Origin of the sequence: Hydrogenophaga palleronii NBRC 102513 (genome assembly GCF_001571225.1) — a bacterium.
GTDB lineage: Bacteria > Pseudomonadota > Gammaproteobacteria > Burkholderiales > Burkholderiaceae_C > Hydrogenophaga > Hydrogenophaga palleronii.
Genome location: NZ_BCTJ01000014.1, coordinates 1 through 55919 on the forward strand (window position 1 = coordinate 1; position 55919 = coordinate 55919).

Consider the following 55919-nt stretch of genomic DNA (forward strand, 5'->3'; position numbering starts at 1 on the left):
CAGGGGGGTCTCCCTCAGTACTCCAGCCGCTCGGGCCGGATCTCCTGCAGGATCGTGGTGGCAATCTCTTCGATCGACTTGGTGGTGGTGGAGAGCCAGCGAATGCCCTCGCGCCGCATCATGGCCTCGGCCTCGCTCACTTCCATGCGGCAGTTGGCGAGATCGGCGTAGCGGGAGTTGGGGCGGCGCTCGTTGCGGATCTCGCTCAGACGTTCGGGCGCGATGGTCAGGCCGAAGATCTTCTTGCGGTGCGGCACCAGTGCCGGTGGCAGCTGGCGGCGCTCGAAGTCTTCCGGGATCAGCGGGTAGTTCGATGCCTTCAGGCCGTACTGCATGGCGAGGTAAAGCGAGGTCGGTGTCTTGCCGCTGCGGCTCACGCCGACCAGGATCACGTCCGAGCCCTGCAGGTCCTTGTGGCTCTGCCCGTCGTCGTGGGCGAGCGAGAAGTTGATTGCCTCGATGCGGTCGTTGTAGGACTGGCTCTTAGAGGCATCGGAAAAGCGCCCCACGCGGTGGTTGGACTTGATGCCGAGCTCGTGCTCCAGCGGCGCCACGAAGGTGCCGAACATGTCCAGCAGCACGCCCTTGCACTGGGTGCGGAACACCTCCAGCACCTCGAGATTGACCACGGTGGTGAAGACCAGCGGGCGCTTGCCCTCCAGGTCTGCCGCATGGTTGATCTGGCGCACCGCCTGGTGCGCCTTGTCCACGCTGTCCAGAAAGGGCAGCCGGACCCTGCGCATGGTGGTCTCGAACTGATTCAGGATGGCGTTGCCAAAAGTTTCGGCAGTAATGCCGGTTCCGTCCGATATGAAGAAGACCGTTCTGTTGCTCATGGAGCCGCGTCCTTACAATGCTGGATGTTGTGCCGGCGCCATTATCCCGCCGCCGGCTCGCCCGTATTCTGCTTTCGTGCCCGGTGCCAGACCCACAACAGAACAACAGGTCGTCCCGCCGATGCATGGAACACCCCGGTTTTTCAACCTTAGGAGCTTTCCCATGTCCAACCTGTTTGGAGCGGCCGATCTGGTCGTGCCTTTCGAAAAATTGAGAATGAGCGACGTCGAGTCGGTCGGCGGCAAGAACGCCAGCCTCGGCGAGATGATTTCCCAACTGCCCACCGGCGTGAAGGTGCCCACCGGCTTCGCCACCACGGCCCACGCCTTCCGCGAATTCCTCAAGCACGACGGCCTCACCGAGCGCATCAACGCCCGCCTGGATGCGCTGGACACCGAAGACGTGCGCGCCCTGGCCGAGGCCGGTGCCGAGATCCGTGCCATGGTCGAGAACCAGCCGTTCCCGGCCGACCTGGAAAAGGCCATCCGCGACGAATTCGCCAAGCTGAGCGCCGGCAACCCGCAGGCCTCGTTCGCCGTGCGTTCCTCGGCCACCGCCGAAGACCTGCCCGACGCGTCCTTCGCCGGCCAGCAGGAAACCTTCCTCAACGTGATCGGTGCCGACGAGGTGCTTCACAAGATGAAGGAGGTGTTCGCCTCGCTCTACAACGACCGCGCCATCAGCTACCGCGTGCACAAGGGCTTTGCCCACGCCGACGTGGCCCTGTCCGCCGGCGTGCAGCGCATGGTGCGCTCCGACACCGGTGCCGCGGGCGTCATGTTCACCATCGACACCGAAAGCGGCTTTGAAGACGTGGTCTTCATCACCTCCAGCTACGGCCTGGGCGAGACGGTGGTGCAGGGCGCGGTGAACCCGGACGAGTTCTACGTGCACAAGCCCATGCTCAAGGCCGGCAAGCGCGCGCTGATCCGCCGCAACCTCGGCTCCAAGCTGATCCAGATGGTGTTCAGCACGCCGGAAGAAAAAGCGGCCAGCGGCAAGCTGGTGAAGACCATCGACGTGCCGGTCGAGCAGCGCAACCGCTACAGCCTGACCGACGCCGACGTGGAGCAACTGGCGCAATACGCGCTGGTGATCGAGCAGCACTATGGCCGCGCCATGGACATCGAGTGGGGCAAGGACGGCACCGACGGCCAGATCTACATCCTGCAGGCGCGTCCTGAAACGGTGAAGAGCCAGAGCGCCGGCAAGACCGAGGTGCGCTACAAGCTCAAGGGCAAGGGCGCCGTGCTGGCCACCGGCCGCGCGATCGGCCAGAAGGTGGGCACCGGCCCGGTGCGCCTGGTGCACAACATCAGCGAGATGGACAAGGTGCAACCTGGCGACGTGCTGGTGACCGACATGACCGACCCCAACTGGGAGCCGGTGATGAAGCGCGCCAGCGCCATCGTCACCAACCGCGGCGGGCGCACCTGCCACGCGGCCATCATCGCGCGCGAACTCGGCATTCCTGCCGTGGTGGGCTGCGGCGACGCCACCGACCTGCTCAAGGACGGCACGCTGGTCACCGTGAGCTGCGCCGAAGGCGACACCGGCAACATTTACGACGGCCTGCTCGAAACCGAGATCACCGAAGTGCAGCGTGGCGACATGCCCGCGCTGGACGTGAAGATCATGATGAACGTGGGCAACCCCCAACTGGCTTTTGACTTCGCCCAGGTGCCCAACGGCGGCGTGGGCCTGGCGCGGCTGGAGTTCATCATCAACAACAACATCGGCGTGCACCCGAAGGCGATCCTGGACTACCCGAACATCGACGCCGACCTGAAGAAGGCGGTCGAGTCGGTGGCCCGTGGTCACGCTTCGCCGCGCGCGTTCTACGTCGACAAGGTCGCCGAAGGCGTGGCCACCATCGCGGCGGCCTTCTGGCCCAAGCCGGTGATCGTTCGCCTGTCGGACTTCAAGAGCAACGAGTACCGCAAGCTGGTGGGCGGCTCGCGCTACGAGCCCGAGGAAGAGAACCCCATGCTGGGCTTCCGCGGCGCGGCGCGTTACGTCAGCGAAGAGTTCCGCGAAGCCTTTGCCATGGAGTGCGAAGCGCTCAAGCGGGTGCGCGAAGACATGGGCCTGACCAACGTGCAGGTGATGGTGCCCTTCGTGCGCACGCTGGCCCAGGCCGAGCGCGTCACCGGCCTGCTGGCCGAGAAGGGTCTCCAGCGCGGCGTGAACGACCTCAAGGTCATCATGATGTGCGAGATCCCCAGCAACGCCGTGCTGGCCAAGGAGTTCCTCAAGTTCTTCGACGGCTTCTCGATCGGCTCCAACGACCTGACGCAGCTCACGCTCGGCCTCGACCGTGACTCGGGCCTGGAACTGCTGGCGCAAGACTTCGACGAGCGCGACCCTGCCGTCAAGGCGATGTTGACGATGGCCATCGGCGCCTGCAAGGCCGAGGGCAAGTACGTCGGCATCTGCGGCCAGGGTCCGAGCGACCATCCCGACTTTGCCCAGTGGCTGCGCGACGAGGGCATCAGCTCGATCTCGCTCAACCCCGACAGCGTGGTCGACACCTGGAAGCTGCTCGCACAGGCCTGAGCGCCTGAGCCGGCGGGTGCTAGCAAATACCTAGGCGCTGCATGGCGGCGCAATGCGATGATCCGCCGATGCCCGAGCCGACCACGACCGACAGCCACGAACCGCGCGCCCTGGTGCTCAAGGCGGTGCTGCTGTCGGTCATGCTGGCGGCCTCTTTCGGGGTGTGCTTCTTCGCCCGCTCGCTGAGCTTCCCGGTGTTCGGCTGGCCGCTGCACTTCTGGATGGCGGCCCAGGGCGGCGTGCTGGTGTTCATCGCCATCGTGGTGGTGTACGCCGCCGTCATGAGCCGGCTGGAGGCACAGGCCGAGCGGGCCGCACAGGCCACGCAGCAGGGGGCCGGTGCCGATGTCTGACCATCCGGGGTACGCGGCTTACAAACGCCGCCTGCACCACATCCTGGCCCTTTATGTGCTGGGCCTGATCGCCTTTCTGCTGCTGATGGCCTGGGCCGAGCACAGCGGCATGTCGCGCCGCTGGCTGGGCCCGATCTTTTTGTTCTCCACCGTGATGATGTACGGCGGCATCGGCATCTACTGCCGCACCGCCGACCCGGAGGAGTACTACGTGGCCGGGCGGCGCATCCCGCCGCTGTACAACGGCATGGCCGCCGCCGCCGACTGGATGAGCGCGGCCTCCTTCATCAGCCTGGCCGGCGGTCTCTACCTGCAGGGCTTCGGCGGCACCGAAACCCAGGCCGGCGGGCTGGCCTTCGTGCTGGGCTGGACCGGTGGCTTCTGCTTGGTGGCGCTGTTCATCGCGCCGCACCTGCGCAAGCTCAACCTCTACACCGTGCCGGACTATTTCCGCGTGCGTTTCGGCGGCCGCTGGCCGCGCCGCATTGCCGCTTTCTCGGCGGTGCTGTGTTCCTTCACCTATGTGGTGGCGCAGATCTACGGCATCGGCCTGGTGGCCTCGCGGCTGACCGGCGTGCAGTTCGAGATCGGCATCATGCTCGGCCTCGGCGGCGTGGTGCTGTGTTCCTTCCTCGGTGGCATGCGCGCCATCACCTGGACCCAGGTGGCGCAGTACATCATCCTGCTGCTGGCCTTCCTGATCCCGGTGTCCTGGCTGGCCTACAAGCAGCTCGGCAACCCGATGGCGCCGCTGGTGTACGGGGCGCAGATACAGAAGATTGCCGCGCTCGAGCGCGAGCTGCAGGCCTCGCCGGCCGAGCAGGAGGTGCAGGCGGCTTTTGCGCGCCGTGCGCAGGAGTACGGCCGCTGGCTGGAGGACGTGGAGGGCACGCTCAAGCGCGAGCGCGCGGCCAAGCAGGAGCGCGTGCGCACGCTCAAGGCGCAGAACGCCGACATCGAACTGGTGGTGGCCGCCACGCGCGAGCTGGCCGCCTTGCCTGCAGATGTGTCGAGCGCACGCGAGCGCTGGACCCGCGCCATGCAGGACAGCGAGGAACGTTCCAAGCCGCTCGGCGGCCTGCCACCACACAGCCAGGCCTTTGCCGGCGACCCCGAGGGCACGCCGGCCGAGCAGAAGGCCTACCAGACCTCGCGCAACAACTTCCTGGCGCTGATGTTCTGCCTCATGGTGGGCACGGCCGGCCTGCCGCACCTGCTGACGCGTTACTACACCACGCCTTCAGTGGCGGGAGCGCGCTCGTCCGTGGCCTGGTCGCTGTTCTTCATCGCACTGCTCTACGTGAGCGCACCGGCGCTGGCGGTGCTGGTGAAGTACGAGGTGATGCAGAACGTGGTGGGCAGCCGCTTCGACGCCTTGCCGGCCTGGATCGCGCAGTGGTCGCGGCTCGACGGTTCGCTGATCTCGGTGAGCGACATCAACGGCGACGGCATCCTGCAGTTCGGTGAGCTGCGGCTGGGCGCGGACGTCATCATGCTGGCCACCCCCGAACTCGGCGGCATGCCCTACGTGGTGTCCGGTCTGGTGGCCGCCGGGGGGCTGGCGGCGGCGCTGTCAACCGCCGACGGCCTGCTGCTGACCATCAGCAACTCGCTGGTGCGCGACACCTACTGCCACGAGGTCACGCGCATCGTCACGCCCGAGCAGCGGGTGATCCTGTCCAAGTTCGCGCTGCTGAGCGTGGCCATGCTGGCCGCTTTCGTGGCGGCGATCCGGCCGGCCGAGATACTGCCGCTGGTGGCGTCGTCGTTCTCGCTCGCCGCCGCGGCGCTGGTGCCGGCCATGATCATGGGCATCTTCTGGAGCCGCACCACCGGCGCGGCCGCGGTGGCCGGCATGTCGACCGGCCTGGTTGTGACGGTGGCCTACATGCTGATCAACGCACCCACGGTGCGTGGCTTTTTCGGCTGGACCGGCTCGGGCCTGTGGTTCGACATCCAGCCCCTGTCGGCAGGCGTGTTCGGCGTGCCGGTGGGCTTTGCGGTGATCGCCGTTTTGAGCGTTTTGCAGCGCCGCAGGTCGCCTGGCGTTTAGGGGTTTTCCCGATTCCTGGGGGTAGCGGGGCCCGCAGAACGCGCGATGTCAGTTTCTTGTCAGACGCTCCTAAAACACTGCGACGGCATCTTGTGCCAGGCATCTAACTTAGGAGACTTCAACATCATGGCAACTGCAACGGCTGCATCCAATGCACCGATGACCAAGGAAGAGAGAAAGGTGATCTTCGCCTCGTCTCTCGGCACGGTTTTCGAGTGGTACGACTTCTACCTGTACGGCTCGCTGGCGGCGATCATCGCGCGCCAGTTCTTCTCCGGCCTGGATCCAACATCCGCCTACATCTTCGCGCTGCTGGCCTTCGCCGCCGGCTTCCTGGTGCGTCCGTTCGGTGCGATCTTCTTCGGCCGTCTGGGCGACATGATCGGTCGCAAGTACACCTTCCTCGTGACCATCCTGCTCATGGGCGCGTCCACCTTCATCGTGGGCCTGCTCCCGAGTTACGCGTCGATCGGCCTGGCCGCTCCCATCATCCTGATCATCCTGCGCATGCTGCAAGGCCTGGCGCTGGGCGGTGAGTACGGTGGTGCTGCGACCTACGTGGCCGAGCACGCGCCACACGGCAAACGCGGCGCCTACACGGCCTGGATTCAGACCACGGCAACGCTGGGCCTGTTCCTGTCGCTGCTGGTGATCCTGGGCGTGCGCACTGCGCTGGGCGACAAGGAGTTCGGCGAGTGGGGCTGGCGCATTCCGTTCCTGGTGTCCATCCTGCTGCTGGGCATCTCGGTCTGGATCCGCCTGAGCCTGAACGAGTCTCCCGCGTTCCAAAAGATGAAGGCCGAAGGCAAGACCTCCAAGTCGCCGCTGAAGGAATCGTTTGGCCAGTGGAAGAACCTGAAGGTCGTGATCCTGGCGCTGCTCGGCCTGACCGCCGGCCAGGCCGTGGTCTGGTACACCGGGCAGTTCTACGCGCTGTTCTTCCTCACGACGATCGCCAAGGTCGACGCCACCACCGCCAACCTGTTCATCGCCGCCGCGCTGCTGATCGGTACGCCGTTCTTCATCGTCTTCGGTGTGCTGTCGGACAAGATCGGTCGCAAGCCCATCATCATGGGTGGCTGCCTGATCGCGGCGCTGACGTACTTCACGGTGTTCCCGATGCTGCTCAAGTACGCCAACCCGACGCTGGTGGCCGCTCAGGAAGCTTCGCACGTGACGGTGACCGCGGATCTGAAGGAATGCTCGTTCCAGGGCAGCCCGATCGCCCGCGACATCGATTTCCGCACCTCGTGCGATATCGCCAAGCGCGCGTTGACGCAGTCGTACATCCCGTACACCAGCGTTCAAGGCCCGGCCGGCGTGCCTGCCACGATCACGCTCGGCGACAAGGTGCTGAACGCTCCCGTCGGTGTGCTGAACGAAAAGCGCGACGCCTTCTCGGCCGAGAGCGTCAAGGCCATCGGTGACTTCCGCAAGGAGCTGACCGAAACGGCGAAAGCCGCCAACCTGACCATCGCCGCGGACACGACCAAGATGAACAAGCCGATGGTGCTGGCGATTCTGGTCTTCCTGGTGATTCTGGTGACCATGGTGTACGGCCCCATCGCCGCCATGCTGGTCGAGATGTTCCCCACCCGCATCCGCTACACCTCGATGAGCCTGCCGTATCACATCGGCAACGGCTGGTTCGGCGGCCTGCTGCCCACCACGGCTTTTGCCATGGTGGCGGCCACGGGTGATATCTTCTACGGCCTCTGGTATCCGGTGATCGTGGCCGCGGGGACCTTCGTCATCGGCATGATCTTCATCCGAGAAACCAAGGACATCGACATCTACGCCAACGACTGATGCGGCGTTCGTCGCCCCCGGCTTGCAAGCGGGGGCGATTTTTCCCAAACTGCCCGCCGTGTGCGGGCTTTTTTCATGGGAAATCGCAAGCGGTATGGATAAACCCCAATTCAAATACCCCCTTTGCCATGTCAAGCTTGCCCGGCTCGGCATCGAGCACTTCTGCGCCGTGGGCGCTCCAACACCAGGCAGCACGCCAGTGAAAAAACCATGAGCATTGTCAAAACGGAGGCCGGGCTGAGGGTGATGAAAGACCGCTCGGTGCCGCTGACACCCCGGCAAAGATCGGTTTTCATCCTGATCGACGGACGACGCAGCATGGAAGAAGTGCTGGCTGCGTCGGTTGCCATGGGTGTGTCCCAGCAAGATGTGGAGCAGTTGTTCGAGCTGGGCCTCATCATCGACGAAACGCCAAGCCTGAGCGCAGCAGAGCAGACCGCCCGCCAGGCGAGCGCAGTTGCCGACCTGGCATCCCGGGGGCGCACCGACGCGCAGCGTTACCAGGACGCCTATCCGATCGCCGCCCGCCTGACCTCCGAATTGGGCCTGCGCGGCTTTCGCCTCAATCTGGCGGTGGAGGGCGCGGGCAACTACGAGCAACTGCAGGCCGTGGCGTCACGCATCCGCGATGCCGTCGGGCCGGAAAAGTATGCGCCACTGGACGAGGCGCTGAACCACCGCTGAGCCTGCTGCTGCCGGCTTCTCAGGGCAGGGAAGTTCCGCAGGCTATAATGGAGAGCTTTTTCGCCTTGCCACACCGCTTCCAGACGCGGCGGGTGGCTGTATCCCGTCGTGGTTTGCGCCACGCCTCATCCTCAAGGAGTGTCTATGCGTCACTATGAAATCGTCTTGCTGATCCACCCGGATCAAAGCGAACAGGTTCCGGCCATGCTGGAACGCTACAAGGGCATGATCACCGCCGGCGGCGGCAAGATCCACCGCGTGGAAGACTGGGGCCGTCGCCAGATGGCTTACCAGATCAACAAGCTGTCCAAGGCCCACTACCTGTGCGTCAACATCGAGGCCGATCAGGCTGTGATGGCCGAACTGGAACACGCGTTCAAGTTCAACGATGCCGTGCTGCGCCACCTCACCGTACTGCGCAAGAAGGCCGACACCGGTCCTTCGGCCATGATGAAGTCGGTCGAGCGCGAAGAAGCCCGCAAGCTTCAACAGCCGTCCGCTCAGCAGCACCAAGCGCAGGAACAGGCCGCCGCGTAAGCCCGCGGCGTGACGTCGTCATCGGGTGAATCATCTTCAGTTGTCGGCCGTGGTGGTGCAGGTGCAGAGCCTGCGGTACACACCGGCAGGCATACCGGCCGTCAATCTCGTGCTCGAACACGAGTCCCAGGTCGTTGAAATGGACACCCCGAGGCAGGTGAAGTTGCAACTGAGGGCTGTGGCCTTCGGTGCCCAGGCCGAGATCCTTTCCCGACAGGGGCTCGATGCGGTCTGTGAATTTCACGGTTTCATGACGAACCAGCGCAACGGCAAAGGCGTGGTGTTCCACATCCAAGATTTCAGCAAAACATAGGAAGGCCCATCATGGCTGCACCCAAACGTTTCAACAAAGACAAGCGCCCCAAGCGCAATACCCAGTCGCTGCTCTTCAAGCGCAAGCGCTTCTGCCGCTTCACCGTGGCCAACGTCGAAGAAGTCGACTACAAGGACATCGATGTCCTGCGTGACTTCATCGCCGAGAACGGCAAGATCATCCCGGCGCGCCTGACCGGTACCCGCGCCTTCTACCAGCGCCAGGTCAACACCGCCATCAAGCGCGCGCGTTTCCTGGGCATGCTGCCCTACAGCGACCAGCATCGCGTCTGAAAGAGAGCCTGACATGCAAATCATTCTGCTCGACAAAGTCATCAACCTCGGCGCCCTGGGCGATGTGGTCAAGGTCAAAGAGGGCTATGCCCGCAACTTCCTGATCCCCACCGGCCGTGCCCGCCGTGCCACCCAAAGCGCCATCGCCGAATTCGAAGCACGCCGTGCCGAACTCGAAAAAGTGGCCGCTGCCAAACACGCCGAAGCCCAGGCCCTGGGTGAAAAGATCGCTGCCGTGACGCTCAAGCTGTCGCAAAAAGCCGGCGTGGACGGCCGCCTGTTTGGCTCCGTGACCAACGGCGACGTGGCGGAAGAACTCGTGAAGCAAGGCTTCGCGGTGTCCAAGTCGCAAGTGCGCCTGCCGAACGGTCCGCTCAAGAACGTGGGCGATTACACGGTCAGCGTGAACCTGCACACCGACGTGACGGTGGACGTCAACGTGTCGGTGCTCGGCGAAAGCGCCTGAGTCCTGCTCGACCGCCGTCTCGAAAAGCCGCTGCCTTCGGGCAGCGGCTTTTTTTTCTGGTGCGGCATTCAACTTGTCCCGTCTTCTGCACCTGATTCACACCGGTTTTCCACAGGGTTGTCCACTCCCGACGGGAACCTGGGGGCGTAACATCGCCCTTTAGCTCCGAGACCCCCATGCCTACAGCCTTTTCGAGTCCCTTTCCCGATTTTGACGCTGGCTTCGAAGAAGCCATGGGTGATCGTCAGGTTGCCCAGCTGCGCGTTCCCCCGCATTCGATCGAAGCCGAGTCCAGCGTGCTGGGTGGGCTCTTGCTCGACAACGGCGCCTGGGACCGTGTGGCCGACCTGATCAACGACTCGGACTTCTACCGCCACGAACACCGGCTGGCGTACTCGGCGATCGCAACGCTGGTCAACGGCAGCAAGCCCGCGGACGTGGTGACCGTGTTCGAGCACCTGCAAAACCTGGGCAAGGCCGAGGAAGCGGGCGGCTTGGCGTACCTCAACTCGCTGGCGCAGTACGTGCCCAGTGCGGCGAACATCCGCCGCTACGCCGAGATCGTGCGCGAGCGCGCGATCCTGCGCAAACTCGTCGCGGCGAGCGACGAGATCGCAACCGCCGCGTTCAATCCGCAAGGGCGTCCCGTCGCCAAGATCCTGGACGAGGCCGAGCAGAAGGTCTTCAAGATCGGCGAAGAAGGTTCGCGGATGAAGGAGGGCTTCCAGAGCATGGACACGCTCGTGGTCGACCTGCTGGACCGCGTGCAGGAGATGGCCGACAACCCCGCCGACGTGACGGGGGTTCCCACGGGCTTCATCGACCTGGATCGCATGACCTCCGGCCTGCAGGCGGGCGACCTGGTGGTGCTGGCAGCGCGTCCGTCCATGGGTAAAACCGCGTTCGCGATCAACATCGCCGAACACGTGGCGCTGAACGAGGGCCTGCCTGTGGCCGTGTTCTCCATGGAAATGGGAGCCTCGCAGCTGGCGGTGCGTATCGTGGGTTCGATCGGGCGCATCAACCAGGGGCACTTGCGCACCGGCAAGCTCACCGATGACGAATGGCCACGGTTGACGGAGGCGATTGAAAAGCTGCGGACGGTCTCGCTGCACATCGACGAAACGCCCGGCCTCACGCCGAGCGAATTGCGCGCCAACGCCCGCCGGCTGGCGCGGCAGTGCGGCAAGCTCGGCCTCATCGTGGTCGACTACTTGCAGCTGATGAGCGGCTCCAGTGCTGCGGGCGGTGACAACCGCGCGACGGAGCTGGGCGAGATCTCGCGGGGTCTGAAAATGCTGGCCAAGGAGCTGCAGTGCCCTGTGATTGCGCTTTCCCAGCTCAACCGCTCGGTCGAACAGCGCACGGACAAGCGCCCCATGATGTCGGACTTGCGCGAATCCGGCGCCATCGAGCAGGATGCGGACATCATCATGTTCATCTACCGCGATGAGTACTACAACCGTGAGACCTGCAAGGAACCCGGTGTGGCCGAGATCATCATCGGCAAGCAGCGTAACGGCCCGACGGGCATGGTGAAGCTGGCCTTCCTGAACATGCTGACGCGCTTCGAAAGCCTGGCCGGTGGCGGCATGGGCGGTGGCAGCGATTACTGAAGTGCGCCACCCATGAAAAAACCCGGCCATGGCCGGGTTTTTTCATGGTGCAGTCTGCCGCAGCGTCAGAGCACTTCGCTGGCGAAGTCCGCCAGACGCGAGCGTTCGCCGCGCGCCAGCGTGATGTGCCCGCCGTGCGGCCAGCCCTTGAAGCGGTCCACGGCGTACGTCAGGCCGGACGAGCCTTCGGTGAGGTAAGGCGTGTCGATCTGGGCCAGGTTGCCCATGCAGATGATCTTGGTGCCCGGGCCTGCGCGCGTGATCAGCGTCTTCATCTGCTTGGGCGTCAGGTTCTGCGCCTCGTCGATGATCACGTACTTGTTCATGAAGGTGCGCCCACGCATGAAGTTCATGCTCTTGACTTTGATGCGGCTGCGGATCAGTTCGTTGGTGGCGGCACGCCCCCACTCGCCGGCATTGCCGCCGTCGCCCTTGGCCAGGAACTCCAGGTTGTCGTCGAGCGCGCCCATCCAGGGGCCCATCTTTTCTTCTTCGGTGCCGGGCAGGAAGCCGATGTCCTCACCCACGCTCACCGTAGCGCGGGTCATGATGATCTCGGTGTAGCGACGGTCGTCGAGCACCTGCGTGAGGCCGCTGGCCAGCGCCATCAGCGTCTTGCCGGTGCCGGCGGTGCCGGCCAGCGTGACGAAGTCGATTTCCGGGTCCATCAGCAGGTTGAGCGCGAAGTTCTGTTCGCGGTTTCGGCTGGTCACGCCCCACACGGCATTCTTCAGGTGCGTGTAGTCCTTCAGCGTCTTGAGTACCGCGGTCTTGTCGCGGATCTCGGTCACGCGGGCGTACAGCGAGGGCTCGCCCGGGGCTTCGAAGTAGACGAACTGGTTGATGTAGAACTGCCCCACCGACGGGCCGCTGACGCGGTAGAAGGTGTGGCTGCCGTTCTGCCAGCTCTCGATGGTCTTGCTCTGGCGGGTCCAGAAATCCTGCGGCAGCGCCAGCGCGCCGGCGTAGAGCAACTCACCGTCGTCCAGCGTCTTGTCGTTCTGGTAGTCCTCGGCGGCCAGACCCAGCGCGCGGGCCTTCACCCGCATGTTGATGTCCTTGGACACCAGGATCACTTCGCGCTGCGGGTAACGTTCGCGCAGGGCGTGCACCACGCTCAGGATCTGGTTGTCGGCCTTGCCTTGCGGCAGGCTGGCGGGCAGGGCGTTGTCCAGCGGTTCGGTCTGGAAGAACAGCAGGCCGCGCGCCGACTGGTGACCGGTGGCCGCGAGCTTGAGGCCCTTGGTCATGTCGCCACCTTGCTGGGCCACCAGGGCGTCCAGCGTGCGGCTGGTCTGGCGGCCGTTGCGCGCCACCTCGGTCATGCCCTTCTTGTGGCCGTCGAGTTCCTCCAGCACGATCATCGGCAGGAAGATGTCGTGTTCCTCGAAGCGGAACAGGCTCATCGGGTCGTGCAGCAGCACATTGGTGTCGAGCACGAACAGGCGCGCTGGCCCCGTGCTGCCCGATTTGCCCGCCTTGCGGCGGTTGCTGGCCACTGGCGACACCCGCGTGGCGGCCGTGTCCACCGGGGTCTCGGCGCGCGCGGCGCGGGCTTGCGGTGCCGGGGCGGCAGGTGCGCGCACCGGTTCCGCGGGCGTCACGGCTGGGCGTTCATCGGCGCGGGCGCTGGTCTCCGCCGGCCGTTTGCGGCCGCGGGTGGTGGACTTGGCGCTGGCGGGTGCCGGTGTGCGGGCCACGGGGGAGGCAGCTGCCGCAGCGGGTTCGGGTGCCGGGTGCAGGTCCAGCGATTCTTCGGCGGCCCGCAGGGAGTAAGCGTCGGGGGCCAGCAGGGCGGCGCGTTTGGAGGGGGCGGGGGGCAGTGGCATGGATGGCTTGAGGTTTCAGCGTGGCGCTGGAAAACAAAAAGCCGCCGGGAAGACCGGGCGGCTTTGTGGGCTGCGAAGAGTGGCGGAAGAGGGTGGGGCCGAAAAGCTTCCCGTTGTCATGAAATTCATTATGCACGAGTCGTGTGACCCGGCCATGCACCCGTCAGCGCAGGTGCAACACCCTCATACAAATCAGGCGGCCTTCTTCAGGGCCTTGACGGCCTTGAGCACGTCTTCAACGTGGCCCGGCACTTTCAGACCACGCCATTCCTGCTTGAGCACGCCATCGGGGCCGATCAGGAAGGTGCTGCGTTCGATGCCCTTGACCTTCTTGCCGTACATGATCTTGTTCTTGACCACGCCGAACATGTGGCACATCTTTTCTTCCGTGTCGGCGATCAGCTCGAACGGCAGTTCCAGCTTGGTCTTGAAGTCGTCGTGCGACTTCATGTTGTCACGCGAGACACCGAACACTTGCGCGCCGGCCTTGACGAAATCCTTGTACTTGTCGCGGAACTGCATGGCCTCCGTGGTGCAGCCAGGGGTGTTGTCCTTGGGGTAGAAGTACAGAACGATGGTCTGGCCGAGGTGCGTCTGGTTGCTGACCTTCACGCCGCCGGTGGCCAGCGATTCGAATTCGGGAATGGGTTTATTGACAACGACTGCCATACTGCGTGGACCCCTGACGTAAGTTGGTGGTAATGCGTTGGCTTCCCGACTGCGTCCGCGACATGCCTGGCATCCAGGATGCAGGGCGGCGCGGCAGGAAACAATCTGCCATTTTACCCTGAATGGAACACTACGTCACGGATCAGGCCGTCTTCGCGGCGGCAGGGCCGCGGAAGTCTCAGGCTTCGATCAGCAGGGCGGCGACCACCCGACGGCCTTCCCCGGCCAGAATGTTGTAGGTGCGGCAGGCGGCGGCGGTGTCCATGGTTTCCACGCCAATGCGGCGCGCCATCAGGCTTTGCAGCAAGGCGGGCCGCACGAAACGCAAGCGCGCTCCGCTGCCGAACACCACCAGTTCGGGTGGGTCTTCCATCACGTTGACCAGTCCTTCGAAGTGCGCCGCGCTGAGGTCTTCGAAGCGCTGGCACTCCCATGGCAGCAGCTGACCGCCCGAGGCCAGCACCAGGCTGCCGGCATGCCGTTGCCCGTTGACCGCAATCCAGCCCTCGCCATAGGCGGTGATGGACTGCGTGTCCGGGGTGTCGGAATGGAGTTTCATGGGGCGGTGGGTGGGCGGGTGTGCCGGGGAACTGTGGTCAAATTGCAGGTTTTCCCTGCTGGTGAGACCGAATATAACGCCCGGTGCGCCCCGGTGGGGCCGTGTCGGCCATGACCCCAAACCCCTTTGGAGGGACTTTGAAAAGCATCCAGAAATCCGCCAAGCTGGCCAATGTGCTGTATGACGTTCGCGGCCCGATCGTGGACGCGGCCAAACAGATGGAAGACGAAGGTCAGAAGATCATTCGCCTGAACATCGGCAACCTCGCGCCGTTCGGCTTCGACGCGCCCGAGGAGATCCAGCAGGACATGATCCGGAATCTGCCGAACTCGGCTGGTTACTCGGACAGCAAGGGCATTTTCGGGGCGCGCAAGGCGGTCATGCACTACACCCAGGAGCAGGGTGTGGTCGGCGTGACGCTGGAAGACATCTACTTGGGCAACGGGGCCAGCGAACTGATCGTGATGGCGGCCAACGCCTTGCTGGACAACGGCGACGAGCTGCTGGTGCCGTCGCCCGACTACCCGCTGTGGACCGCCGCGACGAGCCTCTCTGGCGGCACGCCGGTGCACTACCGCTGCGACGAGAACAACGGCTGGCAGCCCGATCTGGCAGACATGCGTGCGCGCATCACGCCACGCACCAAGGGCATCGTTGTCATCAACCCGAACAACCCGACCGGCGTGTTGTACAGCGACGAACTGCTCAAGGGCATCGTGGACCTGGCGCGCGAATTCGGCCTGGTGCTGCTTGCTGACGAGGTGTACGACAAGGTGCTGTACGAGGGGGTGAAGCACACCGCCATCGCCAGTCTGTCGACCGACGTGCTCACGCTCACCTTCAACTCGCTGTCCAAGGCCTACCGCTCCTGCGGTTACCGAGCGGGCTGGATGATCCTTTCGGGGCCGAAACACATTGCGAAGGACTTCATCGAAGGCCTGAACATGCTGGCCAACCTGAAGCTGGGTTCCAACGTGCCGGGGCAGTGGGCCATCCAGACCGCCCTGGGCGGTTACCAGAGCATCAACGATCTGGTGAAGGAAGGTGGGCGCTTGCGCCGCCAGCGTGATCTGGCCTATGAGCTGATCACCGCCATTCCCGGCGTCACCTGTGTCAAGCCGCAGGCCGCGCTGTACATGTTCCCGCGCCTCGACCCCGAGATGTACCCGATTGCCGACGACCGCCAGTTCTTCATGGAAGTGCTGCGCGAGACGCGCGTGATGCTGGTGCAGGGCACGGGGTTCAACTACCCCGACCACCAGCATTTCCGCATCGTTTTCCTGCCGCACGAAGACGACCTGCGCGAAGCCATCGAGCGCATCGCGCGTTTCCTCGAAAGCCGCCGAAAGCGACCCGTCTCCTGATTTTTCCGTTCTTCAACCATGACCGACATGAAACCGATCCAAGTAGGCCTTCTGGGCATAGGCACCGTAGGCAGTGGCACGTTCAATGTGCTGCAGCGCAACCAGGAAGAGATTCGCCGCCGCGCCGGCCGCGGCATCGAGATCACCATGGTGGCCGACCTTGATACCGCCCGCGCGCAGTCCGTCGTCGGTCCGGACGTGAAGGTGGTGAACGATGCACGTGCCGTGATTGCCAACCCTGAGATCGACATCGTGATCGAACTCATCGGCGGTTACGGCATTGCGAAGCAGCTGGTGCTGGAGGCGATTGCCGCCGGCAAACACGTGGTCACGGCCAACAAGGCCCTGCTCGCGGTGCACGGCACCGAGATCTTTGCCGCGGCCTCGGCCAAGGGCGTGATGGTGGCGTTTGAAGCCGCCGTGGCCGGTGGCATTCCGATCATCAAGGCGCTGCGCGAAGGCCTCACCGCCAACAGCATCCAGTGGATCGCCGGCATCATCAACGGCACCACCAACTTCATCCTGTCCGAGATGCGTGACAAGGGCCTGGACTTCGCCGTCGTGCTCAAGGAAGCGCAGCGCCTGGGTTATGCCGAAGCCGACCCGACCTTCGACATCGAAGGCGTGGACGCGGCGCACAAGGTCACGCTGATGAGCGCCATCGCTTTCGGCATTCCGGTGCAGTTCGACAAGGCCTACGTGGAAGGCATCACCCAGCTGGGTGCGACCGACATCAAGTACGCCGAACAACTCGGCTACCGCATCAAGCTGCTGGGCATCACCAAGCGCACGGCCAAGGGCATCGAGCTGCGCGTGCACCCGAGCCTGGTGCCGTCCAGGCGCCTGATCGCCAACGTGGAAGGCGCCATGAACGCCGTCGTGGTGAACGGTGACGCCGTGGGCACCACGCTGTATTACGGCAAGGGTGCGGGCAGCGAGCCCACGGCCAGCGCCGTGATCGCCGACCTGGTGGACATCACCCGCCTGCACACCGCCGACCCGCTCCACCGCGTGCCGCACCTGGCCTTCCAGCCCGATGCGCTGAGCGACGTGGCCGTGCTGCCCATGAGCGAGGTGGTCACCAGCTACTACCTGCGGCTGCGCGTGGCCGATGAGGCCGGCGTGCTGGCCAAGGTCACCGGCCTGCTGGCCGAGGCCGGCATCAGCATCGACGCGGTGCTGCAGCGCGAGGCCGACGAGGTGAGCGGCGAGGGCGGCAACTCCACCGACCTGATCATCCTCACGCACGACACCCGCGAAGGCACGATGAACGATGCGCTAGCGCAAGTGCAGCAACTGCCCACCGTGCTCGCGCCCATCGTGCGCATCCGCAAGGAAGAGCTGAACTGATGCGCTACCTCTCCACCCGCGGCCATGCCGACCGCAAACGCTTCTGCGAGATCCTGCTCGAAGGCCTGGCGCCCGACGGCGGGCTGTACCTGCCCGAGCACTACCCGCAGGTGGATGCCGCCAGCCTGCAGCGCCTGCGCCAGGCGTTCAACGGTGGACAGGCCGGTGGGTACGCCGCTCTGGCGTTTGAAATCCTCTCGCTCTACATCGACGACATTCCCGCTGCCGACCTGCGCGCCCTCTGCGACAAGACCTATACCGAAGCGGTGTACGGCACGCCGCAGATCGTGCCGCTGAAAAAGCTCGAGGACGGCTTCTGCCTCGAAGCCCTGTCCAACGGCCCGACGCTGGCCTTCAAGGACATGGCGATGCAGCTGCTGGGCAACCTGTTCGAGTACGAACTGGCGCGCCGTGGCGAAGAACTCAACATCCTGGGCGCGACCTCGGGCGACACCGGCAGCGCGGCCGAGTACGCCATGCGCGGCAAGCAGGGTGTGCGCGTGTTCATGCTCAGCCCGCACGGCCGCATGAGCCCGTTCCAGCAGGCGCAGATGTTCAGCCTGATGGACGAGAACATCCACAACATCGCCATCGAAGGCGTGTTCGACGACTGCCAGGACATCGTCAAGGACGTCAGCAACGACCTGGCCTTCAAGCGCGCGCACAAGATCGGCACCGTGAACTCGATCAACTGGGCGCGCCTGCTGGCCCAGGTGGTGTACTACTTCGCGGGCTACTTCCAGGCCACCACGAAGGACGGCGAGCCGGTGTCCTTCACCGTGCCCAGCGGCAACTTCGGCAACGTCTGCGCCGGCCATGTGGCGCGCCAGATGGGCCTGCCGATCCGCACCCTGGTGGTGGCGACGAACGAAAACGACGTGCTCGACGAGTTCTTCCGCACCGGTGTCTACCGCGTGCGCGCCAGCGCCGACACGCACGAAACCTCCAGCCCTTCGATGGACATCTCCAAGGCCAGCAACTTCGAGCGCTTCGTGTTCGACCTGCTCGGCCGTGACGGTGCCCGTACCCAGGCGCTGTTCGGCGAAGGCTTGGCGCGTGAGGGCCGCTTCGACCTCAGCCAGGATCCGGCCTTTGCCGACGCCGCCACGCGCTACGGCTTCCGCAGCGGCAAGAGCACGCACGCCGACCGCCTGGCGACCATTCGCGATGTGTTCCAGCGTTACGGCGTGATGATCGACACCCACACCGCCGACGGCGTGAAGGTGGCGCGCGAGCAGCGCGACGACGCAGGCACGCCGATGGTCGTGCTGGAAACCGCCTTGCCGATCAAGTTCGCCGAGACCATCGTCGAAGCCCTGGGCTGCCAGCCCGAGCGTCCGGCGCAGTTCGAAGGCATCGAAGCCCTGCCCAAGCGCGTCAAGGTGATGCCGGCCAGCACGGCCGCGGTGCAAGCCTTCATCGCCGACACCTGCGCCGCAGCGTGACGGCGCAGCGCATGGCCGAGTGGGCGTGAGCCCCCTCGGCGTGCGCTGGATTGGTGCGGCCCGGTGACGCCGCGTGCGGCTTGCTCGACAATGCAGATCGCATCGCCCCCACGACGAAACGCTCTTCCATACGCCATGACCGCCTCTTCCCCTCCCACCGGCCGCGCACCTTTGATGTCATTGGCCGATGCCATGACCGACCTGCTGGGTCGCATCGATGCGCTCACCGCGACCGAAACCGTCGACACCTTCGAGGCCGACCGCCGCGTGCTGGCGCAAGACCTGGTGTCGGCCCTGCAGGTGCCACCGAACGACAACTCGTCCATGGACGGCTACGCCCTGCGCGCGGCCGATGTCACCGAAGTCGGGCAGGTGCTGCGTGTGAGCCAGCGCATCGCTGCCGGCCATGCCGGTGAGCCGCTGGAAGCCGGCACCTGCGCGCGCATCTTCACCGGCGCTCCCATGCCCGAAGGCGCGGACGCGGTGGTGATGCAGGAGGACACGGTGGAGGTTGGTGGCGACATCCATGGCGTGCACATCCAGGCGCTGCCGAAGGCCGGCCAGTGGGTGCGCCGCGCGGGCGAAGACGTGACCCGCGGCGCCGTGGTGCTGGCGCGTGGCGAGCGCCTCTCGCCCGCCGGCCTGGGCCTGGCCGCCAGCCTCGGCCTGGCCCGCCTGCCCGTGTTCGCGCGGGTGCGCGTGGCCCTGTTCTCCACCGGCGACGAACTCGTCATGCCGGGTGAGGTGGCACCCGAGGCCATGAAGCCCGGCGCGATCTACAACTCCAACCGTTTTTTCCTGCGCACGCTGCTGGAGCGCATGGGCTGCGTGGTGAGCGACCTGGGCATCGTGCCCGACAGCCGCGCCGCCACGCTCGCCGCGCTGCAGGGCGCGGCCGAGCAACACGACCTGATCCTCACCAGCGGCGGCGTGTCGGTGGGTGAGGAAGACCACATCAAGCCCTCGGTGCAGCAACTCGGCAGCCTCGACCTGTGGCAGATCGGCATGAAGCCCGGCAAGCCCTTCGCCTACGGCACGGTGCGGCGTACAACGGCGCCGGCCGGGCAGGGCTGCCATTTCATCGGCCTGCCGGGCAACCCGGTGTCGAGCTTCGTCACCTTCCTGCTGTTGGTGCGGCCGTTCCTGCTCAAGCTGCAAGGCGTGCCGGCCGACCGGTTCGAGGCGCTGCCCACGGCCCTCACGCTGCCTGCTCACTTCACCGTGGCCAAGGCCGACAAGCGCCGCGAATTCCTGCGCGTGCGCCGCAACGCTGCGGGCGGGCTGGATCTGTTTCCCAACCAGAGCTCGGGCGTGCTCACCTCCACCGTCTGGGCCGATGGCCTGGTCGACAACCCGGCGGGCACGACCATCGCCCACGGCGACCCGGTGTCCTACATCTCGTTTGCGGAGTTGCTTGCATGAACATCCAGCTGCGTTATTTCGCCTCCATCCGCGAGGCCCTGGGCACCGGCAGCGAAACGCTGCAGACCCAGGCCGCCACGCTGGCCGCCCTGCGCGCCGAACTGGTGGCGCGCGGTGGTGCCTACGCCGACGCGCTGGCACCCGGCCGTGCGGTGCGTGTGGCGTTGAACCAGGCCATGAGCGACGAAGCCGCGCTGCTCACCGAAGGCGCCGAAGTCGGCTTCTTCCCGCCCGTCACCGGGGGTTGAGATGAGCGCCCGCGTCAGCATCCAGACCGACGACTTCGACCTCAGCACCGAGGTTGCGCAACTGCGCGCGCTCGACAAACGCGTGGGCGCAGTCTGCAGCTTCATCGGCACCGTGCGCGACCGCAACGATGGCCAGAGCGTGAGCACGATGGAGCTCGAGCACTACCCGGGCATGACGGAAAAATCCATCGAGGCCATGATCGACGAAGCCTTCCGCCGCTTCGACCTCTTTGGCGCGCGGGTCATCCACCGCGTCGGCCTGCTGCAGCCGCTCGACCAGATCGTGCTGGTGGCCGTGACCTCCGCGCACCGCGGCCAGAGCTACCAGGCCTGCGAGTTCCTGATGGACTACCTCAAGACCCAGGCGCCGTTCTGGAAGAAGGAGCAGACGCCCGAAGGCGCACGCTGGGTTGACGCGCGCGTGAGCGACGACGCCGCGCTGGCCCGCTGGGGTATCGAGGCGCGCAACGGCTGAGCGCCTGCCGGCCAGCCATGCACACGCCTGCCGCCGACATCGAGGCCATCGAACGCGCCACGCTGCAGGCGGTGGCACCCGAGCACATCGAGGCGGCACTGCCCGGCTGGTTGCTGCCGATGGACAGCGGCAGCATCGGCCGCGCACGCAGCGCCGTGCCGCTGCACCACCACCACACCGACGCGCAGGTGCTCGACGCCATCGTGGTGCGATACCGTCAGCGCGGTATCGCACCCGCCTTCCGTGTGCCCGATCTGCCGGGCTGCAGCGCCTTGCACCAGGGCCTGCTGGCCCGAGGCTTCCGGCGCGAACAAGCCACGCTCACGCAATGCGGCGCGGTGCAGGATCTGCTGGCGGTGCACACCGGCCCTGTGTGCGAGCTCGCGACGCGGCCCGATGAGGCCTGGGTGGCGATGTTCCTGGGCGAGGGCTTCGACCCGGTGGAGGGCGCGAGCCGCGCGCAATCACTCGGCCGCGCCAGCGGCACCCTCTATGCCAGCGTGCGCGATGAGGACGGCCACACGGTCGCCTGCGGCGCGGCGGCGCTGAGCCACGGCTGGCTCAGCGTGCACGGCATGCGCACCGCGGCCGCGCACCGGGGCAGAGGGCTTGCGGCGCAGGTGCTGCACAGCATGGCGCACGAGGCCCGGCGCCAGGGCATCGAGCGCGTGTTCCTGCAGGTGACGGCCGACAACGCGCCGGCGCTTGCGCTCTACCGCCGTGCCGGCCTGGCGACCGCCTGGCCCTACGCCTACTGGCGCTGAGCCGCCTCCAGCGCCGGGCTGGTGCGGCGCGGCCGGCGGAACACCAGCACATTGCCCAGCATCACCAGCACCAGCCCGGCCAGCGCCGGTGCCGTCCACCGATAACCCTCCAGCCAGGCCGAGACGTTGAGCGCCACCACCGGGAACAGCACCGTGCTGTACGCCGCGCGTTCGGGCCCGAGCCGCCCGACCATCGTGAGGTAGGCGGTGAAGCCGATCACCGAACCCGGGATGGCCAGGTACAGCAGCGCGCCGGTGTAGCGCCAGCTGGTCTCGAACACCAGCGGCAGGCCGGCCAGCAGCGCGTAACCCAGCAGCACCAGCGTGCCCACCAGCATGCCCCAGGCGTTGGTCTGCACGGGCTTTAGGCCCTCGTTTTGCAGCGCGGCCGAGAGCAGGTTGCCGCAGGAAAAACACAGCGTGCCCGCCAGCGCCCAGGCCAGGCCGCTCACACTGCCGGTGCCGGCGGCCTGAATCTCGGGCCAGAACAGCAGCACCAGACCCGCCAGACCGAACGCGCCACCCGCCAGCACCTGCGGTGCGAGGCGGCGGCCGTGCAGCGCACGCGCGAGCAGGGCATTCCAGAGCGTGGCGCTGGAGAACACCACCGCCACCAGGCCGCTGGCCAGGGTCTGGCTGGCTTGCAGGAAACACACGAAGTTCAGGCAGAACAGGCACAGGCCCTGGCCCAGCACCCACAGCGCGGCCCGGCCGCGCGGGCGGGCCAGCTGCCCGCGCCACGCCAGCCAGGCAAACAGGATCAGCGCCGCCAGCCCGAAACGGTAGGCGATCGACAGCGCAATCGGCACCTCGCCGAGTTGCCATTTCAGGGCGATCCAGGTCGTGCCCCAGATCAGCACCACCCCGGCGTACAGAACAGCGTTCACGTGAGTCCTCCAACTGATGTGCCGAGCATGGGGCCGCGCCGGTGCCGCGGGTTGCCAATTCCTGCGGTTTTGTGGCGGCGCGGGCACCGGTGCGGGCCGGTGCTCGTTACGATGCCGTTGTGAACGCCGCCGTCGCTCCACCATCCCAACGCCCGCCCAAGGCCCGGTCTCTCGAGGTGTTCGAGGTGCTGAGCCGTTCGCGCGCCACGCTGGAGCGCCGCGCCCCGCTGGGCGACGCCTTGCTGCTCGCGCAATGGCACAACGAGCGCGACAGCCCGAGCTACCACTGCCCCGGGCACCACACGCTTTCGGTCTACCTGGAAGGCGGGCAGGGCACGCGCCTGGTGGGCCGCCCGCATGAGCCGGGTGCCCCTGGCCGCCATTGCGTGCTGCCCGCCGAGCACGAGTCGCACTGGCAGGTGGACAAACCCTTTCGTTTCCTGCACCTCTACGTGTCGGAGCTGGCGTGGTCGGAGCGGGTGGTGCGCCTGCTCGACGCCGAACCACGCGCGATCACGCTGGAGCCCTGCATCTTCGGTGAAGACAACGCCCTGTCTGCCTGGGCCGCGGCCGTGGCCCGGCTCGACTGGAACCGGCCGGCCGACCGCCTCCAGGCCAACGCACTGAGCCACGCCGCGCTCGACCAACTGGTGCTTCGTTCCGCCCGCCCGCGTGCGCGCCAGGCCGCGCAACGCCCGCTGGGTGGCCTGTCGACCGCGGTGCGCCGGCGTGTGCTCGAACACATCGACGCCGGGCTCGACGGCGCGCTGGAACCTCTCAGCGTGGGCCGGCTCGCCGCGCTGGCCCATTTGTCCGAATACCACTTCGCGCGCATGTTCCGCGTGTCCATGGGCTGCAGCGTGCAGAGCTGGGTCACGCAGCGCCGCATGGCGCGCGCGCAGGCGCTGCTGGCCCGCGGGCGCCTGCCGCTGGCGCAGGTGGCGCAGGACTGCGGCCTGGGCAGCGCCAGCCAGCTCAACCGCCTGTTTCGCCAGCAACTCGGCGCCACGCCGCTGCAATACCGCCAGGCCTGCGCCGCCACAGGAGCCGCCGCGCCAGCGGAATGCGCCGTGGCGGCTTGAAAAGCCCGACATCGGCGCCATCTGCGGGGCAGTTCTGAATTCACGGAGAGTCTTTCAACATGCGTCTCGACAAACTCACCACCAAGTTCCAGGAAGCCCTGAGCGAAGCCCAGACACTGGCGCTGGGGGCGGACAACGCCTACATCGAACCCGCCCACCTGCTGCTGGCCCTGCTGCGCCAGGCCGACGGCCCGCAGTCGCTGCTGCAGCGCGCCGGTGTCAACGTGCCCGGCCTCACCAAGGCGGCCGAAGCCGCGGTGCAGCGCCTGCCCGAAGTGCAGGGCCAGGAGCAGGTGCAGGTCGGCCCCGAGCTGGGCAAGCTGCTGCAGGCGACCGAAAAGGAAGCCATCAAACGCGGCGACCAGTTCATCGCCAGCGAGCTGTTCCTGCTCGCCGTGGCCGACAGCAAGGGTGAGCTGGCGCGTGCCGCCAACGAGAACGGCCTGAGCCGCAAGAGCCTGGAAGCCGCCATCACCGCGGTGCGCGGCGGCCAGAAGATGGACAGCCCCGAGGCCGAAGGCCAGCGCGAGGCGCTCAAGAAATACACGCTTGACCTCACCGAACGCGCCCGCCTGGGCAAGCTCGACCCGGTGATCGGCCGCGACGACGAGATCCGCCGCGCCATCCAGGTGCTGCAACGCCGCACCAAAAACAACCCGGTGCTGATCGGTGAACCCGGCGTCGGCAAGACCGCCATCGTCGAAGGCCTGGCGCAACGCATCGTGGCCGGCGAAGTGCCCGACTCGCTCAAGGGCAAGCGCGTGCTCAGCCTCGACATGGCCGCGCTGCTGGCCGGCGCCAAGTTCCGCGGCGAGTTCGAGGAACGCCTGAAGACCGTGCTGAACGAACTGGCGAAAGACGAAGGCCAGACCATCGTCTTCATTGACGAACTGCACACCATGGTGGGTGCGGGCAAGGCCGAGGGCGCGATGGACGCCGGCAACATGCTCAAGCCGGCGCTGGCGCGTGGTGAACTGCACTGCGTGGGCGCGACCACGCTGGACGAATACCGCAAGTACATCGAGAAGGACGCCGCGCTGGAGCGCCGTTTCCAGAAAATCCTGGTGGGTGAACCGAGTGTGGAAGCCACCATCGCCATCCTGCGCGGCCTGCAGGAAAAGTACGAGGTGCACCACGGCGTGCAGATCACCGACCCGGCCATCGTGGCCGCGGCCGAGCTGAGCCAGCGCTACATCACCGACCGTTTCCTGCCCGACAAGGCCATCGACCTGATCGACGAAGCGGCCTCCAAGATCAAGATCGAACTCGACTCCAAGCCCGAGGTGATGGACCGGCTCGACCGCCGCCTGATCCAGCTGCAGATCGAGCGCGAAGCCGTGCGCCGCGAAACGGACGAGGCGTCGCAGAAGCGTTTCGGCCTGATCGCTGAAGAAATCGCGCGGCTGGAAAAAGAGATTTCCGACTACGACGAAATCTGGAAGGCCGAGAAGGCCGCCGCGCTCGGCTCCAAGGACGTGATGGAGGAGATGGACCGCATCCGTTCGCAGATCAAGAGCTTCACCGACAAGGGTGACTTCAACAAGGTTGCCGAGCTGCAGTACGGCAAGCTGCCCGAACTGGAAAAGCGCCTCAAGGACGCGCAGGCCGTGGAGTCGGGCAAGGCGCAGAACAAGGACGGCACGGGCCGCCCGCAACTGCTGCGCACGCAAGTCGGCGCCGAAGAGATCGCCGAAGTGGTGGCGCGCGCCACCGGCATCCCGGTGTCCAAGCTGATGCAGGGCGAGCGCGACAAGCTGCTGCTGATGGAGGGCAAGCTGCACGAGCGTGTGGTGGGCCAGGACGAAGCCATCGGCGCCGTGGCCAATGCCATCCGCCGCTCGCGCTCGGGCCTTTCCGACCCGAACCGCCCGACCGGCTCCTTCCTGTTCCTCGGCCCCACCGGCGTCGGCAAGACCGAGCTCTGCAAGGCACTGGCCGGCTTCCTGTTCGACAGTGAAGAGCACCTGATCCGCATCGACATGAGCGAGTTCATGGAGAAGCATTCGGTCGCGCGCCTCATCGGTGCGCCGCCCGGCTACGTGGGTTACGAGGAGGGCGGTTACCTCACAGAAGCCGTGCGCCGCAAGCCCTACAGCGTGGTGCTGCTCGACGAGGTCGAGAAGGCGCACCCGGACGTGTTCAACGTGCTGCTGCAGGTGCTCGACGACGGCCGCCTCACCGACGGCCAGGGCCGCACCGTGGACTTTAAGAACACCGTGATCGTGATGACCAGCAACATCGGCTCGCACATGATCCAGGCCATGGTCGGCTCGCCTTACGAAGAGGTGAAGGAAGCCGTGTGGGACGAACTCAAGAACCACTTCCGGCCCGAGTTCCTCAACCGCATCGACGAGACGGTGGTGTTCCACGCGCTCGACGCGCAGCACATCGAGTCCATCGCCGCGATCCAGCTCAAGGTGCTCGAAGCGCGCCTGGCCAGGATGGACCTGCACCTGCAGGTCTCGCCGGCCGCGCTGGCCGAGCTGGCCAAGGTCGGCTTCGACCCGGTGTTCGGCGCCCGCCCGCTCAAGCGCGCGATCCAGCAGCGCATCGAGAACCCGCTCTCGAAGTACCTGCTGGAAGGGCGCTACCCACCGAAGTCGTCGATCCCGGTCGATGTGGACCCGGTGCAGAACCCCGGCGTGTTCGAGTTCGGCGACGCAGTCGCCGAGGCCTGAGGCACAGCGCCGGGACGGTCGAAGGCCGTGCCCCCGTCCGTCCGCGGTTGGGGGCACGGCCCTACCCCTGAGGGCGGGGCCGGCCTATCATGCTCCGCATGACGCAGATACCCCCCAGCCTTCCCCTGCGCGCGCTGTTTGACGCGCAACACCACGCCAGCCGCACGCAAGTCGAGGTGCCGCTGGCGGTGCGGCGCGACCGGCTGGCGCGTCTGCGCACGCTGCTCGACACCCACAGCGCGGCCCTGGCCGACGCGGTGCAGGCCGACTTTGGCGTGCGCTCGCCGCAGCTCACCGAAGCGGCCGACCTGTTCGTGCTGCGCGCCGGCATGGCGCAGCTCCACAAGCAGCTGCCGCGCTGGATGAAGCCGCAGCGCGTGCACACGCCGATCTACCTGCAACCCGCCAGCGCCCACCTGCAGCGCCAGCCGTTGGGCGTGGTCGGCATCATCGGCCCCTGGAACTACCCGCTGCAGCTCACCTTCGGCCCGGCGGCCACGGCGCTGGCCGCGGGCAACCGCGTGATGCTCAAGCCGAGCGAACTCACGCCCCACACCTCGGCCCTGATGGCCTCGCTGGTGGCCCAGGTGTTCGCGCCCGACGAGTTCACCGTGGTGCTGGGCGGCCCCGATGTGGCGCAGGCCTTTTCCGCGCTGCCCTTCGACCACCTGTTCTTCACCGGCTCCACCCAGGTCGGACGCCAGGTGGCGGCGGCCGCGGCGGCCAACCTCACGCCCACCACGCTGGAGCTGGGCGGCAAGTCACCCTGCGTGGTCGATGCCTCGTGCGATCTGCGCGACGCGGCGGTGAAGATCGTGCACGGCAAGCTGCTCAACGCGGGCCAGACCTGCATCGCCCCCGACTACGTGTTGCTGCCGCGCGGCCAGGAGGCGGCCTTCGAGCAGGCCTTCCGCGACGCCGTGGCGCAGCTCTTCCCCACCATCGCCGGCAACCCCGACTACGCCGCCATCGTGAGCGAGCGCCACCAGGCCAGGCTGCAAGCCCTGCTGGACGAGGCACACGCGGCCGGCGCGCGCGTGGTGGACGTGGCACCCGCCGGCGGCGGCACCACGGCCGCGCGCCAGATGAACCCGACGCTGGTGTTCAGCCCCGCGCCCGGCCTGCGCCTGATGAACGAGGAAATCTTCGGCCCCATCCTGCCGGTGCTGCCCTACGACGGCATGGACGAGGCCATCCGCTTCATCAACCTGCGCCCGCGCCCGCTGGCGCTGTACTGGTTCGGCAGCGACAACGCCGCGCGCGATCAGCTGCTGGCCAACACGGTGAGCGGCGGCGTGACGGTGAACGACACCCTGATGCACGTGGCGCACGAAGGTCTGCCCTTCGGCGGCGTGGGCGAGAGCGGCTGGGGCTCGTACCACGGCGAGACCGGTTTCCTGCGCTTCACGCAGCAGAAGCCGGTGCTGGTGCAGTCGCGCTGGGCCATGGGCCGGCTGTTCTATCCACCGTATGGCCCGCGCTTCCAGCGTGTGATGGATCTGCTCAGGCGTTTCCTCTGAGGGGCTGAAGCCTGTCGCGTGGCCGACGCACCTTTTCGGGGTGCGTGGCTAGCATGGGGCATGACCCACGCCCCACACCCGACCATTCCCAGTACCGACACCCAGGCCGCCGTGCCCGAGGGCTTTCGCCCGGTGCGGCTGGGTGGCCCCTTCATTGCGCACAACGGCCCCTTGTCGGCCCGTCTGCTGGACGGCCGGGTGCAGCTGGGTTTTCGCGTCGAGGCGCGGCACACCAACCCGCTCGGCATCTGCCATGGCGGCATGCTCGCTACCTTTGCCGACATGCTGATTCCCTGCGCGGCCATGTACCACCCCGGGCTGGAACCGCGCTTCCTGCCCACCATCAGTTTGCAGATGGATTACATGGGGGCCGCGCGGCTGGGTTGCTGGGTGCAGGGTGAGGCGCAGGTGCTGCGCAGCACGCGCAACATGGTGTTCGGCCAGGCCCTCATCAGTTGCGACGGTGAGCCCGCCGTGCGCGTGAGCGGGGTCTTCAAGCTGGGGCAGGCGATGGGCGAGCCCGGCCAGCCGTTTGATCCTCTGGGAGTGCTGGCGGTGCAGGCCTGACGCTCAGGCGCCGGTGGCGGCCTCGTCGTCGGCCTCGGTGGTGACGGTCAACGAGGTGCAGTGCAGATAACCCTGCTGTTGCAGGTTCTGCAACAGGTCGGAAACGTCGGTGCCGAGCAACTGGGACAGCTCCATTTCGCTGCGCCGGCCGTTGGCCATCAGCAGCAGCGTGTGCGCCTGGCGACCGACCACATCGGGTCGGGCCAGCGCGTCCCACGCGCGCGAGGTTTTGGCGTAACGCCGGATTGCGATCATCTATTGGTCTCCCCGTGGCTCTCTGCGACGGATTGTGGTCTGCCGCCCCTGCAGACTGCCTGTCAGATGTGACAGGACAGCGGCGGCCCGGATTTCAGGGAGCAAAAAGCGGGCCGCACCCGCCGCGGGCTCAAGCAGCCTGATCGGCGTGCTGGCTCCAGCGTGTGGGAGGGTGGCCCATCGCGGCCTTGAACATGGCGCTGAAGGCGCTGTCGCTGGCGTAACCGGTGGCCGCTGCCACCTGGCCGATTGGCACGCCGCGCGCCAGCAAGGGCAGGGCGTGGGCCAGCACCGCCTGCTGGCGCCACTGCTGGTAGGTGGTGCCGAGTTCTTCGCGGAACAGCCGCGCCACGGTGCGTTCGCTCGCGCCGGTGTCGGCTGCCCACTGGGCCAGGGTGGCGCGCTCGCCCGGGGCGTTGAGGACCGCTTCGCAGAGCGCGCGCAGGCGCTTGTCGCGTGGCAGCGGCACGCCCAGCGGCTGGGTGTCGGCGTGTGCGAGTTCGTCCAGCACCAGGCGGATCAGCAACTGGTCGCGCTGCGGCTCGGCGGCGCGCCGCGTGTCCGCGTCCATGGCCTGGATCAGCTCGCGCAGCAGCGGCGAGACCACGATCATGCGGCAGGCATCCCAGCCCGGTGGCGCAGCACCGGCGTAGACGTAGAGCGTGCGCAGCTCGGCGGCTTCGAGCACGGTGACGGCGTGGTGCATGCCGGGTGGAATCCAGACCGCACGCGAGGGCGGCACGATGTAGGTGACGGCCTGCAGGGTCGGGTCGTCGGGCGAAGCCATGGCCTGCACGATGCCGGTGGTGCAGTAAGCCAGCTGGCCCCAGGCGTGGCGGTGCGGGTCGAAGTGCGTGTCGGCCTTGAGCGCGCGGGCCCGCACGCGCACCGGGCGCGCCGCGTCGGGCGTGAAGGCGTCGGTGTCGCCCATGGGCTCGAAGCGCTTGCGCGGGGCGGGGCGGTGGGCGAGCCGGCTGCGGGTGGGGCTGCTCATGGGGATCTGTTGGCTGCGCTGTTGGGGTTGTTCGGATGGGTTGGCGGGTTTTCTAAAAATACTGACAGATCGTCGCGATCCCGCAGGTCGGCTTGAGTCTACGATCGCAACATGTCTTCTTCAAGCTCCACCCATCCCTTGCCCGCCGTGCCCCTGCGGCAGGACGCCAGCCTGATCGGCCTGGTCGGCCTGGCCCACATGATCAGCCACTTCAGCCAGTTGCTGCTCGCGCCGCTGTTCCCCTGGCTCAAGGACGCCTTGAACGCGAGTTATGCCGAACTCGGTTTCCTGATGACGATCTTCTTCGTCACCTCCTGCGCGGTGCAGACCGCCTCGGGTTTCGTGGTCGACCGCCTGGGCCCGCGCCCGGTGCTGTTTGCCGGCCTGGGGCTGCTGGGCTTGGCCGCCTTCGGTTTCGCCGCCAGCACCGGCTACTGGATGATGGCCTTCTTCGCCATCGTCGCCGGCATCGGCAACGGCGTGTTCCACCCGGTGGACTACACCCTGCTCAACCGCAAGGTGAGCGCGCCGCGCCTGGGCCATGCCTACAGCGTGCACGGCATCACCGGCAGCCTGGGCTGGGCGCTCGCGCCGGCCATGATGGTGCCCATCGCGCTGGCCTTCTCGTGGCGCGCGGCGCTGGCCAGTGCCGGCGTGCTGGCCTTTGCCGTGCTGGCCGTGTTGTGGTTCAACCGCGAACGCCTGAGCCTGCCGGCCGTGCCCAAGCCGGCGGCGGGCGCGGTGCACGCGAACGGAGAAGACCCGCTGGCTTTCCTGCGCATCCCGGCGGTGTGGATGTGCTTCGGCTTCTTCTTTTTCTACGCCATGTCGCTGAGCGTCGTGCAGGCCTTCGCACCCGAGGCCGCGCGCCAGCTGCACGGCGTGCCGCTGACCCTGGTGGCGGTGTGCCTGACCATCTACATGGTCTGCGCGGCCGGCGGCATGGTGCTGGGTGGTTTCCTGGCGTCCGATCCGGCGCGCTGCGAGCGCATCGTCGGCATCGGCTTCGGCCTGGCCGCCGGCATCGCCTTACTGCTGGCCTTCGCGCAACTGCCGGCGGTTGCGGTGCCGGTGCTGTTCGGCGCCATGGGTTTTTCGGCCGGCATCGCCGGGCCCTCGCGCGATCTGCTGGTGAAGAAATCCACCCCCGAGAACGCCACCGGGCGGGTCTATGGCGTGGTGTATTCCGGGCTGGACATCGGGCAGGCGATCTCGCCGCTGATCTTCGGCCTGCTGATGGATCAGGGCCACTTCCAGGGCGTGCTGATCGGCCTGGCGGTGGTGCAGGGCGTGCTGATCGCCAGCGCCTTCAACGTGCGCCGGGTGCGCCGCACGGCGATGCCGGCGGCGGGCAGCGTGGCCTGAGGTCTTTCGTCTGCCCGCGGGGGCTGAACACGGCGCCGCCCAGTGCCATGTTCGGCCCGGCTGCCGTTTATTTCCCGGGGGTCTCCAGCGTGGCGTGCACTGCGGTTATAAAAGCGGCTTGAACCACCCCTCGAATCGCCGCTTGATCACGGCCGTGTTTTCATGACGGTGCCCTCTCGTTTGCTGCAACAGTGTTTCCAGGAAGCACTCTCCAGCGCGTCAGAACTGCTGACGCGCAGCGTCGATGCGGCCATCGCCAGCCTGCAGGCGGCCGAGAAGGCGTCGAAGGAAGTGGCGCAGCGCGACCGGCTGGCGCTGGCCTGGTGGGGTCTGCTGCAGCACAAGATTCAATGGGGCAAGGACTTCTCTCACCACCTGAGCGACGCGCTGCTGGCCTCGCCCGAAGTCAACTCCTCGCGCCCGGCCTTGTTGTCGGAGCCTTCGCTGCTGTCCCTGGTGGACGACGATGCCGTCAACGAATCGCTGGAATCGGCCCGGCTGGTGCACAGCCTGCTGCCGGTGCTGGAGCAGCAGCTCACCCTGCTGGATGCGCTGATCAGCTCGGTGGTCGGCCTGCAAACCGTGCAGGCCGAACGCAACCCCCTGCGGCCTTCGGTGTTCGTGCGCGCCCTGCGCGCCCTGATGGCCACCGCCGAAGCCGAGCCCGAGGTGCGTGCGCTCTGGCTGCGCCACATGGGCCAGCCGCTGGGCCGCGAACTGCAGAAGCTCTACGAACGCGTGGCGCTCATCCTGCAGCGCGCCAACGTGCAGGAAGCCGGCTACCGCGTGCGCCTGGTGGACGACGCCGGGGCGGCCTCGCGTTCGGCCAGCCTGGGTGCGCAGTCTTCGCGCGCCGCCGGCCTGGGCGTGTCATCAAGCAGCCAGTGGGCCGAAAGCGGCCACAGTGGCCATGGCGGCGGCAGCAGCCAGGACACGCCGGCCTGGGCCCGCGCCGACCAGTTGCCGCCCATGCAGTCGCTCGGCCGCATGCAGCCCGGCGTGGACCACCAGGTGTTCCACGAATTCCTGAACAAGGGCGGCCAGCACTTTGACCGCCACCTGACGCCGGACTACTACGAGCAGGTGAGCGAGGAGCTCGCCGCCATCGAGGCCTTTGCGGCCATCCCGGTGCTCGACGAGTCCATGATCCTGGAGCAGCAGACGCAGTACCGCGACCTGCCCGTGGTGGACCGGCCGGCGCGCCAGGTCGGCATCTCCAGCCAGCTCAGCCACAAGGCCTGGGGCACCTACGCCGCCGCGCACGAACGTTCGCGCGTGCTGATGCACCTGAAGCAGAAGGCGCAGCGCGTGGGCCAGGCCGTGGGCCTGGACCTGGTGCGAACCCTGGTCAGCCAGGTGGCGAGCGACCCGCTGCTGCTCGGCCCGGTGCGCGAAGCGGTGGTGGCGCTGGAGCCGGCGCTGCTGCGCCTGGCGATGGCCAACCCGCGTTTCTTCAACGAAGACGAACACCCCGCGCGCCGCCTGGTTGAAGGCGTGGCGCAGCGCAGCTTCAAGTTCAACGACGAGTTCGCCGACGAGTTCCAGACCTTCTTCCAGCCGGTGCAGGCGGCGTTCAACGAGCTCAACGCCAGCGCCACGCGCGAGCCGCAGCCTTTCGCCGACGCCCTGACCGAACTGCGCGCCAGCTGGGACACGCAGGACCAGCAAGAGCGGGCCTTGCAAGGCAGCACCCTGCAGTCGATCCGCCATGCCGAAGAGCGCCAGGCGCTGGCCGACCAGGTGGCCTGGGACCTGAGCCAGCGCCCCGACATCGAGGGTGCGCCGGCCGTCATCGTCGACTTCCTTTACGGCCCCTGGGCACTGGTGATCGCCTCGGCCGAACTCGGCCGCACCGACACCACGGACACCGACCCCGGGGGCTATCGCAAGCTGGTCTCCAACCTGCTGTGGAGCGTGAAGAAGGAAGTCACGCTCAAACGGCCGAAAGAACTGTTTGCCATGGTGCCGGGCATGCTGGCCACGCTGCACGCCGGGCTGGAGATGCTGGGCCAGACGCCGGAGGAAAGCAAACCTTTCTTCGACGCCCTGATGCGCCTGCACCAGCCGGTGCTGGGTCTGCGCCGGGCGCGCATCCGTGCCGACGCCAGCCTGTCGTCGGGCCTGGCACCGCTGGAGCACAGCGACCCGGTGCCGCTGGAGGGCTCGTCCCTGTCCATGGACCTCGACGAATCCCTGCCCGCCACCGCCGAGCAGCGCACGCCGCGCCAGGCCGCACAGCCCTGGCTGGGCCAGCGCGAACTGGAGGCCGCGGGTTTCGAGGACACCATGCCGTCCGAACACGGCGAGTTGATCGACCTGCCGTCGCCGGAACACGTGGCGCACGAAGGCTCGCCCGCCGATGCCGCGCACGAAGAACCGGCCACTTCGCAGGCCGAAGACATCAACGCGGTGGCCCTGCTGGCCAGCCTGAACGAAGGCGACTGGGTTGACCTCTACTCGCACCGCGAATGGCTGCGCGCCCAGCTGATCTGGGCCAGCAACAAGGGCACCCTGTTCATGTTCGTGAGCCGCGGTGGCCGGCCGCACTCCATGACCAAACGCAGCTGCGAACGCCTGATCGCCAGCCGCCTGCTGCGTCCGGTGAATGCTCAGGGCGTGGTGCAGAAAGCCCTGCAGGCCATGGTGGCCGATGCGCCACAGGCGCGCGCGGCAAGACAGCCGCGGCTGCTGCGTGAGTCGCAAGCGGCCTGAAGCGGTGGCCGCGCGTGGCGCCGCGGAGCGGTTGGCCGCCACGCCACGGCCGCCCGAATCGGCCCTGAAAGACTGGATCTCCAGCGCCTCGGTGCGCGTCAAACCTTCGCTGACCGACTTCGACCTGTCCGGCAACGCGGGTGAGTTCAGCGGCGTGCAGTGGTTCGTCTTCGGTCACGCCGACGAATTCATGTCGCACCCCGCCTTGCGCCACCTCGACATGCCGCAGCGCAACGCGGTGTCCGCGGCGCGGCTGGCGCACTTCCTCGATGACATGACCTTGACCGAGCACCGCATCGTCAACGTGGCGGCGCAGGTGATTGCGGAGAACCGCTTGCGTGCCTACCTGCCGGAGCGCCTGGCCATCGACGCCTTGAAGCTCTACACCGACGAGGGTTACCACGCCTACTTCACTGCCCAGGCCAGCCGCGCCATCCGCGACCGTTTTGCCTTGCCGGTGCACGACGCGCCCAACCCCAAGATCGCCGCGCTCGAAGCCCTGGTGGCCGGCGTGCCCGCGCCGCGGCGCGACCTGGCGTGGTTCATGGTTGGCTTCGTGGGCGAGACCATGATCACCAAGGCCATCGTCGACACCATGCGCGCCACGGCACACACTGGCCTGCTGGCCCTGTTGCAGGCCCACCTGGAAGACGAGTGGCAGCACGCCCGGTACTTTGCACAGCTGTTCGGCCTGGTCTGGCCGCAGCTTGGTGCCGCCGACAAGGCTTTCTTTGGCGCCCTGCTGCCCACCATCATCCAGGCCTTCCACACCTGGGACGAGGCCTTCCACCGGCACCTGCTGGCGCAGATCGGCCTGGACAGCGCGGCCATTGAGCGCGTGCTGGCGCAGGAGGGCAGCGAGACCCGCCGCACCGCCCACATGCGAAGCCGCTGCGGCAATACCTTGCAGGTGCTGGAGCGCAGCGGTGTGTTCAAGCAGGCTGCGTTGCGCACGGTGTTTGTGCAGCACGGCCTGCTGGAGCGCGACAGCGCGCGCGGCGGGCGTGCCGCCAGGGCGCCATGACGGCCGTGTTGCACCGCGGCAGTTGCCTCTGTGGTGGGGTGCGGTATGAACTCACCGCCGACATCCAGGCGGTGACCCATTGCCATTGCAGCCAGTGCCGCAAAGCCCATGCGGCGGCTTTCGGCAGCTATGGCAGCGTGCGCCGGCCAAACCATGTGTTCACCCAGGGCGTGGACTTGCTGCGGCACTACCGGTCTTCCGCCCATGTCACGCGCAGCTTCTGTTCGGTGTGCGGCTCTGCCATGGCGTGGCAGCAGAGCGAGGGCGCCTACACCGACTGGGTGTCGATTCCCTTGGGCACGCTGGACACGCCCCTGGTGCCGCGCAAGCAGCGGCACGTGCACACGGACACGCGCGCGCCGTGGCACGCGGCCCAGGCCGACGAGGCACCTGGGCAATCCTGACGTCTTCGCTGCGTGTGTCGGCGGCTTCCTACAGCGATCGCCGCCGCGCGCCGACACGGTGGGGTGGTGATCGCAGGGAACATCACTGCAACACAACACACCGCCAAGAGCCCACCATGAAACGCACCGCACACGCCACCCGCAGGGTAGAAAGCAAGCGCGACGAGTTGCTGTCCAGCGCCCTGATCTGGGTGTTGTTTGGTCTGTCCTGTCTGGTGCTGGCGTGGTTCGTGAGTGTGGTGAACGAGTTCACCGAACGCGGCGAGCAACGCCGCATCCAGCAACGCACCACCGGCTCGCTGGTGCTGGCCGACGAGCAAGCGCAACGCAACCGCCCGCAGGGCAGTGCGGTGTTCACGGTGAGCAACAACGCCGCCAACGAACTGGTGACGGCGCGCTGAAATCCGGCGCGGCGCACCGGGGTTGCATCACACCGCGCTGCGGTGCCGGTCGATGCAGGTCTTCAACACCGTGTCGTGGTCCTGCTGCCACCAATGGCCGGTGGAAAAAATCTCCACCTCACTGAAGCCATTGAAGCCTTGCGCTTCCACCCAGCCGCGGATGCGCGGGATGTCGATCACGCCGTCGCCCATCATCCCGCGGTCGTTCAGCAAGTCGGTGGTGGGCGTGAGCCAGTCGCAGACGTGGAAAGCCAGCAGGCGGTTCTTGCCCGCGCGCTGAATCTGCGCCTGCTGCTTCGGGTCCCACCACACGTGGTACACGTCCACCGCCACGCCGAGCGCACCGCTCTGGCCGGGGTCGAGTGCATCGCACACGTCCAGCGCCTGCTCCAGGGTGTTGATGCAGGCGCGGTCGGCGGCGTACATTGGGTGCAGGGGTTCGATGGCCAGCGGCATGTCGGCGGCCTGGGCGTAGGTCAGCAGTTCGGCAATGCCGTCGTGCACCTGCTGCCGAGCGCCGGCGATGTCCTTGTGTGCGGCCTGGCCGGCGAGCGCGCCGGGCAGGGCGCCCACCACCAGCACCAGGCAGGGTGCGCCGAGTTCACAGGCTTCGTCCACCGCGCGCCGGTTGTCGTCGCGCGCGGCCCGCAGGCCGGCCGCATCCACCGCCGGGAACATGCCACCGCGGCAATAACCCGAGAGCTTCAGATCCAGCGCCTTCACCTGCGCCGAGACGGTCTTGAGGCCGACGGCGGCCACCTGGTCGCGCCAGGGTGAGATGGCGCGGATGCCGTGGCGCGCGCAGGCGTCGAGGATGTCGGTGAGTGGCAGATCCTGCCCCCGGCTCTTGCGCACCGTGGCGGTGTTGATGGACAGCCATGCGTGGTCTTGGGAGAAGTCGCGCATGTCCTGTTCACTCCACGCCGTGCAGGGCGGCCAGGGTCTTCATGCGGTGCACGGCCAGCTCGGGTTGTTCCAGCAGGTTGGCCGCATCGGCCAGGCGGAACAGCTCGGCAAAGTGCAGCAGCGAGCGTGTGCTCTGCTGGCCACCCACCATGCTGAAGTGGCGCTGGTGGCCGTTGAGCCAGGCCATGAAGACCACGCCGGTTTTGTAGAAGCGCGTGGGCGCGGCGAAGATGTGGCGCGACAGCGGCACGGTGGGGCCGAGGATGTCGTGGAACGCCTGCACCTTGCCTTGCGCGAGTTCGCCCAGCGCGGCCGCCGCCGCCGGTGCGATGGCGTCGAAGATGCCCAGCAGCGCATCGCTCTGGCCGTGCGTGATCTCCGCGCCGTGGCCGTCGCCGGCGATGAGTTCGGCGTAGTTGAAATCGTCGCCGGTGTACATGCGCACGCCGGCCGGCAGGCGCCGGCGCATGGCGATTTCCTTGTCCTTGTCGAGCAGGGAGATCTTGATGCCGTCCACTTTGTCGGGGTGCGCCGCGATCACCGCCAGCGCGGTGTCCATGGCCTTGTCGGCGTCGTCGTTGCCCCAGTAGCCCTTGAGCGCGGGGTCGAACATGTCGCCCAGCCAGTGCAGCACCACGGGCTGTTTCGCCTGGCTCAGGATGCGGTCGTACACGCGTTCGTAGTCGGCCGGGCTCTTGGCCACGCGGGCCAGCGCGCGGCTGGCCATCACGATCAGCTTGCCGCCGAGTTTTTCGATGGCGGCCATCTGCTCTTCGTAGCCGGCAATGACTTCATCGACCGTCTTCACGTTCTCCAGCACCAGGTGGTCTGTGCCGCAGCCCGAGGCGATCAAGGCGCCGGGCACGTCCTTGGCGGCGTCGAGCGACCGGCGGATCAGCTCCAGCGAGGTCGGCCAGTCCAGGCCCATGCCACGCTGCGCGGTGTCCATGGCCTCGGCCACACCCAGGCCGAGCGACCACAGGCGCTGGCGGTAGGCGATGGTGGCGTCCCAGTCCACCGCGCATTGCAGCCAGGGGTCGATGGCGGCCAGCGGGTCGGCCACCACGTGGGCGGCAGAGTAGGCGATGCGGTTGAACTTCACGCCGGCGGCGGGCTTCACCGGGGTGGTGCCGCGCAGGGTGTAGGCCTCGATCGCACCCGAGGCATTGGGCAGTTTGAGAGACAAGGTCATGTGGGGTTGCTCCTGAGCGCGGCGCGCGAGAGGGAGTGAATCAAGAGACACCGCGGAACCGGCTTTGCCGGGCCGCAGGTGTCGCCCCTTGAGGGGGTCGCGCGAAGCGCGGCGAGGGTGTTACACCGTGAGTGCTGGCACATCAACCCAGCGCCGCTGTTCCCAGCTCTCCAGCGCGGCTTCCACCAGTTGCACACCCTTGGCGCCTTCGGGCAGCGTCCACTTGTAGGGCTCGTTCTCCACCACGTGGCGGATGAAGTGTTCCCACTGGATCTTGAAGCCGTTGTCGTAAACCTGCGTGTCCGGCACGTCCTGCCACTGCTCACCGAAGTTCATGGTGTTCTTCACGTCCGGGTTCCACACCGGGCGCGGCGTGTTCACGCGGCTCTGCGCCTTGCAGCCGGTGAGCGTGGCGACGGCGGAGCCGTGCGTGCCGTCGACGTGGAAGGTGACGAGGTCGTCGCGGTTCACGCGCGTGGCCCAGCTCATGTTGAGCTGCGCAATCACGTTTTCACCGTTGTGGCCGGTGAGTTCGGCGGTGGCGTAGGCGGCATCGTCCGCCGTGCACTCGTAGGGCTTGCCGGCTTCGTCCCAGCGCGTGGGGATGTGCGTGGTGCCGATGCAGGACACCGACTTCACCTCGCCGAACAGGTTGTCCAGCACGTAGCGCCAGTGGCACATCATGTCCAGGATCATGCCGCCGCCGTCTTCCTTGCGGTAGTTCCAGCTCGGGCGCTGGATGGGTTGCAGGTCGCCTTCGAACACCCAGTAGCCGAACTCCAGGCGCACGCTGAGCATGCGGCCGAAGAAGCCGGCGCGGCGCAGCATGTCGAGCTTGCGCAGCCCGGGCAGGAAGAGCTTGTCCTGCACCGCGCCGTGCTTCAGGCCCGACTGTTCTGCCAGGCGCGCGATCTCCACCGCTTCGTTGAGGTTGGTGGCAATGGGCTTCTCGCAGTACACGTGTTTGCCGGCGCGGATGGCCTTGGCCAGCAGGGCGGGGCGCATCTGCGTGGTGCCGGCGTCGAAGAAGACGGTGTCGCTCTTGTTGGCCAGTGCGGCGTCGAGGTCGGTGCCCCAGCGTGCGATGTTGTGCGCCTTCGCCAGCGCTTCCATCTTCTCGGCGTTGCGGCCGATGAGGATCGGGTCGGGCATGACCTTGTCGCCGTTGGACAGCGTCACACCGCCTTGCGCGCGGATGGCGCAGATGGAGCGGATCAGGTGCTGGTTCATGCCCATGCGTCCGGTGACGCCGTGCATGATGATCCCGAGTTGTTGAACGGCCATCGTTGAGTTCCTTCTCTTCTCTCTGTGAAAACCCGTGGGTTGAAAACGGTCAGTTGGCGACTTGCAGGCCGGCGGCTTTCACCAGCGCGGCGTTGCTCTTGATTTCTTCCTTGATGTAGGCGTCGAACTGCTCGGGCTTGAGCGTCCAGGCGTCGGCGCCCAGCTTCAGGAAACGTTCTTTCACCTCCGGCGTGGCCAGGGCCTTCACCACTTCGTCGTGCAGGCGGTTGACGATGTCGCGTGGCGTTTTGGCGGGCGCCATCATGCCGATCCAGAAGTTGAATTCGGAGCCAGGCACGCCGGCTTCGGCGGTGGTGGGCACGTCGGGCAGGGCGCTGGCGCGGCGCGGCGAACCCACGGCCAGGGCAAGCAGGCTGCCGTCCTTGATCTGGCCGATCACCGGCGAGATCGGCGAGAAGTAGTAGTCCACACGGCCGGACAGCACTTCGGTGATGGCTTCGGCTGAACCCTTGAACGGAATGTTCACCGCGTCGATCTGCGCCGCCATCTTGAACTTCTCGGCATTCAGGTGGGTGGCGCTGCCCTGGCCGGCGGAGGCGAAGTTCATCTTGCCCGGGTTGGCCTTGGCGCTGGCCACCAGGGCCGGCAGCGTCTTGATGTTCTTGCTCGGCGCGATCACCAGCACGTTGGGCGTGGAAGAGATCGGCGTGATGCCGGCGAAATCGTTGATGGTGTCGAACGACAGCTTGGCAAAGGTGGACGGGCTCACCGTGTGCGAAGACGAGTGAATCATGATCGTGTAGCCGTCCGGCGCGGACGTGGCCACCGCCGCCTGGCCGATGGTGCCGCTGGCACCACCGCGGTTGTCCACCACCAACGTCTGGCCCATGCTCTGGCCCATCTTGTCGGCGATGGCGCGGGCAATGATGTCCGTGGTGCTGCCGGCCGCAAACGGCACGATCACGCGGATCGGCTTGTTCGGGTAGGCCTGCTGGGCGGTGGCGGGCAGGGTGGTGGCCAAGGCGAGAACGGCCAGGGCGGTGGCTTGGATCAGTTTCATGCTTGTCTCCATAGATGTTGTGTTTTGCCTGATTAATTCACTATTCGGTGAATAGTGCAAATTATAGAAGTGACCTGAATCGGCGCGCAACCGGAAATTTCCAGAGCGAATCCGGGGACTTACCCTAGGGATTGGCACTGGTGATTTGCCATGTGGTGCGCGTACGCCTGCGCACTGCCGGCGGTGCATCTGCGTGCATGGGTCCGTGCATCCGTTTCGCCCGTTTCGTCGCCTGAATTAACCGTTTGGTGAGTTTGTGCGCCGTGCACCCCCGGCCCGGGCCAGCGATGCCGGCTCAGGCGAGTGGCTGCAGGTCGCGCCACAAGGGGGCCGCCGCCCGTGCAAAGCCGGGCACGTGCAGCGACTGCAGATCGAGCTGGCCGCCGTGCACCGCCAGGTGCACGCGCCCGTTGGCCGAGGTGTCGTACAGGCCGGGGTGGGCTTGGGCAAACGCCTGCGCCTCTTCCGCCGGCGCGGTGCCGAAACCGTCCACGTAGTGGTGCCCGTTGCGCTCGATGTGGTGCACGCCCAGGCTGGCGGCGAGCAGCGTGTCCTGCTGCACCGCCAGGCCGGCCTGGCAGGTCAGGTCTTCGCCGGAGAGCAGCAGGCGCGGGTCTTGCGCGATGCGGTGGGCATTGGCCAGCGAACGGTAGATGCCCTTGCAGGCCTTGCTGGAGATGCCGCTGTAGCCCAGGGCCAGGCCTTCTTCGAGCGCGCCGGCGTGGTCGTCGGACTCGTCGAGGATCACCGGTACACCGATGCCGAGCGAGGCGATGGATTCGCGCAGCGCCACCGCGCGCGCCAGCGGCTGCTCCAGCAGCAGCGTGCGGCGCAGCATGTCGGTCAGCTCGGGCGTGGTGCGCAGCGCGTGCCAGAAGCGGCCCAGGCCGGTGGCGTCGCTGAAGGTTTCGTTGCCGTCGAGCGTGACGCGGTAGTCACCACCCAGGCGTTGCAGCACTTCGGCGATGCGTGTGAGGCGTTCCACGTCGGCCTCCAGCTGGCCACATAGCTTGAGCTTGAAGTGGTGCAGGCCGTGGCGGCGGATGGCGGCTTCCAGCGTGGCGGGCAGGCCGTCTTGCGGGTCAGTGCCGGGGTCGCTTTCCACCAGCCGGTCGGCCAGGCCCACGGTGTGGCGCAGCACCACGTGGCTGGCGCGCACCGGCTCCAGCCGCGGGCTCCAGGGGTCGCCCAGCGCACCGGCGCGCAGGCCGTCCACCCAGCTCAGGTTGGCCGCGCGCAGCGCCGCGTCGGCCAGCGCCTTGTCGAGCAGGGCCGGGCCGAACTGCGCCGCCAGGGGCGGCAGGCCACGCGCCAGCGACACCGCCAGCGCCGCTTCGCTGGCGGCCTGCGACAAGGCATGCGGGCTCATCGGCTCGCGCGTGTCGAGCACGGCGGCGCAGGCATTGCGCACCGACTCGCGCAGCTGTTCAAAATTCTGTTCGTGCGTGAGCGCCGGGTTTTTGTCGAACCACTTGGGCACCATCAGTTCGGCGCTTGCGCCTTCCACGTGCTGGCCGTTCACCTCGGCGATCACGCGCACAAAGGCCTGCGGGCATTGGGTGACGGTGGCGGCACCGAAACGGAACGGCAGGCGCAGGGTGACGTGGCGCTGGTACAGCTGCACCTCGTGCACACGCAGGCTCACGGCGGTCATGAAAGCTCCCCCCAGATCTCGAACACATGGTCGGCCGAGGCGCGGGCACAGCCGGGGCCGTCGGGCTGGTAGTCAAAGGGCTCCACGGCGACCCAGCCGCTGTAGTCCAGGTCTTTCAAGGCCTGCAGCACCGGGCGCTGGTCGGTATCGCCCTGGCCAGGGCCGCGGCGGTTCCTGTCGTTCAGCTGCACGTGCGCGATGTGGCCGCTGTCGAGGAAGCGCCGCAGTACCTCGTGCACCGGCTCGCTCTCGCTGTGCGAGGCCGCGCTGACGTCGAGCATGGTGCGCACGGCCGGCGAGCCGATGCGGTCGACCATGGCCGCGGCCTCGGCCACGGTGTTGAGCAGCGGGGTTTCGAAACGGCCCAGCGGTTCGATGCAGTAGACGACGCCCGCCGCCTGTGCGTGCGGCGCCAACTCGGCCATGGCGGCTTCAAAACGCGCGCTGGCGTCGGCCAGGCTTTGCCCTTCTGAGGGTGAACGCTGTCTGGGCGAGCCGTGCACCAGCACGCGCGCGCCGCAGGCGGCGGTGAAGTCGATCAGGCGGCGCAACAGGTCCAGCGTGCGCTGGCGTTGCGCCGCGTCGTGGCCCACCAGCGAGAGGCCCTCGGGCTTGACCAGCAGCCAGTGCAGGCTGGAGATCGCCAGGCCTTCGGTGTGCGCGGTGGCACGCAGGCGGCGGGCGGCGGCGCAGTCGAGGGTTTCGGGCTGCTCGGTCAGGGTGAAGGGCGCCACCTCCAGTGCGCCGTAACCCATGCGCGCGGCGGCCGCGCATTGCGAGGCCAGCGGCAGCGGCAGCAGCACCTCGTTGCAGAGCGAGAGTTTCATGCCGGTGCCCGCGCGCCGGCGCGGCGGCCGTACAGCGACCAGAGCTTCCAGGCGATGGTGACGAAGATCAGCGCGGCCACCGAGCCGGCGATGGGGCGCGTGAAGAAGGGCGAGAGATCGCCGTCGGAGAGGATCAGCGCGCGGCGCAGGTTCTTCTCCAGCAGGTCGCCGAGTACGATGCCCAGCACCAGCGGCGCCATGGGGTAGCCGTAGTTGCGCAGGAAGAAGCCGATCAGGCCGAAGGCCAGCATCACGTACACGTCGAACAGGCGCCCGGCGATGGCGAAGCTGCCGACGGTGCAGAGCACGAAGACGATGGGCGTGATCAGGTGCTGCGGCACACGCAGCACCTGCACCAGCGCCTTGGTGAGCACCAGGCCGAAGATCAGGATGCCGATGGTGGCGAACAGCATCATGGTCACCACGTCGTACACGAAGCTGGGGTTCTCCACCATGATCAGCGGGCCGGGTTTAACACCGTGGATGATCATCGCGGCCATCAGCACGGCGGCGGGTGCCGAGCCGGGAATGGCCAGCGTGAGCACCGGGATGACGGCGCCGGGCACGCAGGCGTTGTCGCCGGTTTCGGCGGCCATCAGGCCTTCCACAGAGCCCTTGCCGAACTTCTCTTTTTCCTTGCTGGCGCGTTTGGCGGCGGCGTAGGACGACCAGGCCGCCACGTCCTCGCCCACGCCAGGCACGATGCCGACACCGGTGCCGATGAGGCCCGAGCGCAGGATGGTGCGCCAGTACTGCAGCACGTCGCGCACGCGGGGAATCACCGTGTCGAAGGCGCTGATCTTCACCGCGGCCTGCCGCTCGCGCATGGCGGTGAGCAGTTCGGCGAAACCGAAAGCGCCCACCAGCGCCGGCACCAGCTGGATGCCGCCTGCCAGATCACGCATGCCCCACGAGAAACGCTCGTAGCCGTATTGCGGTTCCTGCCCGATGGTGGCGATGAACAGGCCGGCGATGCCCGCGATCCAGCCCTTGAGCGGATCGTCTCCGGTGAGCGTGCCGGCGATGATGACGCCGAAGAACGCGAGCCAGAAGAACTCGTAGGCGCCGAACCGCAGCGCCATGTTGCCCAGCACCGGCGTGAGCGTGGCGAGGAAGAACATGCCGATCAGCGTGCCCATCACCGAGCCGGTGGTGGCGATGCCCATGGCCCGGCCCGCCAGGCCCTGGCGCGCGAGCGCGTAGCCATCGAGGCAGGAGGCGGCCGAGGCCGGCGTGCCCGGGATGTTGAGCAGGATGGCCGAGCGTGAACCGCCGTAGATGCAGCCGACGTAGGTGCAGATCAGGATCAGCAGCGCCTGGCTGGGCGGCAGCTTGAGCGTGAGCGTGGTCATCAGCGCCAGCGACATGGTGGCGGTGAGGCCGGGCAGGGCGCCCATCACCACACCGATCAGCGAGGCCAGCAGGGCATAGGCAATCGTCTCGGGCGCACTGAAGCGCGCGATGGATTGCCCGAACATGATCAGACCGTCAAACATGGTGTTCTTGTGGTTTCAATGGTGCTTCGAGCGAGCAAGCGAGCGGGCGTGCTTCATGGAAGCCGGACCAGGAAGACCTGCTCGAACACCAGCGTGACCACCGCCGAGGTGAGCACGCCGGCCAGCACGGCCACGGTGGCGCGGCGCAGCGGCTTGGAGCCGGAGGGCGCGAAGACCGCCACGAAGGTCGCGACGAACAGCGCGGTGACGAGCCAGAACGGCGCGCGCCCGATCAGCAGGCCGGCGTAGGCCAGCGCGAGCAGCATCGTGATGACGATGCGTCGGTTCAGCAGCGGCGTGGCGGGTTCCAGCTCGGTCGCAGCGCCGGCTTCGTTGCCGCGCCGTGCCCAGCCGCGCAGCATCAGCACCACACCCAGCAGCGCGACCAGGCCGCCGATCATGCCGGGCACGAAGCCCGGCATCGTGTAAAGCTCCGCGCCCATCGATTCGTAACGGTCCATGCGGACGGAGCCGATCACGATTGCCAGGCCGAACACAACCCAGCCCGCTCCACCGACGATGTCGGAGCGGGCGGTTTTTCCACCCTCGCTCATGTTGTTGGGTTCCGCGCGGGTTCAGGGCTTGGGAATGCCCACGGTGTCGGGCGACACCTTGGCCTTGCCGGCGGCCTGCTGCGTCCAGGCGTAGGACTGGATGGCCGGGAACACCGCCTTCTGCGCGTCTTCACCCGCGATCGGCGCGAACATCGCGCCGCGCGACTGCGCGTACTTCTTCAGCGCCTCGCTCTTCACCATTTCGGTGGACCAGATCTTGTTGAGCGTCTGCGCCACTTCGGGCGGCGCGGCCTTGGGCACGAAGATGCCGAAGTAGTTGATCGGGTCCTTGAAGCCCGGGATGAACTGCGACAGCGGCGGGATGGTGCCGAAGCCTTCGATCTCGATCGACTTGTCGCCCACCACCGCCAGCGGGCGGATGCGCTTGGCGCGGATCATGTCGGTCTGTTCGGCCGCGAGCTGCGTGGTCACCTCCGTTTCGCCGGAGGCGGCGGCCACGGCGGCGGGTGCGCCACCGTCGTAGGTGACGTGCTTGTAGGTCACGCCGGCCGCGCGCGCGATGGCCTCGATGGCCGAGTGCCCGCTGGAGTTCACGCCCGCGGTGGCCACCGACACCGAGCCCGGCTTGGCCTTCATGGCCGCCAGCAGCTCGTTCATGTTCTTGTACGGCGCGTCGGCATTGACGCCGACCACCGCGATGTGCGCCACGTTGAGGTACAGGTTCCAGTCGGTGGCCGAGGTGTCGAGCATGCCCAGCACCTTGTAGGTGCCCAGGTCCTTGGCGCCGCCGGCGGTCCAGGTGTAGCCGTCGGCCGGTGCGGCCATCGCGTTCTTGGTGCCCACCGAGCCCGAGGCGCCGGGCTGGTTCATCACCACGATCTTCTGGCCCAGGTGTTTTTCCAGTTCGGCGGCGGTCACGCGCGTCACCTGGTCGGTGGAGCCACCTGGTGCCCAGGGCACGATCAGGGTGATCGGTCGGTCCGGTTTCCACTGCGCCAGTGCAGCCGCCGAGGCGGTGGCGAGCAGGGCGGTGATCAACAGATGACGAAGGGGCAGTGCGGTCTTCATGTCTTGTCTCCAGAGGTTTTAATTCACCGAGCAGTGAATACTAAAAACCACCTCCTGCACCGTCAAGCGGCCCGCCGCCTCAGTTGATCAGGACATACCCTAGGATCACGTCGCACATGTGCGAGAGCCGTTCGTTGTGTGCTTTGGGCGTCATGAGATCGCGCCCGAAGATCGCCGAAAGCGTGTGGTTGTTGGAGAGGTAGAAGTAGGACAGACCGGCAATCGAGACGTAGAGCTGCACCGGATCGACGCCACTGCGGAAGCTGCCTTCGGCGCGGCCGCGGTCGAGCACTTCGCTGAGCATGGCGATCAGTGGCGAGTTGAGCGCACGCGCTCGCTCGGACTCTTGCAGGTGCCGCGCGCGGTGCAGGTTGGCGCTGTTGAGCAGCGTCATGAACTCGGGGTGTTCGAGGTAGTAGCTCCAGGTGAATTCAACCAGCCGGCGCAGGGCGGTGGCGGGCTTCAGGTCGAGCAGCTTGAGCTCGTGTTCGGCCTCGCGGATGTCGCGGTAGGCCTGCTCCAGCACGGCCTGGAACAGGCGCTCCTTATCCTCGAAGTAGTAGTAGATGAGGCGCTTGTTCAGGCCCGCTCGCTCGGCGATGCGGTCCATGCGCGCGCCGCCCAGACCATGCTCCGAGAACTCGTCGCGTGCCGCGTTCAGGATGGTATTCTGGGATCGGTCGGCGTCGCGCAGGCGCTCTTCCAGGACCGGTGTGGCTGAAGTACTCATGCCGCGATAATTCTCCAATTGGTTAATAAAGTCAAATGACCCGCATCGCTGGCCACCTGCTTGTCGAATGTCTGATTGTCCAGGGTGTGAGCCACGCTTTCGGGGTGCCGGGTGAAAGTTATCTGGCCGTGCTCGATGGCTTTCACGCCCACGCCGACCGCATCCGTTTCATCACCAACCGGCAGGAAGGCGGCGCCGCCTTCATGGCCGAGGCGCAGGGCAAGCTCACCGGCCGGCCCGGCGTGTGTTTCGTGACGCGCGGGCCGGGCGCGACCAACGCCTCCATCGGCCTGCACACCGCGTTCCAGGACTCCACGCCCATGGTGCTCTTCGTGGGCGACGTGGCAAGCGACGCACGCGACCGCGAGGCGTTTCAGGAACTCGACTACAGCAGCTTCTTCGGCCCCTCCACCAAGGGCATGGCCAAACGCGTGGAGCGCATCGACGATGCGCGCCGCATTCCCGAATACGTGGCACGCGCCTTCGCCACCGCCATGAACGGCCGCCCCGGCCCGGTGGTGCTGGTGTTGCCCGAAGACATGCTGATGCAGCAGGTGGACGCCGAACCCCTGCCGCGCGTGGAGCCGGTGCAGGCCTGGAGCGACCCGGGCGCATTGCGTGAACTGCGCACGCTGCTGCTGGCAAGCGAACGCCCGCTGGTGATCGCCGGCGGTGGCGGCTGGACGCCGCAGGCCGCGGCTGCGCTGCAGCGCTTCGCCGAAAACTGGCAACTGCCCGTGGCCAATGCGCTGCGTTTCCAGGACACCTTCGACAACCACCACCCGCTCTACGCCGGCGACGTGGGCCTGGGCATCAACCCGGCGCTGGCGCGCCGCGTGCGCGAGTGCGACCTGCTGATCGCGCTCGGCCCGCGCCTGGGCGAAGCCACCACCAGCAACTACACGCTGGTGGAGGTGCCGTTGCCGAAGCAGAAGCTGGTGCACATCCACGCCAGCGCCGAAGAACTGGGCCGCGTGTACCAGCCGGTGCTGGCGATCAACGCCACCATGAACGCCGCCGCGCGCAGCCTGGAGGTGTTGTCCGCACCACCCACCCTGCCCTGGACTGCGTGGACCGAGGCCTGCCACGCCGACCACCTGGCCAACGTGGACCCGGCCAACGGCGGCATCGTGCTGCCCGGCAGCATCGACATGCCGGCCCTGATCCACACCCTGCAGAAACACCTGCCGGCGGACGCGGTGCTCACCAACGGCGCCGGCAACTTCGCCAGCTGGATGCACCGTTTCTTCCAGTACCACGGCCTGGCCAAGGGGCACAAGACGCAGCTCGCGCCCACCAACGGCGCCATGGGCTACGGCGTGCCGGCCGGCATCGCCGCGTCCCTGCTCACCGGCCGCACCGTGTTCACCATCGCGGGTGATGGCGACTTCCTCATGAACGGGCAGGAGCTGGCCACGGCGGTGCAGCACGGCGGCAAGAGCATCGTGCTGCTGCTCAACAACAGCAGCTACGGCACCATCCGCATGCACCAGGAGCGCGAGTACCCGGCGCACGTGAGCGGCTCGGGCCTGTCCAACCCGGATTTCTGCGCGCTCGCCCGTGCCTACGGATATGCGGCCGAGCGCATCACGCACACGGCCGAGTTCGAGCCCGCGCTGCAACGCGCGCTGGCCGCGCCCGGCGGCAGCCTGATCGAGGTGCTGCTGGATGTGGATGTGATCACCACCCGCGGCACGCTCAGTGCCATCCGGCAAAACGCGCAAAACAGCCAGCGCGGTACTACGATGTGAATACCGCACAGGGAGCCCGGCAGCCACGCACAGCTCGAGAAGGCATGCGCTGCCTAGACTGCACCGTCCAACAAAAAAAAGGGGTAGTTCATGTGGCAAGCAGCTGACAAAACGTGGGGCGGCGCGTCAGATCCGTCAGCCAGCCAGGGAGGACGCTCGCCGCTCGGGCCGCAGCAACTCATGCGCGCGTTCGACGAAATCGACTACGGCATGTTGATCATCGACGCGCAGGGCCGCATCCTGCACGCCAACCACCTGGGGCGGCACGAGCTGGCCAATGGCCGCATCGTCATGTCCTACGGCAACAGCCTGCTCGGCAGCAACGCGAGCCTGACCGCGCAGATCCAGCAGGCCATGGAATCCTCGTTCCGCGGCCAGCGCAAGCTGCTGATGCTGACCGAGGGCGACAAGGAACTGTCGCTGGCCTTCACGCCGCTGAGCCACCCGCTGGAGGCCGACGCGCCGTCGGTGCTGGTGATGATGTCGCGCCAGAACGTCTGCGACAACCTGGCGGTGCGCATGTTCGCTCGCAGCCTGAACCTGAGCCCGAGCGAAGAGTCGGTGCTGCTGGGCCTATGCCGCGGCTGGCAGATCGCCGAGATCGCCAAATCGCACAGCGTGGCCGAATCCACCATCCGCAGCCAGATCAAGACGCTGCGCGAGAAAGCCAACGCGCCCAGCATCCGGCGACTGCTGCACCGGATCAACAGCCTGCCGCCGGTGGTCCCCGCCTTGCGCATCATCACGCCCATGCCGCACAATGCCACGGAGTTTTCCCACCCGTGAGCCTGGATGCCCGCCGCCGCAACGCCTTTCTGTCCGCCTGACACCCACCACATTGAAGCGCTCGCCGACCTCGGCACGCCGCGCCGTTACCGGCGCGGTGCCCTGCTGATCCAGGAAGGCGAAACCGGGGATACCCTGTACATCGTGCTGCAGGGGCGCCTGCGTGCGTTCGTTTCCGACAACCAGGGCCGTGAACTCACCCTGGGCATGTACGGCCCGCTGGAGTATGTGGGCGAGATGTCGCTCGACGGCGGGCCGCGCTCGGCCAACGTGGAAGCCACCGAGGCCAGCACCTGCGCGGTGGTGACCCGCGCCACGCTGCTGGAGTACATCGCCACCCACCCCGAATTTGCGCTCGAACTCATGGCGCGCCTGATCCGCCGCGCCCGCCTGGCCACCGACAGCGCGCGCAGCGTGGCGCTGATCGATGTCTACGGCCGCCTGGTGCGCCTGCTCAACACCATGGCCCATCCGCCGGACAGCCAGGGCCGGCGTGCCTTGAAAGAGCGCCTCACACACCAGCAGATGGCGCAGCACCTGGCCTGCTCGCGCGAGATGGTGAGCCGCCTGCTCAAGGACCTGGAGACCGGCGGTTACATCACCGTGCGCGAGCGCTGGATCGTGCTGAACAAGCCGCTGCCGGCGAAGTGGTGAGCACCCCGGCGCGGCTGCCGCGTGCCGGGGTGGCACGGGCCCGCGTCAGAGCGCGTTGAAGATCTTGCGCGCCTGCAAGGGCGCCGCCGAGCTGGTGCCCGCCAGGCGCACCGCACTCCCGCTGAGGCTGCCCGGTCCGAGCAGGCCCCACAGGGCCGGGTTGTCGTCCGATGCCTGCAGCGTTTCGGGCACTTTTTTCACCCTGGGCCGCTGCGGGCGGCCGGCGTCGGGGTCGGGCTTGCGCGGGGAGTACAGCGCAAAGTGGCCGCCCGGTGATGCGGCCACGCGCACGCCTCCCACGCTCACCGGGTACTGGCCGGTCGAGAGGCTGTTGAAGGTGCCGCTGCGCCGGATCGGCGTGGGGTTGCCGGGTTGGTCCACGAAGCTTTCGATGTTGCCGCTGGTGTCGTAGCGTGGGTCTTCCAGGTAGGACTGCCGTGCGCCGGTGTTCTGGCCCAGCGCCACGTCGTCGCGCTCGATGTAGGCATCGAACAGCGTGGCTTGGCCATCGTGGTTGCTCAGTTCCACCTTCCACACGCCGCAGGGCGTGGTGGCCACCGAAGCGTCCCGGCTGAAGGTGGGTGCCACGGCCAGCAGGGCACAGGTGCCATGGCTGCCGATCGCGCTGTGTTTGGGGTAGATCAGGCCGCACAGCGGTGCACCCTGTGCGTCCAGCCACACACGGCCCTGGCCCATGCGCAGGGCGGGAAGGGCTTCGGACTGGCCCGGTGGTGTGATCTTGAGCCGCACGTCTTTCGCCCCCTCGGGCAACCAGATCTCCAGGTAACTCTCGGTGCGGTCGTCGGGTTGCACGCGCCAGTGCAGGGCCACGGCGCCCGTTTCAGGCTTGATGGCACGGGCCGGCAACTGCGCGTTTGCGTGGGTGCGGCTCTGGTAGGCGTTGCCGGCCGGTACCGCGATCTGCAGGCGTCCACCCAGCAGTTCGATGAGCTGGTCCATCGCCGCTTCCAGCACCGAGGTGCCATCGTGCGGGCCGGCCAGCGTGCCCCAGCTGATGTTCACCACCACCTGCGCGCCGGGGCTGCAGCGCGCCAGGATGTACAGCAGGCCGTCGAGCACGCTCACGTTCATCGCGCCGCCCGAGGTGTCGACCACGTTGGACCAGTCCAGCTGCACCGCCACCAGGTCGCATTGGCTGGCGGCATCGTCCAGTGGATGCAGGGGCAGGCCCTTGCCGCTGGCCAGGCCCATCACATGGGTGCCGTGGTTGACCGGCCGGCTCAGGTCACGCAGTTGCAGCTGTTCGTACAGGGCGGCTTCGTCCAGCTGACCTCCATGCGTGTACGCCGCCATGGCGGCGTCGATGGCGGCGCCCGACAGCTCGTGGCCGTAGCCCATGTCGGGCGGCGTCGGGCCGGCGCGCGCCGGGTTGAGCGGTTCGCACACGTGCGGCCGGTTGCCCGGCCAGATGCAGGGCTCGCTCTGGTCCTGGCGCCAGAAGTGTTTGACGCGGGCGCGGCCATGGCGGTTGAGGAATTGCTGGTTGGCGAAGGCCAGGCCGCCGTCGATCAACCCGAGTACCGGGCCGTGGAGCAGGCCGGGCGCATGCACCGGCGGACAGCCGGGCGTGCAGGGGTCGAGCAGCGGACGCGTGTGGTGGTCCACCGGCAAGCCGAGTTCAAACCGCTTCACCAGACCACGCAGGTGGGCATCGCTGCGCAGCTTGTCAAAAAAGCGCGGCTTCACGTGCGCACTGCAAAAGCGCAGGCCCTGCACGTTGAGGTAGACGCGCGGCACCTGCAGCCAGCGGATGGAGCTGGCCGCCACCAGCGCCGGGATGTCTGCGTCGGCGCTCAGCTCGATGACGATCGGCAACCAGGTTGGCAGCGAGTGGTCGGGCCCGCCGTGGTAGCCCGCGAAACGGTTCGCCTCGGCCCAGACCAGATACGGGTCTTCGTTGTTGATGGCGCCTGGCGCGCTCCAGTCGATGCCGGTGAAAGGCCCGGTGGGCAGCGGTTGCCACTGCGGGCCGACGGGCGCTGTCCGTGTGTTCGCGCGGCGCGGCGCGGCCGCGCTCACGCCCATTCCTTGAGCGCGCCCTCCCACAACCAGGCCAGCAGTGGCGCGTTGCCCACGCCGGTGCTCGCGGCGGCACGGGTGTAGGCGCTGCCATGGGTCTGGTCCATCGGTGCGTGCAGGTTGAAGTCCATCGGTGTGCCGTCGGCGTTTTCGAACAGGCGGCCGTCAAAGCCGCGTTCGTGCACACGCTTGCCGGTGGCGCGCGCCACCAGGAACTCGGCCAGCGCCGTGCCCAGCAGGCGGCCACACGCGCTGTCCACCGGGTAGTGCACACCCGCCACCACGCGGTTGGTGGCGATGCGCGCGGCCAGGCGCTGCAACTGCTCGCGGCTCTCGCTGCCGTTGTGCGTGGTGCCGGTGGAGGCCGCGTTGAGCAGGGCTTCGAGCAGCTCCGCGACCGCAAACGCCTCGGTGGCGTGGCCGCTGGGCCAGCTGCCATGGCCGGGCGTGGGGATCACGGGCTGGATCTGCGGCGAGAACACCATCGGCCGGATGGACGCGAAAATCTGCTTGAAGCGCATCTCCACGTGCACGCAGAGCTGGAACACCAGGTCCATCAGCTCCAGCGTCTTCTTGTGGCGGTGCGGCTGCAGGCCGACCACGGACGACCAGAACTCCACCGGCGGCTTCATCTGCGCCAGGATTTCCGCCGAGCGGTCCATGCGCAGGTCGGCATACGCGGCCACCAGCTCGAGTTGTTTCTTGAACTGCGCCTTGCTCGGCGCGCGCAAACGCACCAGCGCTTTGCGCTGGATGTTGCTGGCCTGCAGGTTGGCAAACTCCAGCGTGGCCTGCTTGCTGCCGTTGTTGGTCTTGAACAGCAGGCCTTCCAGCAGTTCGGTGAAACAGGCCTGCACACGCGGGCCCTCGCCCCAGAGCGCGAGGTTGGCCGGTTTGTCGAAGCCGGGTTCCGTGGCGTGCAGCACGGGGCCGTTGTAGGGGCCGACGATGGCTGCACGGCTGAGGATGAGGGCTTCGGCGTTGCCGATTGCGTTGATTGCCACCTGACTGACACCACCGCTCACGCCGCCGCTGACTCCACCGCTCATGTTGTTCTCCTCGTTGAGTTAATCGTGTGGAAGGCCCAAGTTTGCTAGGGCTCGTGCGCCACGCTGCCGCATGGGACTCTGGCTTCCGGAGGCCAAATACTTGGCGACAGTCAAGTCTGGTTGAAGCGAACGCACCAATTCGAACGTCTTGCGTGCTTCTTCCATTTCACCAATCTCATACTGGGAGATGAGCAGCGCGCGGATCGTGGGCAAGTGATAGCGGTTCTTCTTCAGTGACGAAAGACACAGGTCGATCGCTTGTTGCAACCGACCAAGTCCCAAATAGCTATTCGCCAGCATCATCTCGAAATAGTACTTCTGCGGATCGAGCGGCGACAAGTGCAGCGCGTTCTCTGCTTCCGTCATCGAGTCTTCCGGCGTGCCCCACATGGTCGACCACACGCTGTTGTACAGCCAGGCCATGGGGTCGTTCGGGTTGCTCTGCGTGGCTTCCTGCAGCAAACGGTGCGAGGCGTCCACGTCTTCGCCCAGGTGGCACAGGGCATGGCCCTTGATGGCCATGGCGAGCGAGCTGCTGGGTTCGAGGTCGAGCGCGCGGTCGGCGGTGTCGATGGCGCGTTTGAAGTCCCGCGCGGGTTCGCCCGACAGGCCTTGCACCACCTGCATGATGTGCCACTTGGCCAGCCAGGCCCAGGGTGTGGCCACGCGCTTGTGGCGTTCGGCCACGGCTTCGAGCAACTGGTGGCTGCGCTGCAGGTCGCGCGGCGTCGAGCGGTGCATGAGCGTGATGCCGCCCAGCATCAGGGCGTTGCTGTCGAGCTGCGGCACCGGCAGCACCAGGGTGCGTTGCACCACGTTGTTGAGCAAGGCCCTGGCACAGGCCGAGCAGAGGGTATCAAGCAGGCTGCTTTGTGCTTCCAGCAAGTCACGCGTGTCGCCAGTGAGGCGTTCGGCCCAGATCACTTCGCCACGGCGGCGGTCGGCCAGCTCGGCCATGATGACCACCTTGTCGCCATAGGTGACGTAGCTGCCGCCGAGCACGAAGCTGGCGTCCAGGTGCTGGCCGATCTGTTCGGTGCTGCTGTGGCGGCCGCGGAAAGCGGTGGTGGACATGCGCGAGATCACGCGCAGGTCCTGGCTGCGCGAGAGCTGGGCGATCACGCCGTCGGCGATGAGTTCGCCGATGACGAACTGTTCGGCTGCGTGGCTGCGTGTCTCGAACGGCACCACGGCGAGCGAGGGCCGGAAATCGGTGCTGGCGCTCTCGGGCACCTGGGCCCGCACCGCCGTCGAATGGCTGGACACCGGGTACAGCGCCCAGGCCCGCACCGGCTCGGGCCAGTGCTTGAGGTAGTTCTCGCCGCGGTCTTCGACTTCGGCGTCCACACCGATCACGATGCCGTCGAACACGCTGGTGGTGATCACGGTCTCGCCCGGCGCTGCGAGGTCGGCCACGCGCGCCGCCAGGTTCACGCCATGGCCGTAGACGTCGTTCTCGTCCGCGTACAGGTGGGTGGCGTTGAGCCCAGCGCGCAGGTGCAGTTGTTGTGCGGAGGGCAGCGTCTGGTTCAGCGGCACGAAGTACTGGTGCAGCGTGAACGCGGCGCGCACCGCTTCGGTGGGTTGGTCGAACTCGATCAGCATGCCGTCGCCCAGGCTCTTGACCATGCGGCCATGGCAGGCTGGCAGCACTTTGGACGTGGCGTGGTGCACGAAGCCGCGCCAGTGGTTGACCACCGCCGCCTCGTTGGCGGCCATCAGCCGCACCGACTCCACCAGGTCGATGACCAGCACGACCTTGTGCCGCTGCTGCGGCAGGGGTGGCAGGTCTCCCATGCCAGTGGAGGAGGGTGTTGCGGTCACGGGAGTAGGGGCCATTGGCCGGAAAAACAGCTACAGGACAGGCGGCTGCAGTGTCTCACAAGTCCCTGGCAGCGCGCTGACGGGCGCGCAGGGGCGAAAAAAAGCCGGCTTGCGCCGGCTTTTGGGATCGGTTTTCCGCACCCCGGGGGTGCGTGGACACGCAGATCACTTGAGGTGTTCGTTGACCAGCTTGGTCATTTCGAACATGGAAGCCTGGGCCTTCTTGAAGATTTCCTTCAGCTTGGCGTCGGCGTTGATCATGCGGCGGTTGACCGAGTCTTGCAGCTTGTTCTTCTTGATGTAGTCCCAGATCTTCTTGGTGACTTCGGTGCGTGGCAGCGGAGAGTTGCCCACGATGGCGGCCAGAGCGGCGCTGGGGGTCAGCGCTTTCATGAACGCAGCGTTGGGGGTGCGCTTCTTGGCGGGAGCGGCTTTTTTCGCAGCGACCTTCTTCGCAGGTGCAGCGGCCTTCTTCGCAGGAGCGGCTGCCTTCTTGGCCGGAGCGGCTGCCTTCTTCGCAGGTGCAGCGGCTTTCTTTGCCGGAGCGGCTGCCTTCTTGGCCGGAGCGGCCTTCTTCGCAGGAGCGGCGGCTTTCTTGGCCGGAGCCGCTTTTTTAGCGGGTGCTTTTTTCGCAGTTGCCATGATTGAATTTCCTTCTAGAAGTTGACGATTCCCCAGCGGAAAACGCGCTTTCTCACTGGTGTCTCGGATGCTAATGGAGTTGCTGCAGCAATCCAAGGTGGCGAGCGCGTTTTTTTCTGGCTTTGCGCGCGCCAGAAGTGGTTTTTTGGCTGGGAAAACAACACTTGCTGTCGGGCGAGCCGCAGCCCGTCTGCCTCTGGGAGCGTTTCTGCTCCAATCGCCAGCAATTGCCGGACGTTTTTTTTGCGAGTTCCATCATGACCACGCCCACCGCTTTTGCCACCTGCGACCTCTGCGATCTGCACAAGAACGATGGCTCCGGCGCGTTCCGCGTGCTGCCTCCCGTGTTCCGCGATTTCGGCGCGCACCGCCGCTTTGCCGGGCCGGTGGTGACCGTCAAATGTTTTGAGGACAACACGCTGGTGGAGGCTGCGGTGGACAGTGCGGGCGACGGCCGGGTGCTGGTGGTGGACGGTGGCGGTTCGCTGCGCCGCGCCTTGCTCGGCGGCAACCTGGGCGCGGCGGCCGCACGCAATGGTTGGGCCGGGGTGGTGATCGACGGCTGCGTACGCGACGTCGCCGAGCTGGCGCTGAGCCCGGTGGGCGTTCGTGCACTGGCCTCGATGCCGCTGCCGACCGAAAAACGCAACGAAGGCCAGCGCGATGTGGCCGTGCAGATCCAGGGTGTGTGGGTACGGCCGGGCGACTGGCTCTACGCCGACGAAGACGGCATCGTGATCGCCGACCGCGCGCTGTGAACCACCGCCACGAACAGGCTCAGGCTCAGGCGGTCACGCCCTTGTAGAGCATGTAGGTGGCCAGCATGTACAGCAGGCAGGCGAACACGCGCTTGAGCGACTTCACGGGCAAGGCGTGTGCGGCCTTCACGCCCACCGGCGCCATCAGCACGCTGAAGACGGCGATCACCGCCAGCGCGGGCAGGTAGATG

At 67.0% G+C, this 55919-nt stretch carries 52 protein-coding genes (1 of these 52 running past the window's edge); 30 read left to right on the forward strand and 22 right to left on the reverse strand.

Annotation, left to right across the window (positions count from 1 at the left end; genetic code table 11):
• Nucleotides 1-14: 14 nt before the first annotated feature.
• Complete coding sequence (ppsR, locus tag HPA01S_RS11535; RefSeq protein WP_066270059.1) at nt 15-836, reverse strand: posphoenolpyruvate synthetase regulatory kinase/phosphorylase PpsR; 822 nt, start codon at nt 834-836, stop codon at nt 15-17.
• 163 nt (nt 837-999) lie between these two features.
• Between ppsR and ppsA the strand changes: the two genes are divergently transcribed.
• From ppsA to dnaB, 10 genes are all read left to right on the forward strand, one after another.
• Nucleotides 1000-3393, forward strand: coding sequence for a phosphoenolpyruvate synthase (gene ppsA / locus HPA01S_RS11540; RefSeq protein WP_066270061.1), 2394 nt, complete (start codon nt 1000-1002; stop codon nt 3391-3393).
• A gap of 68 nt (nt 3394-3461) precedes the next feature.
• Nucleotides 3462-3746: a DUF4212 domain-containing protein gene (locus HPA01S_RS11545; protein ID WP_245638629.1), complete on the forward strand. Its 285-nt coding sequence runs from the start codon at nt 3462-3464 to the stop codon at nt 3744-3746.
• The gene (locus tag HPA01S_RS11550; protein ID WP_066270065.1) at nt 3739-5799 is read left to right on the forward strand and encodes a VC_2705 family sodium/solute symporter; all 2061 of its coding nucleotides are present in this window, start codon (nt 3739-3741) and stop codon (nt 5797-5799) included. The genes HPA01S_RS11545 and HPA01S_RS11550 overlap by 8 nt, the downstream gene beginning before the upstream one ends.
• A 126-nt stretch (nt 5800-5925) precedes the next feature.
• Nucleotides 5926-7608: an MFS transporter gene (locus tag HPA01S_RS11555; protein WP_066270067.1), complete on the forward strand. Its 1683-nt coding sequence runs from the start codon at nt 5926-5928 to the stop codon at nt 7606-7608.
• A gap of 210 nt (nt 7609-7818) precedes the next feature.
• Nucleotides 7819-8292, forward strand: coding sequence for a hypothetical protein (locus tag HPA01S_RS11560; RefSeq protein ID WP_066270069.1), 474 nt, complete (start codon nt 7819-7821; stop codon nt 8290-8292).
• Nucleotides 8293-8436: 144 nt separating this feature from the next.
• The gene (gene rpsF / locus HPA01S_RS11565) at nt 8437-8829 is read left to right on the forward strand and encodes a 30S ribosomal protein S6 (protein ID WP_066270071.1); all 393 of its coding nucleotides are present in this window, start codon (nt 8437-8439) and stop codon (nt 8827-8829) included.
• Between the two features lie 40 nt (nt 8830-8869).
• Nucleotides 8870-9142 (forward strand): primosomal replication protein N, encoded by a 273-nt coding sequence (priB, locus tag HPA01S_RS11570; protein ID WP_245638630.1) that lies wholly within the window; start codon nt 8870-8872, stop codon nt 9140-9142.
• Nucleotides 9143-9153: 11 nt separating this feature from the next.
• Complete coding sequence (rpsR, locus tag HPA01S_RS11575; RefSeq protein ID WP_066270073.1) at nt 9154-9435, forward strand: 30S ribosomal protein S18; 282 nt, start codon at nt 9154-9156, stop codon at nt 9433-9435.
• A gap of 13 nt (nt 9436-9448) precedes the next feature.
• Entirely contained in the window at nt 9449-9901 is a 453-nt protein-coding gene (gene rplI, locus HPA01S_RS11580) for a 50S ribosomal protein L9 (RefSeq protein ID WP_066270074.1), read from the forward strand.
• Between the two features lie 233 nt (nt 9902-10134).
• Nucleotides 10135-11517, forward strand: a complete 1383-nt coding sequence (dnaB, locus tag HPA01S_RS11585) for a replicative DNA helicase (protein ID WP_066270076.1) — start codon at nt 10135-10137, stop codon at nt 11515-11517.
• Nucleotides 11518-11582: 65 nt separating this feature from the next.
• Here dnaB and HPA01S_RS11590 read toward each other — a convergent pair whose 3' ends face one another.
• From HPA01S_RS11590 to HPA01S_RS11600, 3 genes are all read right to left on the reverse strand, one after another.
• A complete protein-coding gene (locus tag HPA01S_RS11590; RefSeq protein ID WP_066270077.1) occupies nt 11583-13346 on the reverse strand; it encodes a PhoH family protein in 1764 nt (587 codons plus the stop codon).
• 192 nt (nt 13347-13538) lie between these two features.
• Nucleotides 13539-14015, reverse strand: a complete 477-nt coding sequence (locus HPA01S_RS11595) for a peroxiredoxin (RefSeq protein WP_066270079.1) — start codon at nt 14013-14015, stop codon at nt 13539-13541.
• 178 nt (nt 14016-14193) lie between these two features.
• Nucleotides 14194-14574 (reverse strand): Mth938-like domain-containing protein, encoded by a 381-nt coding sequence (locus HPA01S_RS11600; protein WP_066270081.1) that lies wholly within the window; start codon nt 14572-14574, stop codon nt 14194-14196.
• 137 nt (nt 14575-14711) lie between these two features.
• On the opposite strand from HPA01S_RS11600, the gene HPA01S_RS11605 reads away from it, so the two are divergent.
• The 7 genes from HPA01S_RS11605 to HPA01S_RS11635 all read left to right on the forward strand — a co-directional run bounded on the left by HPA01S_RS11605 (nt 14712) and on the right by HPA01S_RS11635 (nt 21642).
• On the forward strand, nt 14712-15938 hold the full coding sequence (locus HPA01S_RS11605) for a pyridoxal phosphate-dependent aminotransferase (RefSeq protein WP_066270083.1): 1227 nt from the start codon (nt 14712-14714) through the stop codon (nt 15936-15938).
• Nucleotides 15939-15965: 27 nt separating this feature from the next.
• Complete coding sequence (locus HPA01S_RS11610) at nt 15966-17288, forward strand: homoserine dehydrogenase (protein WP_066270236.1); 1323 nt, start codon at nt 15966-15968, stop codon at nt 17286-17288.
• Nucleotides 17288-18733, forward strand: coding sequence for a threonine synthase (thrC, locus tag HPA01S_RS11615; RefSeq protein ID WP_066270085.1), 1446 nt, complete (start codon nt 17288-17290; stop codon nt 18731-18733). Before HPA01S_RS11610 ends, thrC begins: the two co-directional genes overlap by 1 nt.
• Nucleotides 18734-18868: 135 nt before the next feature.
• Nucleotides 18869-20155, forward strand: a complete 1287-nt coding sequence (locus HPA01S_RS11620; RefSeq protein ID WP_066270087.1) for a molybdopterin molybdotransferase MoeA — start codon at nt 18869-18871, stop codon at nt 20153-20155.
• Complete coding sequence (moaD, locus tag HPA01S_RS11625) at nt 20152-20403, forward strand: molybdopterin converting factor subunit 1 (protein ID WP_066270089.1); 252 nt, start codon at nt 20152-20154, stop codon at nt 20401-20403. The genes HPA01S_RS11620 and moaD overlap by 4 nt, the downstream gene beginning before the upstream one ends.
• A 1-nt stretch (nt 20404) precedes the next feature.
• A complete protein-coding gene (locus tag HPA01S_RS11630) occupies nt 20405-20878 on the forward strand; it encodes a molybdenum cofactor biosynthesis protein MoaE (protein ID WP_066270091.1) in 474 nt (157 codons plus the stop codon).
• Between the two features lie 17 nt (nt 20879-20895).
• Entirely contained in the window at nt 20896-21642 is a 747-nt protein-coding gene (locus HPA01S_RS11635; RefSeq protein ID WP_066270094.1) for a GNAT family N-acetyltransferase, read from the forward strand.
• Here the strand turns inward: HPA01S_RS11635 and HPA01S_RS11640 are convergent.
• The gene (locus HPA01S_RS11640) at nt 21630-22529 is read right to left on the reverse strand and encodes a DMT family transporter (protein WP_066270096.1); all 900 of its coding nucleotides are present in this window, start codon (nt 22527-22529) and stop codon (nt 21630-21632) included. The two genes, HPA01S_RS11635 and HPA01S_RS11640, sit on opposite strands and share 13 nt — an antisense overlap.
• Before the next feature lie 119 nt (nt 22530-22648).
• Between HPA01S_RS11640 and HPA01S_RS11645 the strand changes: the two genes are divergently transcribed.
• From HPA01S_RS11645 to HPA01S_RS11660, 4 genes are all read left to right on the forward strand, one after another.
• A complete protein-coding gene (locus tag HPA01S_RS11645; RefSeq protein WP_066270098.1) occupies nt 22649-23611 on the forward strand; it encodes a helix-turn-helix transcriptional regulator in 963 nt (320 codons plus the stop codon).
• A 59-nt stretch (nt 23612-23670) separates the two neighbouring features.
• Nucleotides 23671-26289, forward strand: coding sequence for an ATP-dependent chaperone ClpB (gene clpB / locus HPA01S_RS11650; protein ID WP_066270100.1), 2619 nt, complete (start codon nt 23671-23673; stop codon nt 26287-26289).
• A gap of 98 nt (nt 26290-26387) precedes the next feature.
• Nucleotides 26388-27809, forward strand: coding sequence for a coniferyl aldehyde dehydrogenase (locus HPA01S_RS11655; RefSeq protein ID WP_066270102.1), 1422 nt, complete (start codon nt 26388-26390; stop codon nt 27807-27809).
• 60 nt (nt 27810-27869) lie between these two features.
• The gene (locus HPA01S_RS11660) at nt 27870-28376 is read left to right on the forward strand and encodes a PaaI family thioesterase (RefSeq protein WP_066270103.1); all 507 of its coding nucleotides are present in this window, start codon (nt 27870-27872) and stop codon (nt 28374-28376) included.
• 3 nt (nt 28377-28379) lie between these two features.
• Here the strand turns inward: HPA01S_RS11660 and HPA01S_RS11665 are convergent, their stop codons facing one another.
• A complete protein-coding gene (locus HPA01S_RS11665; protein ID WP_066270104.1) occupies nt 28380-28631 on the reverse strand; it encodes a hypothetical protein in 252 nt (83 codons plus the stop codon).
• 130 nt (nt 28632-28761) lie between these two features.
• Nucleotides 28762-29625: an AraC family transcriptional regulator gene (locus HPA01S_RS11670; protein WP_084360641.1), complete on the reverse strand. Its 864-nt coding sequence runs from the start codon at nt 29623-29625 to the stop codon at nt 28762-28764.
• 111 nt (nt 29626-29736) lie between these two features.
• On the opposite strand from HPA01S_RS11670, the gene HPA01S_RS11675 reads away from it, so the two are divergent.
• The 5 genes from HPA01S_RS11675 (at nt 29737) to HPA01S_RS11695 (ending at nt 35531) form a co-directional block, all read left to right on the forward strand.
• Complete coding sequence (locus tag HPA01S_RS11675; RefSeq protein WP_066270105.1) at nt 29737-30990, forward strand: MFS transporter; 1254 nt, start codon at nt 29737-29739, stop codon at nt 30988-30990.
• A gap of 162 nt (nt 30991-31152) precedes the next feature.
• Nucleotides 31153-33702 (forward strand): DUF1631 family protein, encoded by a 2550-nt coding sequence (locus HPA01S_RS11680; RefSeq protein ID WP_084360642.1) that lies wholly within the window; start codon nt 31153-31155, stop codon nt 33700-33702.
• The gene (locus tag HPA01S_RS11685; protein WP_169801526.1) at nt 33683-34726 is read left to right on the forward strand and encodes a diiron oxygenase; all 1044 of its coding nucleotides are present in this window, start codon (nt 33683-33685) and stop codon (nt 34724-34726) included. Before HPA01S_RS11680 ends, HPA01S_RS11685 begins: the two co-directional genes overlap by 20 nt.
• Nucleotides 34723-35130, forward strand: coding sequence for a GFA family protein (locus HPA01S_RS11690; RefSeq protein WP_066270109.1), 408 nt, complete (start codon nt 34723-34725; stop codon nt 35128-35130). Before HPA01S_RS11685 ends, HPA01S_RS11690 begins: the two co-directional genes overlap by 4 nt.
• 116 nt (nt 35131-35246) lie before the next feature.
• Complete coding sequence (locus HPA01S_RS11695; protein ID WP_066270111.1) at nt 35247-35531, forward strand: hypothetical protein; 285 nt, start codon at nt 35247-35249, stop codon at nt 35529-35531.
• Nucleotides 35532-35558: 27 nt separating this feature from the next.
• Here the strand turns inward: HPA01S_RS11695 and HPA01S_RS11700 are convergent, their stop codons facing one another.
• The 10 genes from HPA01S_RS11700 to HPA01S_RS11745 all read right to left on the reverse strand — a co-directional run bounded on the left by HPA01S_RS11700 (nt 35559) and on the right by HPA01S_RS11745 (nt 46224).
• Nucleotides 35559-36437, reverse strand: coding sequence for a sugar phosphate isomerase/epimerase family protein (locus HPA01S_RS11700; RefSeq protein ID WP_066270113.1), 879 nt, complete (start codon nt 36435-36437; stop codon nt 35559-35561).
• A gap of 7 nt (nt 36438-36444) precedes the next feature.
• Nucleotides 36445-37629, reverse strand: coding sequence for a dihydrodipicolinate synthase family protein (locus tag HPA01S_RS11705; RefSeq protein WP_066270114.1), 1185 nt, complete (start codon nt 37627-37629; stop codon nt 36445-36447).
• Nucleotides 37630-37749: 120 nt separating this feature from the next.
• On the reverse strand, nt 37750-38913 hold the full coding sequence (locus HPA01S_RS11710; RefSeq protein WP_066270115.1) for a Gfo/Idh/MocA family protein: 1164 nt from the start codon (nt 38911-38913) through the stop codon (nt 37750-37752).
• Nucleotides 38914-38962: 49 nt separating this feature from the next.
• Nucleotides 38963-39934, reverse strand: coding sequence for a tripartite tricarboxylate transporter substrate binding protein (locus tag HPA01S_RS11715; RefSeq protein WP_066270116.1), 972 nt, complete (start codon nt 39932-39934; stop codon nt 38963-38965).
• A gap of 295 nt (nt 39935-40229) precedes the next feature.
• Entirely contained in the window at nt 40230-41588 is a 1359-nt protein-coding gene (locus HPA01S_RS11720; protein ID WP_066270118.1) for an enolase C-terminal domain-like protein, read from the reverse strand.
• The gene (locus HPA01S_RS11725) at nt 41585-42415 is read right to left on the reverse strand and encodes a sugar phosphate isomerase/epimerase family protein (RefSeq protein ID WP_066270120.1); all 831 of its coding nucleotides are present in this window, start codon (nt 42413-42415) and stop codon (nt 41585-41587) included. Before HPA01S_RS11725 ends, HPA01S_RS11720 begins: the two co-directional genes overlap by 4 nt.
• Nucleotides 42412-43911: a tripartite tricarboxylate transporter permease gene (locus tag HPA01S_RS11730; RefSeq protein ID WP_066270122.1), complete on the reverse strand. Its 1500-nt coding sequence runs from the start codon at nt 43909-43911 to the stop codon at nt 42412-42414. Before HPA01S_RS11730 ends, HPA01S_RS11725 begins: the two co-directional genes overlap by 4 nt.
• 53 nt (nt 43912-43964) lie before the next feature.
• Nucleotides 43965-44465, reverse strand: a complete 501-nt coding sequence (locus tag HPA01S_RS11735) for a tripartite tricarboxylate transporter TctB family protein (protein WP_066270124.1) — start codon at nt 44463-44465, stop codon at nt 43965-43967.
• 21 nt (nt 44466-44486) lie between these two features.
• Entirely contained in the window at nt 44487-45494 is a 1008-nt protein-coding gene (locus tag HPA01S_RS11740) for a Bug family tripartite tricarboxylate transporter substrate binding protein (RefSeq protein ID WP_066270125.1), read from the reverse strand.
• Between the two features lie 79 nt (nt 45495-45573).
• The gene (locus HPA01S_RS11745; RefSeq protein ID WP_066270126.1) at nt 45574-46224 is read right to left on the reverse strand and encodes a TetR/AcrR family transcriptional regulator; all 651 of its coding nucleotides are present in this window, start codon (nt 46222-46224) and stop codon (nt 45574-45576) included.
• A 35-nt stretch (nt 46225-46259) separates the two neighbouring features.
• Here HPA01S_RS11745 and HPA01S_RS11750 point away from each other — a divergent pair, with 35 nt between their 5' ends.
• From HPA01S_RS11750 to HPA01S_RS11760, 3 genes are all read left to right on the forward strand, one after another.
• Entirely contained in the window at nt 46260-47975 is a 1716-nt protein-coding gene (locus HPA01S_RS11750; RefSeq protein ID WP_066270128.1) for a thiamine pyrophosphate-binding protein, read from the forward strand.
• A gap of 180 nt (nt 47976-48155) precedes the next feature.
• The gene (locus HPA01S_RS11755; RefSeq protein ID WP_066270131.1) at nt 48156-48761 is read left to right on the forward strand and encodes a helix-turn-helix transcriptional regulator; all 606 of its coding nucleotides are present in this window, start codon (nt 48156-48158) and stop codon (nt 48759-48761) included.
• A gap of 6 nt (nt 48762-48767) precedes the next feature.
• Nucleotides 48768-49415, forward strand: coding sequence for a Crp/Fnr family transcriptional regulator (locus tag HPA01S_RS11760; protein WP_066270134.1), 648 nt, complete (start codon nt 48768-48770; stop codon nt 49413-49415).
• Nucleotides 49416-49460: 45 nt separating this feature from the next.
• On the opposite strand, the gene HPA01S_RS11765 is transcribed toward HPA01S_RS11760, so the two are convergent.
• The 4 genes from HPA01S_RS11765 to HPA01S_RS11780 all read right to left on the reverse strand — a co-directional run bounded on the left by HPA01S_RS11765 (nt 49461) and on the right by HPA01S_RS11780 (nt 54970).
• Nucleotides 49461-51455: a S8/S53 family peptidase gene (locus HPA01S_RS11765; RefSeq protein ID WP_157084989.1), complete on the reverse strand. Its 1995-nt coding sequence runs from the start codon at nt 51453-51455 to the stop codon at nt 49461-49463.
• Nucleotides 51452-52504, reverse strand: a complete 1053-nt coding sequence (locus tag HPA01S_RS11770; RefSeq protein WP_066270136.1) for a phosphatase PAP2 family protein — start codon at nt 52502-52504, stop codon at nt 51452-51454. Before HPA01S_RS11770 ends, HPA01S_RS11765 begins: the two co-directional genes overlap by 4 nt.
• Nucleotides 52505-52522: 18 nt before the next feature.
• Complete coding sequence (locus HPA01S_RS11775) at nt 52523-54328, reverse strand: adenylate/guanylate cyclase domain-containing protein (RefSeq protein ID WP_157084990.1); 1806 nt, start codon at nt 54326-54328, stop codon at nt 52523-52525.
• Nucleotides 54329-54493: 165 nt separating this feature from the next.
• Nucleotides 54494-54970: an SWIB/MDM2 domain-containing protein gene (locus HPA01S_RS11780; protein WP_066270139.1), complete on the reverse strand. Its 477-nt coding sequence runs from the start codon at nt 54968-54970 to the stop codon at nt 54494-54496.
• A 257-nt stretch (nt 54971-55227) separates the two neighbouring features.
• On the opposite strand from HPA01S_RS11780, the gene rraA reads away from it, so the two are divergent.
• Entirely contained in the window at nt 55228-55728 is a 501-nt protein-coding gene (gene rraA / locus HPA01S_RS11785) for a ribonuclease E activity regulator RraA (RefSeq protein WP_066270140.1), read from the forward strand.
• A gap of 25 nt (nt 55729-55753) precedes the next feature.
• Here the strand turns inward: rraA and HPA01S_RS11790 are convergent, their stop codons facing one another.
• On the reverse strand, nt 55754-55919 hold the 3' end of the coding sequence (locus HPA01S_RS11790; protein WP_066270142.1) for a sulfite exporter TauE/SafE family protein. It continues 650 nt past the right edge of the window; 166 of the gene's 816 nt are visible here — the last part of the coding sequence; its start codon lies off the right edge, out of view; the stop codon is at nt 55754-55756.

Bases quoted from the DNA above. Each gene is read 5' to 3' on its own strand.
- HPA01S_RS11660 (WP_066270103.1), top strand. From the start codon at position 27,870: ATGACCCACGCCCCACACCCGACCATTCCCAGTACCGACACCCAGGCC.
- HPA01S_RS11545 (WP_245638629.1), top strand. From the start codon at position 3,462: ATGCCCGAGCCGACCACGACCGACAGCCACGAACCGCGCGCCCTGGTG.
- HPA01S_RS11630 (WP_066270091.1), top strand. From the start codon at position 20,405: ATGAGCGCCCGCGTCAGCATCCAGACCGACGACTTCGACCTCAGCACC.
- HPA01S_RS11750 (WP_066270128.1), top strand. From the start codon at position 46,260: ATGACCCGCATCGCTGGCCACCTGCTTGTCGAATGTCTGATTGTCCAG.
- HPA01S_RS11690 (WP_066270109.1), top strand. From the start codon at position 34,723: ATGACGGCCGTGTTGCACCGCGGCAGTTGCCTCTGTGGTGGGGTGCGG.
- HPA01S_RS11720 (WP_066270118.1), bottom strand. From the start codon at position 41,588: ATGACCGCCGTGAGCCTGCGTGTGCACGAGGTGCAGCTGTACCAGCGC.
- HPA01S_RS11600 (WP_066270081.1), bottom strand. From the start codon at position 14,574: ATGAAACTCCATTCCGACACCCCGGACACGCAGTCCATCACCGCCTAT.
- HPA01S_RS11700 (WP_066270113.1), bottom strand. From the start codon at position 36,437: ATGCGCGACTTCTCCCAAGACCACGCATGGCTGTCCATCAACACCGCC.
- HPA01S_RS11705 (WP_066270114.1), bottom strand. From the start codon at position 37,629: ATGACCTTGTCTCTCAAACTGCCCAATGCCTCGGGTGCGATCGAGGCC.
- HPA01S_RS11715 (WP_066270116.1), bottom strand. From the start codon at position 39,934: ATGAAACTGATCCAAGCCACCGCCCTGGCCGTTCTCGCCTTGGCCACC.
- HPA01S_RS11730 (WP_066270122.1), bottom strand. From the start codon at position 43,911: ATGTTTGACGGTCTGATCATGTTCGGGCAATCCATCGCGCGCTTCAGT.
- dnaB (WP_066270076.1), top strand. From the start codon at position 10,135: ATGGGTGATCGTCAGGTTGCCCAGCTGCGCGTTCCCCCGCATTCGATC.
- HPA01S_RS11665 (WP_066270104.1), bottom strand. From the start codon at position 28,631: ATGATCGCAATCCGGCGTTACGCCAAAACCTCGCGCGCGTGGGACGCG.
- HPA01S_RS11725 (WP_066270120.1), bottom strand. From the start codon at position 42,415: ATGAAACTCTCGCTCTGCAACGAGGTGCTGCTGCCGCTGCCGCTGGCC.
- rplI (WP_066270074.1), top strand. From the start codon at position 9,449: ATGCAAATCATTCTGCTCGACAAAGTCATCAACCTCGGCGCCCTGGGC.
- HPA01S_RS11595 (WP_066270079.1), bottom strand. From the start codon at position 14,015: ATGGCAGTCGTTGTCAATAAACCCATTCCCGAATTCGAATCGCTGGCC.
- HPA01S_RS11590 (WP_066270077.1), bottom strand. From the start codon at position 13,346: ATGCCACTGCCCCCCGCCCCCTCCAAACGCGCCGCCCTGCTGGCCCCC.
- rpsR (WP_066270073.1), top strand. From the start codon at position 9,154: ATGGCTGCACCCAAACGTTTCAACAAAGACAAGCGCCCCAAGCGCAAT.
- HPA01S_RS11780 (WP_066270139.1), bottom strand. From the start codon at position 54,970: ATGGCAACTGCGAAAAAAGCACCCGCTAAAAAAGCGGCTCCGGCCAAG.
- HPA01S_RS11555 (WP_066270067.1), top strand. From the start codon at position 5,926: ATGGCAACTGCAACGGCTGCATCCAATGCACCGATGACCAAGGAAGAG.
- HPA01S_RS11755 (WP_066270131.1), top strand. From the start codon at position 48,156: ATGCGCGCGTTCGACGAAATCGACTACGGCATGTTGATCATCGACGCG.
- HPA01S_RS11695 (WP_066270111.1), top strand. From the start codon at position 35,247: ATGAAACGCACCGCACACGCCACCCGCAGGGTAGAAAGCAAGCGCGAC.
- HPA01S_RS11620 (WP_066270087.1), top strand. From the start codon at position 18,869: ATGACCGCCTCTTCCCCTCCCACCGGCCGCGCACCTTTGATGTCATTG.
- HPA01S_RS11655 (WP_066270102.1), top strand. From the start codon at position 26,388: ATGACGCAGATACCCCCCAGCCTTCCCCTGCGCGCGCTGTTTGACGCG.
- HPA01S_RS11710 (WP_066270115.1), bottom strand. From the start codon at position 38,913: ATGGCCGTTCAACAACTCGGGATCATCATGCACGGCGTCACCGGACGC.
- ppsA (WP_066270061.1), top strand. From the start codon at position 1,000: ATGTCCAACCTGTTTGGAGCGGCCGATCTGGTCGTGCCTTTCGAAAAA.
- HPA01S_RS11740 (WP_066270125.1), bottom strand. From the start codon at position 45,494: ATGAAGACCGCACTGCCCCTTCGTCATCTGTTGATCACCGCCCTGCTC.
- HPA01S_RS11560 (WP_066270069.1), top strand. From the start codon at position 7,819: ATGAGCATTGTCAAAACGGAGGCCGGGCTGAGGGTGATGAAAGACCGC.
- HPA01S_RS11760 (WP_066270134.1), top strand. From the start codon at position 48,768: ATGCCCGCCGCCGCAACGCCTTTCTGTCCGCCTGACACCCACCACATT.
- moaD (WP_066270089.1), top strand. From the start codon at position 20,152: ATGAACATCCAGCTGCGTTATTTCGCCTCCATCCGCGAGGCCCTGGGC.
- HPA01S_RS11675 (WP_066270105.1), top strand. From the start codon at position 29,737: ATGTCTTCTTCAAGCTCCACCCATCCCTTGCCCGCCGTGCCCCTGCGG.
- HPA01S_RS11735 (WP_066270124.1), bottom strand. From the start codon at position 44,465: ATGAGCGAGGGTGGAAAAACCGCCCGCTCCGACATCGTCGGTGGAGCG.
- HPA01S_RS11680 (WP_084360642.1), top strand. From the start codon at position 31,153: ATGACGGTGCCCTCTCGTTTGCTGCAACAGTGTTTCCAGGAAGCACTC.
- HPA01S_RS11670 (WP_084360641.1), bottom strand. From the start codon at position 29,625: ATGAGCAGCCCCACCCGCAGCCGGCTCGCCCACCGCCCCGCCCCGCGC.
- thrC (WP_066270085.1), top strand. From the start codon at position 17,288: ATGCGCTACCTCTCCACCCGCGGCCATGCCGACCGCAAACGCTTCTGC.
- clpB (WP_066270100.1), top strand. From the start codon at position 23,671: ATGCGTCTCGACAAACTCACCACCAAGTTCCAGGAAGCCCTGAGCGAA.
- HPA01S_RS11635 (WP_066270094.1), top strand. From the start codon at position 20,896: ATGCACACGCCTGCCGCCGACATCGAGGCCATCGAACGCGCCACGCTG.
- rpsF (WP_066270071.1), top strand. From the start codon at position 8,437: ATGCGTCACTATGAAATCGTCTTGCTGATCCACCCGGATCAAAGCGAA.
- ppsR (WP_066270059.1), bottom strand. From the start codon at position 836: ATGAGCAACAGAACGGTCTTCTTCATATCGGACGGAACCGGCATTACT.
- HPA01S_RS11610 (WP_066270236.1), top strand. From the start codon at position 15,966: ATGAAACCGATCCAAGTAGGCCTTCTGGGCATAGGCACCGTAGGCAGT.
- HPA01S_RS11745 (WP_066270126.1), bottom strand. From the start codon at position 46,224: ATGAGTACTTCAGCCACACCGGTCCTGGAAGAGCGCCTGCGCGACGCC.
- HPA01S_RS11550 (WP_066270065.1), top strand. From the start codon at position 3,739: ATGTCTGACCATCCGGGGTACGCGGCTTACAAACGCCGCCTGCACCAC.
- HPA01S_RS11770 (WP_066270136.1), bottom strand. From the start codon at position 52,504: ATGAGCGGTGGAGTCAGCGGCGGCGTGAGCGGTGGTGTCAGTCAGGTG.
- rraA (WP_066270140.1), top strand. From the start codon at position 55,228: ATGACCACGCCCACCGCTTTTGCCACCTGCGACCTCTGCGATCTGCAC.